This window comes from Kitasatospora sp. NPDC004745 (assembly GCF_042873275.1).
Lineage (GTDB): Bacteria > Actinomycetota > Actinomycetes > Streptomycetales > Streptomycetaceae > Kitasatospora.
Genome location: NZ_JBIALK010000003.1, coordinates 155086 through 212197 on the forward strand (window position 1 = coordinate 155086; position 57112 = coordinate 212197).

The 57112-nt window shown below is 73.9% G+C and carries 48 protein-coding genes (1 of these 48 cut by a window edge); 19 read left to right on the forward strand and 29 right to left on the reverse strand.

Annotated elements, in window-relative coordinates; translation table 11 throughout:
* The first annotated feature begins 180 nt into the window (after positions 1 to 180).
* Positions 181 to 1509: a sensor histidine kinase gene (locus ACFYUY_RS07665; protein ID WP_387898959.1), complete on the forward strand. Its 1329-nt coding sequence runs from the start codon at positions 181 to 183 to the stop codon at positions 1507 to 1509.
* Positions 1506 to 2183 carry a response regulator gene (locus ACFYUY_RS07670; protein ID WP_387898962.1) on the forward strand — a complete coding sequence of 226 codons (678 nt, stop codon included), beginning with the start codon at positions 1506 to 1508 and terminating at the stop codon, positions 2181 to 2183. Before ACFYUY_RS07665 ends, ACFYUY_RS07670 begins: the two co-directional genes overlap by 4 nt.
* A 79-nt stretch (positions 2184 to 2262) precedes the next feature.
* Here the strand turns inward: ACFYUY_RS07670 and ACFYUY_RS07675 are convergent, their stop codons facing one another.
* The 11 genes from ACFYUY_RS07675 to ACFYUY_RS07725 all read right to left on the reverse strand — a co-directional run bounded on the left by ACFYUY_RS07675 (position 2263) and on the right by ACFYUY_RS07725 (position 15620).
* Positions 2263 to 2631, reverse strand: coding sequence for a YciI family protein (locus ACFYUY_RS07675; RefSeq protein WP_360220075.1), 369 nt, complete (start codon positions 2629 to 2631; stop codon positions 2263 to 2265).
* A gap of 127 nt (positions 2632 to 2758) precedes the next feature.
* Positions 2759 to 4441 carry an alpha/beta hydrolase gene (locus ACFYUY_RS07680; RefSeq protein ID WP_387898965.1) on the reverse strand — a complete coding sequence of 561 codons (1683 nt, stop codon included), beginning with the start codon at positions 4439 to 4441 and terminating at the stop codon, positions 2759 to 2761.
* 149 nt (positions 4442 to 4590) lie between these two features.
* The gene (locus ACFYUY_RS07685) at positions 4591 to 5922 is read right to left on the reverse strand and encodes a sensor histidine kinase (RefSeq protein ID WP_387898968.1); all 1332 of its coding nucleotides are present in this window, start codon (positions 5920 to 5922) and stop codon (positions 4591 to 4593) included.
* Entirely contained in the window at positions 5919 to 6584 is a 666-nt protein-coding gene (locus ACFYUY_RS07690) for a response regulator transcription factor (protein WP_387898971.1), read from the reverse strand. Before ACFYUY_RS07690 ends, ACFYUY_RS07685 begins: the two co-directional genes overlap by 4 nt.
* Positions 6585 to 7138: 554 nt before the next feature.
* Positions 7139 to 9277 carry an aminodeoxychorismate synthase component I gene (gene pabB / locus ACFYUY_RS07695; protein WP_387898973.1) on the reverse strand — a complete coding sequence of 713 codons (2139 nt, stop codon included), beginning with the start codon at positions 9275 to 9277 and terminating at the stop codon, positions 7139 to 7141.
* Positions 9278 to 9339: 62 nt separating this feature from the next.
* Complete coding sequence (locus tag ACFYUY_RS07700; protein WP_360220060.1) at positions 9340 to 10350, reverse strand: diiron oxygenase; 1011 nt, start codon at positions 10348 to 10350, stop codon at positions 9340 to 9342.
* 93 nt (positions 10351 to 10443) lie between these two features.
* Positions 10444 to 11286, reverse strand: coding sequence for an arylamine N-acetyltransferase (locus ACFYUY_RS07705; protein WP_387898976.1), 843 nt, complete (start codon positions 11284 to 11286; stop codon positions 10444 to 10446).
* 14 nt (positions 11287 to 11300) lie between these two features.
* Positions 11301 to 12230, reverse strand: a complete 930-nt coding sequence (locus tag ACFYUY_RS07710) for a UbiA family prenyltransferase (RefSeq protein WP_360220054.1) — start codon at positions 12228 to 12230, stop codon at positions 11301 to 11303.
* Complete coding sequence (locus tag ACFYUY_RS07715; RefSeq protein WP_360220051.1) at positions 12227 to 13399, reverse strand: cytochrome P450; 1173 nt, start codon at positions 13397 to 13399, stop codon at positions 12227 to 12229. Before ACFYUY_RS07715 ends, ACFYUY_RS07710 begins: the two co-directional genes overlap by 4 nt.
* A 307-nt stretch (positions 13400 to 13706) precedes the next feature.
* Positions 13707 to 14585, reverse strand: coding sequence for a methyltransferase domain-containing protein (locus ACFYUY_RS07720; protein WP_360220048.1), 879 nt, complete (start codon positions 14583 to 14585; stop codon positions 13707 to 13709).
* Between the two features lie 48 nt (positions 14586 to 14633).
* Positions 14634 to 15620, reverse strand: a complete 987-nt coding sequence (locus ACFYUY_RS07725) for a polyprenyl synthetase family protein (protein ID WP_387898979.1) — start codon at positions 15618 to 15620, stop codon at positions 14634 to 14636.
* A gap of 875 nt (positions 15621 to 16495) precedes the next feature.
* On the opposite strand from ACFYUY_RS07725, the gene ACFYUY_RS07730 reads away from it, so the two are divergent.
* The 3 genes from ACFYUY_RS07730 (at position 16496) to ACFYUY_RS07740 (ending at position 20692) form a co-directional block, all read left to right on the forward strand.
* A complete protein-coding gene (locus ACFYUY_RS07730; RefSeq protein ID WP_360220044.1) occupies positions 16496 to 16663 on the forward strand; it encodes an SflA family class IV lanthipeptide in 168 nt (55 codons plus the stop codon).
* Positions 16664 to 16665: 2 nt separating this feature from the next.
* Positions 16666 to 19263: a class IV lanthionine synthetase LanL gene (lanL, locus tag ACFYUY_RS07735; protein ID WP_387898982.1), complete on the forward strand. Its 2598-nt coding sequence runs from the start codon at positions 16666 to 16668 to the stop codon at positions 19261 to 19263.
* A 196-nt stretch (positions 19264 to 19459) separates the two neighbouring features.
* Complete coding sequence (locus ACFYUY_RS07740; protein ID WP_360220038.1) at positions 19460 to 20692, forward strand: hypothetical protein; 1233 nt, start codon at positions 19460 to 19462, stop codon at positions 20690 to 20692.
* 83 nt (positions 20693 to 20775) lie between these two features.
* On the opposite strand, the gene ACFYUY_RS07745 is transcribed toward ACFYUY_RS07740, so the two are convergent.
* Positions 20776 to 21453, reverse strand: a complete 678-nt coding sequence (locus ACFYUY_RS07745) for a Tat pathway signal sequence domain protein (protein WP_360220036.1) — start codon at positions 21451 to 21453, stop codon at positions 20776 to 20778.
* Positions 21454 to 21789: 336 nt separating this feature from the next.
* Here ACFYUY_RS07745 and ACFYUY_RS07750 point away from each other — a divergent pair, with 336 nt between their 5' ends.
* Positions 21790 to 23457: an FAD-dependent monooxygenase gene (locus ACFYUY_RS07750; protein WP_387898986.1), complete on the forward strand. Its 1668-nt coding sequence runs from the start codon at positions 21790 to 21792 to the stop codon at positions 23455 to 23457.
* A 101-nt stretch (positions 23458 to 23558) separates the two neighbouring features.
* On the forward strand, positions 23559 to 24377 hold the full coding sequence (locus ACFYUY_RS07755) for a universal stress protein (protein ID WP_387898989.1): 819 nt from the start codon (positions 23559 to 23561) through the stop codon (positions 24375 to 24377).
* A gap of 79 nt (positions 24378 to 24456) precedes the next feature.
* Here ACFYUY_RS07755 and ACFYUY_RS07760 read toward each other — a convergent pair whose 3' ends face one another.
* The 3 genes from ACFYUY_RS07760 to ACFYUY_RS07770 all read right to left on the reverse strand — a co-directional run bounded on the left by ACFYUY_RS07760 (position 24457) and on the right by ACFYUY_RS07770 (position 27966).
* The gene (locus tag ACFYUY_RS07760; protein WP_387898992.1) at positions 24457 to 25689 is read right to left on the reverse strand and encodes a PP2C family protein-serine/threonine phosphatase; all 1233 of its coding nucleotides are present in this window, start codon (positions 25687 to 25689) and stop codon (positions 24457 to 24459) included.
* Positions 25690 to 25915: 226 nt separating this feature from the next.
* On the reverse strand, positions 25916 to 26323 hold the full coding sequence (locus ACFYUY_RS07765) for an SHOCT domain-containing protein (RefSeq protein ID WP_360220024.1): 408 nt from the start codon (positions 26321 to 26323) through the stop codon (positions 25916 to 25918).
* A 17-nt stretch (positions 26324 to 26340) separates the two neighbouring features.
* Entirely contained in the window at positions 26341 to 27966 is a 1626-nt protein-coding gene (locus ACFYUY_RS07770; RefSeq protein ID WP_387898995.1) for a sulfatase-like hydrolase/transferase, read from the reverse strand.
* A 230-nt stretch (positions 27967 to 28196) separates the two neighbouring features.
* Here ACFYUY_RS07770 and ACFYUY_RS07775 point away from each other — a divergent pair, with 230 nt between their 5' ends.
* Entirely contained in the window at positions 28197 to 29369 is a 1173-nt protein-coding gene (locus tag ACFYUY_RS07775; RefSeq protein ID WP_387898998.1) for an alpha/beta hydrolase, read from the forward strand.
* A 115-nt stretch (positions 29370 to 29484) separates the two neighbouring features.
* Complete coding sequence (locus ACFYUY_RS07780) at positions 29485 to 30381, forward strand: nuclease (protein ID WP_387899001.1); 897 nt, start codon at positions 29485 to 29487, stop codon at positions 30379 to 30381.
* A 60-nt stretch (positions 30382 to 30441) separates the two neighbouring features.
* Here ACFYUY_RS07780 and ACFYUY_RS07785 read toward each other — a convergent pair whose 3' ends face one another.
* Positions 30442 to 31308, reverse strand: a complete 867-nt coding sequence (locus tag ACFYUY_RS07785; RefSeq protein ID WP_387899003.1) for a hypothetical protein — start codon at positions 31306 to 31308, stop codon at positions 30442 to 30444.
* 95 nt (positions 31309 to 31403) lie between these two features.
* The gene (locus ACFYUY_RS07790; protein WP_387899006.1) at positions 31404 to 33611 is read right to left on the reverse strand and encodes an MMPL family transporter; all 2208 of its coding nucleotides are present in this window, start codon (positions 33609 to 33611) and stop codon (positions 31404 to 31406) included.
* Positions 33612 to 33740: 129 nt separating this feature from the next.
* On the opposite strand from ACFYUY_RS07790, the gene ACFYUY_RS07795 reads away from it, so the two are divergent.
* Together ACFYUY_RS07795 and ACFYUY_RS07800 are read left to right on the forward strand one after the other, a co-directional pair.
* Positions 33741 to 34367, forward strand: a complete 627-nt coding sequence (locus ACFYUY_RS07795; protein WP_387899007.1) for a TetR/AcrR family transcriptional regulator — start codon at positions 33741 to 33743, stop codon at positions 34365 to 34367.
* Between the two features lie 106 nt (positions 34368 to 34473).
* Positions 34474 to 34773 carry a hypothetical protein gene (locus ACFYUY_RS07800; RefSeq protein ID WP_360220003.1) on the forward strand — a complete coding sequence of 100 codons (300 nt, stop codon included), beginning with the start codon at positions 34474 to 34476 and terminating at the stop codon, positions 34771 to 34773.
* Between the two features lie 95 nt (positions 34774 to 34868).
* Here ACFYUY_RS07800 and ACFYUY_RS07805 read toward each other — a convergent pair whose 3' ends face one another.
* Together ACFYUY_RS07805 and ACFYUY_RS07810 are read right to left on the reverse strand one after the other, a co-directional pair.
* Positions 34869 to 35489, reverse strand: a complete 621-nt coding sequence (locus tag ACFYUY_RS07805) for a class I SAM-dependent methyltransferase (RefSeq protein WP_387899010.1) — start codon at positions 35487 to 35489, stop codon at positions 34869 to 34871.
* 136 nt (positions 35490 to 35625) lie between these two features.
* Positions 35626 to 36168 carry a carboxymuconolactone decarboxylase family protein gene (locus ACFYUY_RS07810; protein ID WP_360217588.1) on the reverse strand — a complete coding sequence of 181 codons (543 nt, stop codon included), beginning with the start codon at positions 36166 to 36168 and terminating at the stop codon, positions 35626 to 35628.
* Positions 36169 to 36281: 113 nt separating this feature from the next.
* Here ACFYUY_RS07810 and ACFYUY_RS07815 point away from each other — a divergent pair, with 113 nt between their 5' ends.
* Positions 36282 to 36881, forward strand: coding sequence for a CGNR zinc finger domain-containing protein (locus tag ACFYUY_RS07815; protein ID WP_387899014.1), 600 nt, complete (start codon positions 36282 to 36284; stop codon positions 36879 to 36881).
* A gap of 81 nt (positions 36882 to 36962) precedes the next feature.
* Here ACFYUY_RS07815 and ACFYUY_RS07820 read toward each other — a convergent pair whose 3' ends face one another.
* On the reverse strand, positions 36963 to 38108 hold the full coding sequence (locus ACFYUY_RS07820; protein WP_387899016.1) for a lactonase family protein: 1146 nt from the start codon (positions 38106 to 38108) through the stop codon (positions 36963 to 36965).
* A gap of 363 nt (positions 38109 to 38471) precedes the next feature.
* Between ACFYUY_RS07820 and ACFYUY_RS07825 the strand changes: the two genes are divergently transcribed.
* The 3 genes from ACFYUY_RS07825 (at position 38472) to ACFYUY_RS07835 (ending at position 42231) form a co-directional block, all read left to right on the forward strand.
* Positions 38472 to 40388, forward strand: coding sequence for an OmpL47-type beta-barrel domain-containing protein (locus ACFYUY_RS07825; RefSeq protein WP_387899018.1), 1917 nt, complete (start codon positions 38472 to 38474; stop codon positions 40386 to 40388).
* Between the two features lie 193 nt (positions 40389 to 40581).
* On the forward strand, positions 40582 to 41166 hold the full coding sequence (locus tag ACFYUY_RS07830) for a TetR/AcrR family transcriptional regulator (protein ID WP_387899020.1): 585 nt from the start codon (positions 40582 to 40584) through the stop codon (positions 41164 to 41166).
* Between the two features lie 84 nt (positions 41167 to 41250).
* The gene (locus ACFYUY_RS07835; RefSeq protein WP_387899023.1) at positions 41251 to 42231 is read left to right on the forward strand and encodes a zinc-binding dehydrogenase; all 981 of its coding nucleotides are present in this window, start codon (positions 41251 to 41253) and stop codon (positions 42229 to 42231) included.
* A gap of 121 nt (positions 42232 to 42352) precedes the next feature.
* Here the strand turns inward: ACFYUY_RS07835 and ACFYUY_RS07840 are convergent, their stop codons facing one another.
* A complete protein-coding gene (locus ACFYUY_RS07840; RefSeq protein WP_387899025.1) occupies positions 42353 to 42742 on the reverse strand; it encodes a hypothetical protein in 390 nt (129 codons plus the stop codon).
* A 341-nt stretch (positions 42743 to 43083) separates the two neighbouring features.
* On the opposite strand from ACFYUY_RS07840, the gene ACFYUY_RS07845 reads away from it, so the two are divergent.
* Positions 43084 to 44424, forward strand: a complete 1341-nt coding sequence (locus tag ACFYUY_RS07845) for a GH1 family beta-glucosidase (protein ID WP_387899028.1) — start codon at positions 43084 to 43086, stop codon at positions 44422 to 44424.
* A 448-nt stretch (positions 44425 to 44872) separates the two neighbouring features.
* On the opposite strand, the gene ACFYUY_RS07850 is transcribed toward ACFYUY_RS07845, so the two are convergent.
* Complete coding sequence (locus tag ACFYUY_RS07850; protein WP_387899031.1) at positions 44873 to 45508, reverse strand: TetR/AcrR family transcriptional regulator; 636 nt, start codon at positions 45506 to 45508, stop codon at positions 44873 to 44875.
* Between the two features lie 106 nt (positions 45509 to 45614).
* On the opposite strand from ACFYUY_RS07850, the gene ACFYUY_RS07855 reads away from it, so the two are divergent.
* Complete coding sequence (locus ACFYUY_RS07855) at positions 45615 to 46556, forward strand: alpha/beta hydrolase (protein ID WP_387899034.1); 942 nt, start codon at positions 45615 to 45617, stop codon at positions 46554 to 46556.
* A 194-nt stretch (positions 46557 to 46750) separates the two neighbouring features.
* Here ACFYUY_RS07855 and ACFYUY_RS07860 read toward each other — a convergent pair whose 3' ends face one another.
* Complete coding sequence (locus tag ACFYUY_RS07860; RefSeq protein WP_387899036.1) at positions 46751 to 47614, reverse strand: LysR family transcriptional regulator; 864 nt, start codon at positions 47612 to 47614, stop codon at positions 46751 to 46753.
* Between the two features lie 122 nt (positions 47615 to 47736).
* Between ACFYUY_RS07860 and ACFYUY_RS07865 the strand changes: the two genes are divergently transcribed.
* Positions 47737 to 48735, forward strand: a complete 999-nt coding sequence (locus ACFYUY_RS07865) for an NADP-dependent oxidoreductase (RefSeq protein ID WP_387899038.1) — start codon at positions 47737 to 47739, stop codon at positions 48733 to 48735.
* Positions 48736 to 48992: 257 nt separating this feature from the next.
* Here the strand turns inward: ACFYUY_RS07865 and ACFYUY_RS07870 are convergent, their stop codons facing one another.
* The gene (locus tag ACFYUY_RS07870; protein ID WP_387899039.1) at positions 48993 to 51248 is read right to left on the reverse strand and encodes an MMPL family transporter; all 2256 of its coding nucleotides are present in this window, start codon (positions 51246 to 51248) and stop codon (positions 48993 to 48995) included.
* 177 nt (positions 51249 to 51425) lie between these two features.
* On the opposite strand from ACFYUY_RS07870, the gene ACFYUY_RS07875 reads away from it, so the two are divergent.
* Positions 51426 to 52100 (forward strand): TetR/AcrR family transcriptional regulator, encoded by a 675-nt coding sequence (locus ACFYUY_RS07875; RefSeq protein WP_360223123.1) that lies wholly within the window; start codon positions 51426 to 51428, stop codon positions 52098 to 52100.
* Between the two features lie 97 nt (positions 52101 to 52197).
* Here the strand turns inward: ACFYUY_RS07875 and ACFYUY_RS07880 are convergent, their stop codons facing one another.
* The 5 genes from ACFYUY_RS07880 to ACFYUY_RS07900 all read right to left on the reverse strand — a co-directional run.
* On the reverse strand, positions 52198 to 52932 hold the full coding sequence (locus ACFYUY_RS07880) for a DUF899 domain-containing protein (protein ID WP_387899043.1): 735 nt from the start codon (positions 52930 to 52932) through the stop codon (positions 52198 to 52200).
* A 241-nt stretch (positions 52933 to 53173) separates the two neighbouring features.
* A complete protein-coding gene (locus tag ACFYUY_RS07885; protein WP_387899045.1) occupies positions 53174 to 53578 on the reverse strand; it encodes a hypothetical protein in 405 nt (134 codons plus the stop codon).
* Between the two features lie 57 nt (positions 53579 to 53635).
* Positions 53636 to 54175 (reverse strand): hypothetical protein, encoded by a 540-nt coding sequence (locus tag ACFYUY_RS07890; protein WP_387899046.1) that lies wholly within the window; start codon positions 54173 to 54175, stop codon positions 53636 to 53638.
* A 278-nt stretch (positions 54176 to 54453) separates the two neighbouring features.
* Positions 54454 to 55284 carry a hypothetical protein gene (locus ACFYUY_RS07895; RefSeq protein ID WP_387899049.1) on the reverse strand — a complete coding sequence of 277 codons (831 nt, stop codon included), beginning with the start codon at positions 55282 to 55284 and terminating at the stop codon, positions 54454 to 54456.
* A gap of 188 nt (positions 55285 to 55472) precedes the next feature.
* Positions 55473 to 57112, reverse strand: partial view of a sodium:proton exchanger gene (locus ACFYUY_RS07900; RefSeq protein WP_360223114.1) — the 3' portion only. It continues 130 nt past the right edge of the window; only the last 1640 of its 1770 coding nucleotides appear in the window; its start codon lies beyond the right edge, outside the window; it ends in the stop codon at positions 55473 to 55475.

Consider the following 57112-nt stretch of genomic DNA (forward strand, 5'->3'; position numbering starts at 1 on the left):
GGGCTGGCGCGGGGGGGGGCGGGGGCCCCCGGGGGGGGGGCGCGGCCCCCCGGGGGGGCCCCCCCCCCCCCACCCCCCCCGGGGGGGGGGGGGGGGCCCCCCCCCCCCCCCCCCCCGGCCCAGGGCCCGCCCCCCGCAGTCGGAGGGCGGGCCCCACGCCACGATGGACAGGTGACACCCGTGAGCCACCTCCCCGCCGGCGCCCCGGCGCCGGTCGCCGACCCCCTGTCGGCCCACCCGCTGTTCGGCCCGCTGGGCCGGTTCGGCCAGCGCGTCCGGCTGGCGGACCGCGACCGTCCGTGGGTCCTGGACACCGCCGTGGTCGCGGTGGCCTTCGTCCTGTTCTGCGTGCCCGACCTCGTCCGCGGCGGCGGCGCGGGCCCGTTCCACGGCGACGGCGACGGCCCGCACGAGCACCGGATCGTCTTCACCCACCTGCCCCTGCCGGCCGTGCTGGCCCTCCAGATCGGGCTGGTCCTGCCGCTGCTGTGGCGCCGGCGCCGGCCCGCCGCCTCCTTCGCGGCGATCATGGCCGTGTTCGTGCTGCAGTGGTCGCTCGGCGCGGCGCTGCGCGCGGACGCCGCCCTGTTCGTCGCCCTCTACAGCCTCGCCCTGCACGGCAGCCTGCGGAAGCTGGCCTGGGCCTGTGGCGCGACGGCCGGCGCGCTGGTCCTCGTCGCCGTCGAGCTGTCCTCCGGCGTCTCCCTCGGGGACGCCCTGTTCTTCCTGTTCAGTGCGGCGACGGCCGCCGTCGCCCTCGGCATCGCCGTACGCATCCGGCGCGCCCAGCTCGCCGGGCTGCGCGAGCGCGCCGCGCGGCTGGAGATCGAACGCGACCAGCGCAGCCGACTCGCCGCGGCCACCGAGCGCACCAAGGTGGCCCGCGAGATGCACGACATCATCGGCCACAACCTGTCCGTGATCGTCACCCTGGCCGACGGCGGCGCGTACGCGGCCCAGGCCTCCCCGGAGCGGGGCCGCGAGGCGCTGCTGCTGATCGGCGAGACCAGCCGGCAGGCGCTGGGCGAGCTGCGGCGCATGCTCGGCGTGCTCCGCGACCAGGGCGAGCGGGGCGCCGAGTTCACCCCGCAGCCGGGCATCGCCGACATCGACGGGCTGTGCGCGCGCACCCGCGCGGCCGGGCCCCGCATCGTGTACACCGCGGCCGGCGAGCTGGAACACCTGGACCGCGGTGTCCAGTTGATGGCCTACCGGATCGTCCAGGAGGCCCTCACCAACACGCTGCGGCACGCCGGCCCGGACACCAGGGCACACGTGTCGGTGAGCGCCGAGGCGGGCCGGCTGCGGATCAGGGTCCGGGACGACGGGCCGCCCGGCGACGCGGCCCCGCCCACGCGCCCGGGCACCGAGGGCCACGGGCTCGCGGGCATGCGCGAACGCGCCGCCCTCTACGGCGGCACCGTCACCGCCGGGCCCGGCCCTGGTGCAGGATGGACCGTGGAGGCCGTGCTCGACCTCACCCCCGACCCGACAGGCGGCCCGACGTGACCACCGTCCTCATCGTGGACGACCAGCCGCTGCAGCGGTACGGCTTCCGCATGCTGTTGGAGAGCCAGCCGGACACCCAGGTCGTCGGCGAGGCCGCCCACGGCGCCGAGGCCGTCCGGCTGACCGCCGGCCTGCGGCCCGACGTCGTCCTCATGGACATCCGGATGCCCGGCATGGACGGCATCGAGGCCACCCGTCAGATCGTCGCCGCGGGCGGCCGCTCGCGGATCCTCGTCCTCACCACCTTCGACCTCGACGAGTACGCCCATGCCGCGCTGCGCGCCGGTGCCAGCGGCTTCCTCCTCAAGGACGCCCGCCCCGAGGAACTGCTCGCGGGCATCCGCGCGGTGGCCGGCGGCGACGCCGTCGTCGCACCCGCCGTCACCCGCCGGCTGCTCGACGCCTACGCCCACCACCTGCCGGTCCGCCCGGCGGGGGCCGGCCCGGCCGACGACGCCCGGCTGGACGCCCTGACCGACCGCGAACGGGAGATCCTCGTCGCCGTCGCCCGGGGCTGGAGCAACGGCGAGATCGCCGAGCGCCTGGTGCTCGCGGAGTCCACCGTCAAGACCCACGTCAGCCGGGTGCTCGCCAAGATCGGGGCCCGGGACCGCGTCCAGGCCGTGATCTTCGCCTACGACCTCGGCCTGACCCGCCCCAACCCGCCGCTCTGACCGGGCCCGAGGTGTGGGAATGCCGCTCGTCGAGGTGACCCACGCGCCCACCGTGCCCGGGCCGGCGTCGCCGACGGGCTCAGTCCCCGGTCATCCCGAACGCGTCGTGCACGGGTCGCACCTCGACCGCCACCACGTGGAAGTCCAGGACGCGTTCCGCGATCTCCCGGGCCCGCTCCGGGCTCGCGCACTCGAGCACGTGGTAGGCCGTCAGCTGCAGCTGCCCCGCCGTGAACGGGCCGTCCGCCGCGACCGGGGCTCCGTCCTGCTGCCACCGGAGGGTGGTGGTGTCCCGCGGATGGGCGAGCCCCGCACCGTTGAGCATCTCGCCGGTGCCCTCCAGGTCGCGGTGGAGGTCGCCGTGCCGCTGGAACACCTCGGCCCGCTGCCGGTCGGTCATCGCCTCGGTCGCCGCCGGGTCTGCGTACATCAGGACCAGGTACTTCATCCCCCGATGGTCCCACCACGGCGCCCGTCGCGTCCGGCGGTCGGGGCGGGCGGAGGTCGGGCCGGGTGACGCTCCGGCGGGCCCGGCGAACCGGCCGGCGCACCGGCCGGGTGAGCCGGGCGGGCCGTCAGCAGGCCGTCCCGGCGGGGACCGGCCTGAGGTCCACGAGGTAGCCGTCCACGGCGTCGGTGACGCACTGGTTGCCGCGCCCGTAGGCGGTGTGGCCCAGGCCCCGGTTGGTGAGCAGCATGCCGCCGGGCAGTTGGGCGGCGAGGCTCTGCGCCTCCGCGTAGGGGGTCGGGGCGTCGCCGGTGGTGCCGACGACCAGGACCGGCGGCAGTCCCTCGGCCGAGACCCGGTGCGGCTGCTGCGAACCGGCCGGCCAGGTGCGGCAGCCGAGGTCGGCGAGCACCACGGAGGCACCGTAGACGCCGGAGTCGCGGTAGGCCTCGTCGAGGAGGTCCCAGTACGCCTGGGGGTCGGTGGGGTGGGGCACGTCGAGGCAGTTGACGGCGCTCAGGACGTCGGCGCCGTTGTCGCGGGGCTGCTCCCCCGCCGGCTCTCCGGCCCCGCCTGCGGCCACGGCGTCCCCGGCGCCGTCGGTGCCCGTGCCCCCGTCCTCCGCCGGGGCGTCCTGCCCGGCGATCGCGGCGAGCTTGGCTCCGTCGCCCGCGCGGGCGGCGGTCAGCGCCTCGGAGAGCTCCTGCCACTGGGACTCGGGCGAGTACATCGACAGGGTGATGGCGGCCAGCAGGACGGACTCGTCGAGGGGTTCGGAGCTGCCCTTGACGCGCAGGGCGTGGCCGGCCGCCTTGGCGTACAGGTCCTCGACCAGTCGGCGGATGCCGTCCGGCGTCGCCTCGGGGCAGGCCTTCTTCACGACCACCGAGCAGTTCTCGGCGTAGTCGTCGACGGCCTTGCGGAACCCCCGGCCCTGGCTGAGGATCCGCTGCCGCCAGTCCAGGGACGGGTCCACGGCGCCGTCGAGCACCAGGGCGCGGACCCGGCGCGGGAACTGCTCGGCGTAGACGGTGCCCAGGTAGGTGCCGTAGGACCAGCCGAGGTAGGTCAGCCGCTCGTCGCCGAGGGCCGCCCGGAGCACGTCGAGGTCCCGGGCGGCGTCCAGGGTGCCGACGTGCGGCAGGATCGGGCCGCTGCGGGAGGCGCAGGCCGCGGTGCTGCGGTCGGCGTCCGCGAGCGCGGCCCGGCGTTCGGCGTCGGTGCGCGGGTAGAGCGGCACGGCGGGCGCGTCCGCGGTGCCCTGGCCCTGGTCGGGCGCGTCGTCGGGGCCGGTGCAGTCCACGGCGGGCCGGCTGCCGTCGACGCCGCGGGGGTCGAAACCGACGATGTCGAAGTGCGCCCGGGCCGCCGTGCCGAAGGAGTCCAGCCCGCCCGAGCTCAGGTGCTGCACGCCCGAGCCGCCGGGGCCGCCGGGGTTGAGGACCAGTGAGCCGGTGCGCCGGGCCGGGTCGGTGGCGACGGCGCGGATCAGCGGCAGGGTGAAGGTCCTGCCGTCCTGCGGCCGGGCGTAGTCCATCGGGACGCTCAGGGTGGCGCACTGCAGGCCGCCGCAGGCCGTCCAGGTCGGCTTCTGCCGGTAGAAGGCCCAGAGCGCGGGCTGGTCGGCCGGATCGGCGGCGGGCGGCGGCTGGACCGCGGCGACGGCCGCGCCCGGCGCACCGGGCGGGGCCGGTTCGCAGCCGACGAGCGCGGTGGCGGCCAGCGCGGTCAGGGCCACGGCCAGGGCGCCGAGGCGGACGGCGGTCGTCTGAGGCTCCGGGGTGCGGGGGCGCCGGTCGGATCCGTGCACTGTTCTGTCGTCCGTCCTGTCGCGGGTTCTCGGTACGGGACAGGAGCATGGCCGAGGTGACCTGAGGTTCTGGTGAGGACGGCCGGCGCCCGGACGCACCACGGACCGGCCCCCGGGCGTACGGGTCCGACGCCGCGCGGTGCCCGGGCTCAGGGCCGCTTCTGGACGGGGACGTGCAGCAGGAACCGGGCCCCGCCCCGGGCGCCGCGCGCCACGGTGAGCGAGCCGCCGTGGGCGTGCGCCACCCAGGCGGCGATGGACAGGCCCAGCCCGCTCGACCCGGCGCCGCTGCGGAAGCGTTCGAACAGCGACTTCGCCAGCTCGGGCGGGATGCCCGGCCCCGCGTCGTCGACGGCGACGGTGCCGCCCGCGCCGACGGTGATCTCGACGTCGGCCGGCTCGCCCGGGGCGTGGCCGTGGGCGAGCGCGTTGCCCAGCAGGTTGGCGACGGCGCGGCGCAGCAGTCCGGCGTCGGCGAGCACGACCACCGGCTCGGCCCGGACGGCCACCCGGTGACCGTCCGCCGGGGTGTCGGCGACGACGGCGTCGACGAGCTGGTCGAGCCGCAGCGGCTCGCGGTCCAGCGGGACGGCGCCGGCCATCAGCCGGGCCCGGGTGAGCAGGTCGTCGACCAGCTCGCTCATCCGGGTGGACTGGCGCAGCGTGCGGCGCATGATCTCGGTGCTCTCGGCCTCGCCGCGCAGGCCGGTCTCGGCGAGCAGCCGCAGCGAGGCGACGGGGGTGCGCAGGTCGTGGGCGGCGTCCGCGAAGAACGCCTCCTGCTGCTCGATCGCGGCCAGCGCCGGCCGGACGGCCCGCCCGGCGAGCCAGCGCCCGGCGAGTGCGGAGACGGCCACCAGGACGGCGCAGACGGCGGTGAGCAGCAGGGTCATCCGGTCGTGGTCCTCGACGTTCTTGGCGACGTCGACGGCGGTGACCACGACGACGTCCGCGGCCTCCACCGCGGGGCCGCCGAACGGCTGGGCGGACAGCCGCAGCGGGTGACCGTCCGGGGCCGTGACGGTGGTCAGCACGAGGTCCCCCTCGCGGCCGGCCCCGGTGGCGGCCGCCTGGAGGGCGGCGGCGGGCACCGTGAGGCAGGGCCGGTGCGGGGAGGCCGCCGGGGTCAGGTTCCCGCCGGAGCCGGTGAACACCGTCACCGGCGGGCAGTCGTACGTGCCCTCCCGGGGGTCGGGGTACTCCACGGCGCCCTGCTCGTCGTAGTGCAGGTCGGCGGCGAACTCGCTGGTCCGGAGCTTGAGATCGGCGTCGACCTGCGAGCGCCAGGAGGCGTCGTCCGCGTGCACGGCGATGACCGTCATCCCGATCAGGCCGAGCGCGCTGACGAGGGCGAAGAGCAGGGCGATGCGCCGCCGCAGCCGGCGGATCCGGCCGGCCGGGGTCGGCGGCGGCCGGTCGGCCGGGCCGGGGCGGAGCCGGCGGCGCCGGACCGGAGCGCCGCCGGCCCGGTCCGGTCTCACGCCTCCGCCTCCAGCCGGTACCCGACGCCCCGCGCGGTGTGGATCACGGGCGGGTCGCCGAGCTTGCGGCGCAGCTGGGAGATCAGCACCTCGACCACGTTGGAGTTGGGCTCGGTCAGCTCGTCCCAGCACCGCTCGACGAGGTCGGTGCGCCGCACCGCCTGGCCGGGCCGGGTGGCGAGGGTCTCCAGGACGGCGAACTCCTTGGTGGTGAGCGAGAGCAGCACGCCGCCGCGGTGCACCGTGCGGCGGGCCGTGTCGATCTCCAGGTCCCCGCAGCGGACCACGGGCGGGCGGGCGACGGCGGTGCGCCGGCACAGGTTCCGTACCCGTGCCACCAGTTCGGGCACGGCGAAGGGCTTGACCAGGTAGTCGTCCCCGCCGGTCGCGAAGCCCTCGACCCGGTCGGCGACGGTGTCCCGGGCGGTCAGGAAGAGCACCGGTACCGTCCGGCCGTCGGCCCGCATCCGGCGCACGTAGTCCGCGGAGTCGCCGGCCGGAAGCATCCGGTCGAGGACGACGCAGTCGTAGGCGGTGACGAACAGCGCCTCGTCGGCGGCGGGCAGGTCCGCGGCCTCGTCGACGGCCAGGCCGCTGCCGCGCAGGGCTGCGGCCACGGCGAACCGCAGGTCCTCGTCGTCCTCCACCACCAGCACTCGCATGCCGGTCAGGATAGCCGTGACCTGGGGCGGAGCCGCCGGCGGCCGTCCCCGCTCCGCGCTCACCACCGCCCCGCGCCGGTAGCCGGGGCGCCGACGGGGAACGCCGAGGCGGCGCCCTCTCCGTGGGGGATCAGGAGGGCGCCGCCGTCGACGTCCACGAGCATCCCAGCCCGATCCTGAGGATTCGATGAGGCCCGCGCAGACCGCCCGGGCGGCGGCCCGGGGGCGCGGCGGCACCGGGGCATCGCCGACCGCCAGTGCGCCGACTCCGCGAGGTGCCGGCAGAAGGTCTTCCGCGGCCTCGGTTCGGCGGCCACCGTCCTGGCCGCGACCGCCACCGCCAGCAGCGCGGCCACCGCCAGGACGGCGGCGGCCGCCCGTCGGAGCGCCGGCGGAGCGCCCCGTGCCGTGCCGCCCGTTCCACGCCGTCGCCGTCGCGCCCGTTGCTGCTGCATGCCGTGAGCCTCGCCGTCGGGGCCTGAGGATTTGCTGAGACGGCGCGGCTGCGTCCCGCTCCGGTCCCCGCCGGGCCGCCCGTGTCCCGGGCCCGGCGGTCAGGAGCCGGGGACCCTCGCCTTCGGCAGGGCCCGCAGGGTCGCCTCGGCCTTGAGCAGCATCTCCTCGTACTCCGCGACGGGGTCGGAGTCGAGCACGATGGCGCCGCCCGCACCGATCGTCAGCTCGCCGTCGTGGCTGACGGCGGTGCGGATGGTGATGCTGAGGTCGGTGGTCCCGGTGTACCCGAGGAACCCGAGGGCGCCGGAGTACACCCCGCGGGCCTCCCCCTCCAGGGCGTCGATGATCTCCATGGTGCGCAGCTTCGGCGCTCCGGTCATGGATCCGCCGGGGAAGCACGCCCGAACGGCGTCCACGGCGGAGGTGTCCCCGCGCAGCTCCCCGGTGACGGTGGAGACCAGCTGGTGCACGGTGGCGTACGACTCCGTCACCATCAGCGCCGGGACGTCGACGCTGCCGATCTCGCAGATCCGCCCGAGGTCGTTGCGGAGCAGGTCCACGATCATCAGGTTCTCGGCGCGCGTCTTGGGGTCCATCTGCAGGGAGCGGCGCCGCTCGTCGTCGGTGCGCGGGTCCGGGTGGCGGGGCGCCGTGCCCTTGATCGGCTTGGTCTCCACCGTGCGGGCGGCGTCCACCTTGAGGAACCGCTCGGGTGAGGAGCTGAGGACGGTGACCTCGCCGAGGCGCAGGAACGCGGCGTACGGCGCGGGGTTGAGCCGGCGCAGGCGCCGGTAGTAGGCGAGGTCGTTGGCCGGCGCGGGCAGCCGGAGCTTGTTGGTGAGGCAGATCTCGTAGCTCACGCCCTCCCTCAGCCGCCGGTCGCACTCGCGGATGTCGGCCAGGTACCGGGTGCGCGGGCGGACCAGCCGCCTCGACGCGTCGTGGTCCTCGGCGCGGGGCCGCGGGGTCGCGTCCGGCTGCGCCGCGGGCAGGGCGCCCAGGGCGGCGGCGGCGGTGCCGATCCACTCCCGGGCGGCGGCCGACTCCTGTGGGCCGTGGACGGCGATGACGTAGGTCCGGTCCTCGGCGTGGTCCACGGCGACGAAGCGGTCGGCCTGCAGCCACACCGCGTCCGGGGTGGCCGCCCGGTGGGCGCGTTCGGCACCGAGGTCGGCCTTCAACTCGTAGCCGAAGTAGCCGACGTAGCCACCGGCGAAGTCGAAGGGCAGCTCCTCGGCGCCGTCGACGACGCGGCCGGTGCGCCGGTCGAGGGCGTCGAAGATGGTGCCGCTCTCGGTGCGGGGGGCGCCTCCCGCGGGTTCCACCCGGACGTGGCCGTCCTCCACCCGGTAGCTGAGCAGCTCGGCCCCGGGCGCGTCGGCGGAGCCGAGGAAGGAGAACCGGGCCAGGCCGGGTTCGACGTGCGAGCTGTCGAGCCAGAAGGCGCGTTCGCCGGCGCCGTACAGGGCCAGGAAGGCGGCCTCGGTGTCGACGGCCCGTTCCAGGACGCCGACCTGCACCCGGAGTCGGGCGGCGGGCGCGGCCGTCGGCGCGACGCGCGCGGGCGGGTCGACGGCGCGGGTGGCCGCGCCGACGGCGGGGGCAGGGGCTGCGCCGACGGCGGGGGCAGGGGCTGCGCCGACGGCGCTGGCGGCGGCCCGGCCGAGCGCCAGGTCGCGGAAGTTCGCCACGAGGCGGGCCCCGTACTCCGTGCAGATCGACTCGGGGTGGAACTGCACCCCCCACCAGGGCCGGTCCCGGTGGGCCAGGCCCATGACCACGCCGTCCTCGGCGCGCGCGGTGATCCGCAGGTGGTCGGGCGCGGGTTCGGCGATGCTCAGCGAGTGGTAGCGCACGGCCGTGAAGTCCTGCGGGATGCCGGCGAAGAGACCGTCGCCGCTGTGCCGGATCGTGGACAGGTACCCGTGCCGGGGCTGCGGGGCCGGGACGACCCGCGCGGCCGAGAGGAGTCCCATCCCCTGGTGCCCGAGGCAGACGCCCAGCACCGGCAGCCGGGTGTGCTCCAGGACGTCGCGGGAGCGCCCGAAGTCACGGGGGACGGCCGGGTGGCCGGGCCCGGGCGAGATGACCGCGGCGTCGAAGCCGTCCGGATCGAGGTGGTCCCACGCGGAGGCGTCGTTCCGTACGACGACGGGCGCGATGCCGTACACCTCCGCGAGGAGCTGGTACAGGTTGTAGGTGTAGGAATCGTAGTTGTCGATGAGCAGGACGCGCATGGGCTGACACCAGGTGATCGTCGGAGGCGGAAGAGGGGGCGCGCGGTCGTTCCGGACGGGCCCTACGGGGCCCCGGTCCGCACCGTCGAGAAGTCGAAGGGGACGGAGTCGAGGACGTCCAGCTCCTCGCACAGGGTGCGCAGCCCGCTGAAGTCCTGGAGCAGCCGGCCGGCGCCGGCGGCGCTCCTGACGTCCCGGAGCATCCCTTCCCGTCCCTCCACCCCGAGCAGGTCCAGGACCCTCGCCCAGGTGGTGAAGTCGTGGGCGGCGAAGGCCTCCATCCCGTCGGCCATCGCGGTCAGGAAGTAGTCGCGCTCCCCGGCGTCCAGGCGCTTCCACACCTCCTGGACGACGGTGTCCGTGATCGAGGCGTGGCAGTACTCGTCACGGTTGTGCAGGACGGCCGTCAGGCGGTTGACCGGCTGGATCTCGTGGTCCTCGGCGATCAGGTCCAGGTGGGCGTTGATCGAGATCTCCGCGACCGTGGTGAAGGCGAGCGAGACCAGTGCCTGCTTCCGGGGTGTCCCGGCGGTGGCGAGCCGGTGGGCGTGCCGGCGCGTCTTGTGGCCGAGCGGGAGCGCGGACTCGGGCATCCGCCAGCCGCGCCGGCGGCGCGTCACGGCGCTGGCGTTCAGGTGCATCAGCGTGTGGTACTGCTCGTCGACCATGGCCTGCGTCACCGCGAGGACCATGGCGTCGTCCAGGCCCGTCGCGAAGGCGCCCTTGGCGATCAGGGCGAACCCGGGGTTGACGACGCACTGCTCGATGTCCATGACGTTCTTGTTGAACGCCACCCAACCCCACGCCAGGATCCGGGACTTGAGCTCGTCGTCGAGCCCGAGGTAGGTGGGGTGGTCCCGGAAGGGCAGCAGCGCCACCGGGAAGTCCGGCCGGTCGGGCTCGAACACGTCGTCCAGGGTCTCGCCCCGCCGCCGGACGGTGGCGCGGCGGTCCCAGTTGTCGGCGAGCCTGCTGAGGACGGCGTTCTCCACCGCGTCCTCCGGATCGTGCCCCGGGAGCGACCGCAGCCGTTCCGCCAGGGAGAACGCTCCGGATTCCGCGTCGTTCGGCATCTCATCCATGGTGGTCCTTAAGATCGCGCCCCCGGCCCGCGGACGGGCCGGAGGGACGCTCGGTCCGGGTCAGGGGGCTCCGCTCGGTCCGGGTCAGGGGCGGCCGGCCGCCGCCGGGCCCTCCAGCGCCTTGAGGGACTGCACGTCGGCCGGGTCCAGGGTGAGCCCGAAGACCTCCGCGGGAGCGGCGAGCAGCTCGTCCTGGTCCAGCTCGCGGGAGGTCGCCGGCTTGCCGGGCCGCAGCTCCGTGAGGGTGCTGCCGATGAGGACGTGCCGCACCGCGGGCCGCGTGCGCTGGAGGATCAGCCGCTTGTTGAACGGTGAGCGCGGGTGGCTGAGACAGAAGTGGTTGAGCACCTCGAAGTCCGCCGGGTAGCGCGCGTCCGTGGTGAAGCCGTAGAGCTCCGACGGGCCCTCGGGCCGCAGGAACCGCAGGACGTGCTCGCCGTTCGGCTCCCGCACCAGGTCGAACGGCCAGTCGCCGTCCAGCGTCGAGGTGTCGACGAGGCGGATCGGCTCGTACAGCCCGTAGCCGCCGAAGCTCACGTCGTGGAGCCAGCGTTCGCCGTCCAGCTCGACGCACAGGGCGACGTGGACGGCGGGGCCGGTCTTGTGCCCGGTGCGGATCCGGGACCTCGTCGCGAGCGCCGAGAAGGTGAACCCGATCCGGTCCAGCACCGCCGCCGCCAGGACGACCTGTTCCATGCAGAGGCCGCCGCGGCCGCGCCGCACGATCTTCTCCTGGACGCTGTCCAGGTCCAGCGGCACCGGCCGCCCGAGCAGCACGTCGAGGTTCTCGAAGGCGATCGCCTCGACGTGCGCGGCGTGCAGGCCGCGCAGCGTGGCGAGGTCGGGGGCCACGTCGGCCCGGTACCCCACGCGGGCCAGGTAGGCGTCCAGGTCGACGCCGGCGCCCTGCCACATCGAATCCGTCATGCGTATCCCCCCGGTCAGGTGAACTGTCCGGCGATCGTCGCCGCGAGGACGATCCAGCCGAAGTAGCGGTTGGTGACGAAGGTGTCCCAGCAGGACGCCGGATCGTCCAGGTCCACCCGGACGACCTGGTGGGCCAGCAGCAGCCCGGCGAGCACGACGAGCACGTGGTAGGCCCAGCCCGTCCCCGCCTCGGCTCCGGCCCAGAGCGCGCCGGCGACGCTCAGCGCGATGAAGACGGCCAGCCAGGCCTTGCTGGACTCGCCGAACATCAGGGCGGAGGACCTGACGCCGATGCTCCGGTCGTACTCCTTGTCCTGGTGGGAGTAGACCGTGTCGTGGAACAGGGTCCAGAAGAACCCGCAGGCGTAGAGGCCGAACACGGCCGGCGGGAAGTCGAGCCGCCCGGTCACCGCCGTCCACCCGGCCAGCACGTAGGCGTTGATCACCAGCGCCAGCCAGGCCGAGGGCCACGGGAACACGCGCTTCGTGTAGGGGTACGCGACGAGCAGCGGGTAGGAGGCCGCCACGACCAGGGCCGTGGCGCCGTTCACCAGCGCCAGGACGGCCAGCGAGGCCGCGGCCTGCGCGGCGGAGAACAGCAGCGCCCTGCCGACGCCGATCGTCCCCGCCGCGACCGGACGCGACGCCGTGCGGGCGACCTTGGCGTCGATGTCCCGGTCGACGACGTCGTTGACCGCGCAGCTCGCACCGCGCACCAGGACGGCCGCGACCGCGAGGAGTGCCACCGCCAGGAGGTCCGGCCGCCGCCCGGAGGCGAGGGAGAGGCTCCACAGCCCGGGCAGCAGGTACAGCACGACACCGGTGGGTGCGTGCAGACGCATCAGGAGGAGGTAGGCGCGCAGCGGCTCGGGACTCCTCCCGACCAGGCGCGCGCAGAGGCCCGGGGCTCTGGCGGGGCGCACCGCCGCCGGGGCGCTGGTCACCACGTCACCGGGAGCGAGACCAGCCCGCCGGTCAGCGTGTCGTGACGCAGCCTCAGCTCCGCCACGTCGACGGCCAGGCGCATGGTCGGGAACCGCTCGATGAGCCGGGCGAGCGCCACCTGCAGCTGCATCCGGGCCAGCGGCGCACCGACGCAGTGGTACATGCCGTGGCCGAAGGTGAGGCTGGCCGCGGTCGGCCGGGCGACGTCGACCCGCTCCGGGTCGGCGAAGACCGTCCGGTCGTGGTTGGCCGCGATGATGTTCAGCAGCACCAGCTCGCCGGCCCGGATGGTCGTGCCGTCGACCTCCAGGTCCGTCCGCGCGAAGCGCGGCATGCCGCCGTTGTGCGGGTTGGGCATCGACATCCGCAGGATCTCGTCCACCGCGCCCGGGACGAGGCCGGGGTCGTCCAGCAGCCTCTGCCGCTGCTCGGGGTTGGTGAGCAGCAGCAGTGCGCCGGTGCCGATCCGGGCCACCGTGGTCTCGTAACCGCCGAACAGCAGCAGCGCGGACAGCCCGATGACCTCGCGGTCGTCGAGGCCCTCGGCCACGCACAGCGCGGAGATCACGTCGTCGCCGGGGTTCTTCCGCTTCTCCGCCACCAGGTTCCGGCAGTAGCCGAACAGCTGGGCCAGCCCCTGCTGGGAGCGGTCCCGGTCCTGGACGTTGGCGGCGTCCTGGGTCCAGGCGCCGAAGCGGTCCTTGTCCTCGTGGGGCACGCCGAGCCACGCGCACATCACCTGGATCGGCAGCGGCAGGGCCAGTGCCAGCCGCAGGTCCGCGGAGGGCGCCTGCTCGGCCAGCTCGTCGAGCAGGCGCTCGGTCAGCGTCTCGACGTGGGACCGCAGCACCTGCATGCGCTCCGGGGCGAAGGGCGGCTCCAGCACCGCCCGCAGCCGGGTGTGGTCGGTGGCGAAGTCGCCCAGCAGGTTGGCGAGGAGCACGGACCCGCTGTCCTGGGCCGCGATCTCCGGGTCGGGGTGGGAGCGGCCGAGCCGGTCGTCGTCCAGCAACTGCCGCACCTGGGCGTGACCGGTGACCAGCCAGGCCTCGTCCCCCTCGGCGGTGCGGACCCGGTGGACCGCGCCGCGGGACTGGAGCGCGCGCAGGCCTGGCGCGACGTGCAGCAGATGGGTCTGCTCGAAGGGCAATTGAGCAGGGGTGTTCACTGACAACCTCCATGTCGTCGTGGCCTCGTGACGGCTCCCGCCGGAGCCGGGGCGGAGTCGGGGCCGGGGCGGAGTCGGAGCCGGCACCGGGTGCCGCCGGTCGCGGCCGGCCCGTGGTGCCGGCGACCGGAGCCGCGGCCCCGGCCACCAGGGGCCGGGGCCGCGGCGGGCGCGCGCCGGTGTCGGGCCCGCGGAGCGACGCGGTCGCGTCGGGGCCGGTGCGGAGCCGTCACGCGTGGTGGGGCCGTGCGGGGCCGTCACGCGCGGTGGGTCCGCCGCACCTGCGCGCGTCCGGGGACGGCTGCCGCTACGCCGGCGGCGCGTACTCGGCGACGACGACGATGTAGTTGAGCTCGTTGCTCCGGTGCGCGTCGAGGAACGGCTGCTCCACACCGGTGCGCAGGCCGGAGTGCGAGCGCAGCTCCCAGTACGGGATGGCCTCCTCGGTGAGGTCCCAGACCTGCGAGGGCACCAGGTGGTTGGCGGCGAGCGCGTTGAAGTAGGCGCTGCGGGTGTTGATGTGGCAGTCGTAGTGCTCGTCGATGAGCCGCACGGCCTTGCTGTCGGTCGACACCGCGTCGTTGGCGCACCAGGTGACGCAGACGTACCGGCCACCGGGGCGCAGCACCCGGGCGAACTCCGCGAAGGCCTCCGCCGGGTCGACGTACATGGTGGTCTCGTTGGTGTAGACCGCGTCGAACGAGTTTTCGGGAAGGCCGGTGTCGCACATGTTGGCGTACCGGAAGGAGACCTTGTCGGCACAGTCGTGCTTCTCGACGGCGAGGCGCTCGGCGAACTCGATGTGGTGGGCGCAGAAGTTCACCCCGACCACCTCGCACCCGAAACGCCGGTTGACGAGGAAGGACGTACCGCCACGACCCGATCCGCCGTCCATCACCCTGGCGTCGGAGGAGAGCGGGGCCAGCCCGCGCAGGACGAGTTCGACCTGCTCGTTCTCCATCCGGGCCATTTCCCCGAGAATGGCGGCCTCCCGCTCGGGCTCGGGAACCTCCAGCACGGACTTGTCGAATCCGCCGACGGCGTAGTGGTGGTGGTAGAGACCGTCGTCCTTGCCCAGCAGGAGGTTGATCGGGTCCTGGGTCTTGGTCTCGTAGTGGGCCTGTGCCCGGCGCTCGAATTCGGAGCGCACGACAGCGGGGGCCGAGTTCTCGTTGACAGTGGTCATGATGAATTCTCCGATTTCGCATGTGCCGCCGCTTCAGGGCGGCGCCGGTCAGACTGCGCGATTGACGATGCGGTCGAACAGGGTGGTCAGCTCGGCGGTCGCGGCCGGGGAGAGCCCGGCCCGCCCGAGGTGTTCCAGGGCCGACTCCAGGTGGTGGCGGGACAGCTGCTCCGCCGCGCCGCGGCCGCCGGCCTCCTCGATGAGGTCGGCCATGGCCTGCAGGTGCTCCGCGGTGGCGCCGTCGGTGTGCCACAGGCGACTCAGCCGGTCGCCGGCCGGGCTCGCCTCGGACAGGGCGGCCAACACGGGGAAGGTCGGGTTGCGCCGCGCGATGTCCCCGCGGATGGGCTTGCCGGTCACCGCGGGATCGCCCCAGACGTCCTCGACGTCGTTGGCGACCTGCAGGGCGATGCCCAGGTGCCGGCCCGCGTCGCGCAGGGCGGCGAGGCTCTGCTCCGGCCGTCCCGCCCGCACTGCGGGCGTCCGCAGCGACCACTCCAGCAGGGCCGAGGCCTTCTCCAGCACGACCTGCTCGTACACCGCGAGGCCGGCCGTGCCCGGGCCGGGCCGGACGGTCAGTTCACGGGCCTGGCCCGCGTGGACCAGCCCGGTGGCCTCGGCGAACGAGCGGGCGATCTCCGTGCTGCCGGGGCCGGGGTCGTCCACGACCATCCGCAGGGCGAGCGCCTGCAGGGCGTTCCCGGCGTGGATGGCCAGGCCGGTGCCGAAGGCCTTCCACGCGGCCGGGCGGCCGCGGCGCAGCTCGTCCCCGTCGGCGATGTCGTCGTGGAGCAGCGTCGCGCTGTGCAGCAGCTCCACCGCGGCGGCCTGGGCCTGCACGTCCTCCGGCCGCAGGCCGACGCCGCCCGCCACCGCCGCCATGAGGGCGGCGCGGGTCATCTTGCCGCCCCCGCCGCCGCCGGGCTCACCGTGTTCGTCGACGAAGCCGAGGTGGTAGCCGCAGACGCGGGCCAGGGACGGTTCCAGCGTGGAGACCTGCCGCCGGATGACGGGTAATACCGTGGATCGCACCACCGCCGGCGACGGGATCGTCGATAAGCCGGCGGGCGAGGTGGCGTTCGTGCTCATTGCGATTTCCCTCCGGTCGCGCGATCAGAGCACCTGACGTCCGCGAATCGGGCCGCTGGACGACCGTCAATGTGCCGAACGTTCTGCCTGTGTGCCATCAATCCTTTTCACCCCCTGCCCTGGTCCGCTGAGCCACAAACTCACCATTGGCCATCGGCGCACTTTCCCCGTATTCACCCGATCCGAAATCGATGGCTATCCGGAGGTCCGGCGGCGATTCCGGAATTCAGTCTGGGCGATCAGCCCGGTCATGTCAACGATGCCGTTCGGGGCCGCACACCCCGGCCGTGAGGGCGCAATTCCGATCCCATTCCAACGGATTGCGACCGCCATCCGGTTCAATACCGGGGAGAAAATCTCGGCGGCCGCAATTCAATTCCCATTCCAACGGGCCGGGGCCGCCGCGGGGTTCAGAGCGGGGCGGGAGCAGGCCGGCGACGGCCCGTGACCTGCGGATCGGCCGGGCGGCCGCCCGCGGCGTGCCGGTCGGCGGGCCCGCGGCGTGTCGGTCGGCGGGCCCGCGGCGTGTCGGTCGGCGGGCTCGCGGCGTGTCGCGCGGACCGTCCGGGCACCGCCCCGGGCCTCCGGCGGGTGCGCCGGCCCTACCGGCCGCCCCGGGCCCGCGCCGACCCGGAGTCGAACGCACCGTTCCTCCACGGATGTGGCAGGCCTGTGAAGTTCACGGGTTCTGACCCCTTGTCAGACCAATCATTCCTACCTACCTTCGTGGATCAGGACTCCGGCCCCCATCGGGCCCGGCGGTCCGCGGCAGGCGCAACCCGCGCCTCCGCAGGACGCACGACAAGACCTGGAGGCGTCACATGCCCGCAGCCATGATCGAAGAGATCCGCGATGCCGGTCCGCTGGTCCTCGACGACGAGGCCATCGTGTTCGAGGACGACCACAACGCCGACCACGACGCCACGGCGTGTCTCGCCGACCCGTGGGTGACCGCGACCACCCGCTTCGCCTGCGACTTCAACTCCTGACGGTGGCCGAGTCCATCGCCGGCCGAAGCGGATGGTCCGATGACACCTGGTCGTACCTGAACGATCCGCGGATGCCTGCGATGGACCACGGCTGGAAACTGCACGTCTCCGCCCGGCCCGGCGACCTCGAGGCCGTGACCGGCCTCGTCCTGCCGGTGCTGGCCCGCCACGTCTGCCACGCGAAGTGGGCCCGGAGCCCGGAGACCCTGCGCGAGATCAACTCCGGTACCGCGAGCGCGGGCGTGGTGGGGAAGGCGATCACGGTCTACCCGGCGCCCGGCACCGTCGTCGCGCTCGCCGACGAGCTCGTCGCCGTCCTGCGCGGCCGGGAGGGCCCGCAGATCGTCAGCGACCGGCGCGTCGACCCGGACTCCCCCGTCTACTACCGCTACGGGCCCTTCACCGGCGACTACCGGACCGGTCGCAGCGGCCGCCTCGAATCGGTCATGGTCGGACCGGACGGGCGGGCCTACGACGGCCTCGCGGGCGGCTCGTACCGGTGCCCGCCCTGGGCCGAGGACCCCTTCGCGGACCGGTCCGGGCCCGCGGCCCCCGCCTCCGCCTTAGCCTCCGGCGAGGTCGGGAAGCCGGCTGCCGGTTTCGCCGGCGGCCGCTACCGCGTCACCGGCGGCATCTCCCGCAAACCGCAGGGCAACGTCTACCGCGCCGAGGACCGCACCACCGGGCTTCCGGTGGTGGTCAAGCAGGCCCGGGCCTTCGTCGCCGAGGACGAGTCCGGGGCGGACACCCGCGACCGGCTGCGCAACGAACGCGCGGTGCTGGCCGCGCTCGACGCCGTCGACGGGGTGCCGCGCGCGCTCGACTACTTCCGCCACCGCAGCGACGAGTTCCTGGTGACGACCAGCTGCGGCGACCGGGACCTGCGCCGGGAGGTCAACGAGCACGGCCCCTACCGGGTGGCCGGCACCGGGCCGTCGCGCACGCTCACCGACCTGGCCGAGCGGCTGTTGCGACTCCTCGACGCCGTCCACGCCCGCGGCGTGGTGTTCCGCGACCTCAAGCCCGACAACGTCGTGCTCGACGCCGCCGGCCGCTGCCACCTGGTCGACTTCGGGATCAGTGCCCTCCACGGCAGCGGCCCGGACGGCGCGACCCCCGGCTACAGCGGCCCGGTCCGCCGCCGGACCGGGCCGGCCGAGCCCGCCGACGACTACTACGCCCTGGGCACCACCCTCTGCTTCGCGGCCACCGGCATGGACCCGGTGGTCGTCGACCGGGACCCCGCCGTCAACCGGGAGCGCACCCTGGCCGGCCTGGCCTGGCTGCTGCCCGGCGACGGCCACCGGTGGATCCGCTCGGTGATCGGTGAGTTGACCAGCCTCGACCCGGCCGTGCGCACCGCCGGCGCCGACCGGCTCCGGCGCGCAGCGCCCGCGGCCCCCCGGGCGGCCGGCGGCCCCGGCCGACTCCCCTTCGACGCGGGCCTGCTGGAGGAGGTCCTCGCGCACACGACGGCCTACTGCGTCGAGGAGGCCCACCGGATCGCGGACCCGGAGCTCGCCGCGCGGGCGGCCGTCCCCACCGCGGTCGACGTGTACGGCGGAGCCTCCGGCCTCGGCCTGGAACTCCTCCGGCACCTGCACCGGCCCGGCGTGCGCGCGGCCGTCGACGCCCTGGCGCGCTGGACGGCCGGGCAGTCCCGGAGCCTGTCCCCCGCCTTCTACTCGGGCCGCACCGGCGTGGCGCTCTTCCTCGCCGAGGCGGGCGCGGCAGGCACGACCGGCCGGGCCGGCGCCGGGGGCCACCCCGAACCCCACCCGCCGCTGCCCACCCACGGACCGGACGGCGGACTCCCCGAGGCGGACCAGATCGAGGGCGTCGCCGGCATCGGCACCGGCCGCCTGCTGCTCGCCCGGCACGCCCGCGCCGCCGGCGACGACCGGCTCGCCGCACGGCACCTCGCCGTCGCCACCGAATGCGACCGGATGCTGGCGTCCGGCCGGGCCCGGCTGACCCCCGCGGGCGCCGACACCCCCGGCAGCGCCGCCCTGCGCCAGGGGATCGCGCACGGCGACGCGGGCGTCGCGTACTTCCTGCTGGAACACGCCGCCGCGACCGGCGACCCCGCCGCCCTCCACCGGGCCCGCCGGGCCTGCGCGGACCTCGCGGCCGCCGTCCCCGGCCTCATCGCCGCCGCGACCGCCCCGGGGGCGACCCGCCGCTACGGCTCCTGGTGCCGCGGCCTGGCCGGGATCGGTTCGGTGCTCGTCCGGTCCGCCGACCGGCTCGGCGAACCCGGCCACCTGGCGCTCGCCCGGCAGGCCGCCCGCACCTGTGCGGCCGTGGCCCCCCGGATGCCCCTGGTCAACCAGTGCTGCGGGCTGGCCGGCGTCGGCGAGCTGATGGTCGACGTCGCCCTGGCCTGCGACGACCGGACGGCGGAGGAGTTCTGGACCGCCGCCGAGACCGTCACCGCGATCATCCTGAGCCGCTCCGGCGGCCCGCCGTCCCGCCCGGTCTTCCCGGACGCCGGACTGACCGGGGCCAGCGCCACCTGGGCCGGCGGCTCCGCCGGCGTGCTCGCGTTCCTGCGCCGCCTGCACGCACGGGGCGGCCCGCGCCTCGGCCTGATCGGCTGACGGTCCCGCCCTCACCGGTGTGGCCCGGGGCCCTGGCCTCCGGGCGCACGACTGCGCCTTTGGGGCTAACGGTTCGCGCGGGAGCCGGTCCGCACGGCGCCGCCGCCCAATGATGCTCCTGGCATCCGCGTGGGACGCGGCCCCCAGCCCGCGCCCCGCGGCCTGCCGCGGCCCGCGCGGCCGTGCAGGAGGCACCGTGTCCGACCAGGACGAGCAGGCGGAGCAGGGCGTCGGCGACGTCACCGTGGCGGCGCCGCTCACCGGCGGGGCCCCGGCCCCGGTCCCCCACCCGGTGCCCCCGCCCGACGACGAGTGGCTCCTCCCCGACGGCTTCGCCCACGTCTTCCACGCCGAGGGCCGCAGCGTCCTGACCCGGCCCGTGATCATGGCGGACGGCTTCAACCTCGGCCGCAGCGACCTCAGGTGGCTCTACGCGGGCCTCGACCGCGACTACCCGCTCCTCTCCCGGCTGCGCCGCAGCGGCCGGGACGTCGTCCTGCTCGGATTCGAGGAGCGCTCCGCCTCCCTCCTCGACAACGCCCGGGCCGCGGCCGCCTGCATCCGCCGCGCCTGCGCCGAGTCGCTCGGCGACGGCGCGCTGACGGTGGGCGGCTTCAGCATGGGCGGCCTCGTCACCCGCCACGCGCTCGCCCGCCTGGAGCACGAGGGCGTGGACCACCGGACGGCCCTGTACTTCTCCTACGACAGCCCGCACCGCGGCGCCGTCGTGCCGCTCGGACTGCAGGCCTTCGCCCACTTCATCCCGGTGCCCGCCGCGTTCAACAGGTTCGCCCGGCAGATGGACAGTCCGGCCGCCCGGCAGATGCTCTGGCGCCACTACGACCCGAGGACCGGCCGGATCGGGGTGGCCCCCGAACGCACGGCCTTCCTGGCGGAGTCGGAGCGGGTCGGCGGCTGGCCGCGGATCCCCCGGAGGATCGCGCTCGCCAACGGCCGGGGCGACGGCACCGGCCTGGACGTCACCCCCGGCGAGGTGGCGATGACCCTGCACCGGATCTACCCCGGCACCACCTTCCGCGCCCAGGCGCAGGGCGAGGGCACCGTGGTCGCCGAGCTGAGGCGCCGCTTCCCCCGGGCCGAGCGGACCGTCGCCACCGACGGCTTCCCGGAGCTGGACGGCGCCCCCGGCGGCACCCTGCGCTCCTACGGGATCCTCGCCGACGCCCTGCGGAAGTTCGGCGCCGCGGTGGACCTGCGCCACGAGCACGTCTGCTTCGTGCCCGCCGTCAGCGCCGTGTCGATCCGCGACCTCGACGACAACCAGGACCTCTACGCCGACATCGGCGCGCTCGCCCCGGGCGGGAGCGACTTCGACGAGTTCGTCTGCTCCTCGGAGAACACCGGGCACACCACGATCACCGGGGAGCTGTGCGACTGGCTCCTCGACCGCCTGCCGGACGGGCCCTGACCCGCAGGCTCACCGAAGGGGGGCCGGCCCGGCCGGGCACCGCGGGAGCCCTGATCTCCGCGGTCCGCCGGCCGGGCGCGCGGTCAGTTGACGTCGATCGCCGGGCTGCCGGGCAGGCTGGTGTCGGTGACGGGGCCGTAGGCGGCGGAGAAGTAACCGTCACCGGGGCAGAGCGAGGATCCGCCGCTCTTGGCGAAGTGCTCGGTGCGGAAGGCCAGGCTGTGGGCCGCGTTGTCGGCGTTCCCGGTGAAGGCGCCGCTGAGCTGGTAGCTGCAGGTGATGGTGCCGAACCAGGTGTTGAGCACGGCGGTGGCCTGGATCGGCCCGGTAAGGGTGACCGGCAGGCCGGGTGCGTCGCTCAGGGCGACGCCGAAGGGGAACCCGCCGACCGTCAGGCTGCGGACCGAGGTGACGCCGGTGACGTTGCTCGTACAGGAGCCGAAGACCAGCCCGGTCAGGGACGCGGTCGCGGTGCCGGGCGAGGCCGGGTTGCCCTGGACGCTGGCCGAGAGCTGGGAGGTGGCGCAGGTGACGCCGGTGGTGCTGGTCGCGGTCGAGTAGAAGGTGGCACGGCTGCCGGCGGCGAGCGGCGCGGCGAGCGCGTCGCCCGCGGCGACGGCGGCCCCGCCGGCGGTCAGCACCGACGAGGCGGCGACGGGCCCGGGAGCGCCTGCGGCGGCGGCCCCGGCTCCCGGCGCGGTCAGGGCGAGGACGGCGACGGCGGCGGCGGTGGGCGCGGCGAAACGGGTGCGGATGCGCATGGGAAAGCCTCTTTCTCGGTGATGGGGGGATCGAGAAGACGACCTTTCACGGCTCTCCGGGCGGTGGGGGCCCGGGGCGCTCACTACGTTGTAGGGCCGTGTACGTGCACCGTCAAGACAGTCGGTCGAACTTGCTGACTTTTCGTCAACAAGAGACCGGCCGCCTCGACGGGCCCGGCGCACACGCCGAGTGACCCGCGGGCACCGTGCACCGGGTACGCCGCCCACCGTGCGCCACCCACCGTGCGGTGGCCACGGACGGCCCGGCCCGCGACGATGGGACGATGGGAGGAGCACGCGACCAGGGGCGCCCGACGCACCCCCGGGGAGGTTTCGATGGCGGGAACCGACGTCGTGGACGTCCTCATCGCCGGCGCCGGGCCGGTCGGACTCACCGCCGCCGTGGAGCTGCGGCGCCGAGGGGTCGACTGCCGGATCGTGGACCGGCTCCCCGAGCGGATGCCCTACGCGAAGGCGGTGGGCGTCCAACCGCGCACGCTGGAGCTCTGGGACCGCAGCGGCCTGGTGCGCGCGGCCGTCGACGCCGCCGTCCCGATGCGCGGGCAGCTGGTCTTCGTCGACGGCGCCGAGCAGCAGCGCATCGAGCTCGCGCTGCCGCCGGAGGTGCCGTACGGCTTCGCCGCGCTGCCGCAGTACGAGACCGAGCGGATCCTCGAGGAGTTCCTCGCCCGCCACGGGGGCCGCATCGAGCGCGGCACCGAACTCGCCTCCTTCGTCCAGGACGCCGGCGGGGTGACCAGCCGGCTGGTCGGCGCCGACGGCCGGGAGCAGGAGGTCCGTTCGCGCTTCCTGGTGGGGTGCGACGGAGCCCACAGCACCGTCCGCAAGGGTCTCGGACTCTCCTTCGAAGGGGGCGCCTTCCCCGAGGAGTACATGCTCGCCGACGTCGAGGTCGACTGGGACCTGCCGCCCGGCTACGGCGTGCGCACGACCCGCCGCGCGGCAGACGGCTCCACCGACCTCCTGGTCTGCATCCCGCTGCCCGGGCACAAGCGGTACCGGGTGTCGATGAAGGTGCCCCCCGACCTGTCGGCCGCCCGGCGCGCCACCGGGACCGGCTCCGGCCGGGCCGCGGTGGCGCACGGGCTGGAGGGCGGCGACGGCCCGGCCCTGGCCGACATCCAGGCCGTGCTGGACCGGCTCTCACCCCGGCCGACCACGGCCTCCGCGATGCGCTGGTCCTCCGTCTTCCGGATCAGCCACCGGCTGGTGGACCGGTACGGCGACGGCCGGGTCCTCGTCGCCGGGGACGCCGCGCACATCCACCCGCCGACGGGCGCCCAGGGCATGAACACCGGCATCCAGGACGCCTACAACCTCGCCTGGAAACTCGCCCTGGCGGTCGACGGGAGCGCACACCCGGACCTGGTCGCGAGCTACGACGCCGAACGCCGCCCGGTCGGCGAGGAGGTCGTCGGCCGCACCGTGCGGCACGCCACCGAGGGTCTCCCGGCCGAGCCGGTGGACCCGGAGACCGTGCTCCTGCGCGAGGCCCAACTGCTCGTCGGGTACCGGGAGAGCCCGATCGTGGGCCCCGCGGACGGGAACGGCGACCGGGTCGGGGACGGTGGCGGAGCCGCCCCGCGGGCCGGCGACCGCGCCCCGGACTGCGGGGGCCTGACCGGTCCGATCGCCCGCTACCCGCAGCGCCTATACGACCTCCTGCGCGACCGCGACCACGTCCTCCTGCTGGCCACGACGGAGGACGCGCCGAGCGACGGATTCGACGAACTCACCGACACCGCAGGAGAACTGACGGGCCACCAGATCACGGCCCTGGCGATCCTCCCCGACGAGCGGCCCACCGACGGACTCCGCCTTCCCGCCTACCGCGACGGCCGGGGCGAGTTCGCCCGCGCCTACGGGCTGCGCGGACCCACCGCCTTCGTGGTGCGCCCGGACGGCTACCTGGGCGCCCGCCTCACCCCGCCGACCGCCGGAGGCCTGGCCGAGCACCTCGGCCGCGTCTTCCGGCCACGGTGAGGCCGGACGGGTGGCGTCCCCGTGCGACCGGGCGGGTGCTCCGCCGGACGTCGGCTTAGCCTGGGAGCGGGACCGGACGACGCGGTACGGAGGTGCCGGCGATGAACCGAGCTGTCGTGGTGGGCGTGGACCCGTCGGAGCCGAACCGGGCCGCGGTGGACTGGGCGGCGGACGAGGCCTCGCGCCGCCGGGCGGACCTGCGACTGGTCCACGCGCGGTCCGGGGCGGCCGGGCCCGTCGAGGCCCAGCGGCTCGACCGGGAGTGGACGCGGGTCGCCGCCGACCACCCCGAGGTCACCGTCGCGGCCGAGCTGGTCGACGGCGCGCCGCGCGAGGCGCTGCTCACGGCCGCGGCGGACGCGGCGCTCCTGGTGCTCGGCGCCCGGGGCGCGGGCGGCTTCCCCCGGCTGCTCGTCGGCTCGACGAGCCTGCACGCGGCCGCCCACGCGGCCTGCCCGGTCGTCGTGGTCCACCAGGACGCGGCCACCGGGGGCGACGGCGGGGTGGTGGTCGGCGTCGAGGGCAAGGACGAGGAGGGCCCGGTCCTCGCGTACGCCTTCGAGACGGCCCGGCGGCAGTCGCTGCCGCTGACCGTGGTCCACGCCTGGAGCTACCCGCTGGTGCTCGGCCCGGGCCACGAGGTCCCGCCGGTCTACGAGGAGGGGCACATCGAGGCGGAGCACGAGCGGCTGCTCGCCGAGGCCCTGGCGGGGTGGCGGGAGCGTTTCCCGGACGTCGCCGTCACCGCCACGGCGGTGCGGTCCGGCTCGGCGAAGGAGCTGGTGTCGGCCTCGGCCGGGCACACGCTCGTCGTGGTGGGGCGCCGGGGCGAGCCGAGCGGCCCGTTCGGCCGGCTCGGCTCCACCAGTCAGGCGGTCGTCCAGTACGCGCGGTGCCCGGTGGCGGTCGTCCCGGTGTGAGGCCCGCGCCCGCCCGGGGACGTCCGGAGAGGGGGGACGTCCGGAGAGACGGGCCACTGCCCGCTACAGCCACTGACCGCTACAGCCGGATGACGACCAGCGCGGTGTCGTCCGTGGCACCGGCCGCGGGCAGCAGGTCCAGCAGGAGCGCGTCGGCGAGCTCCTCCGGCCCGTCCTTCCGGTGCCCGGTGAGGGAGTCGGCGAGGCGCCCGAGACCGGTGTCGATGTCCTCGTGGCGGCGCTCGATCAGGCCGTCGGTGTAGAGCACCAGGGTGTCGCCCGCCTCGAAGGCCTGCTCGGCCTGGGGGCGGGGCAGGTGCTCGGGGCGCGCGCCGAGCGGCGGGTCGGTGGCCGCGTCCAGGAAGACCACCGTGCCGTCCGCCCGGGCCAGGGCCGGCGGCAGGTGCCCGGCGCTGCTGTAGGCCAGCCGGTGGGTGGTCCAGTCGATGTGCACGGACACCGCGGAGGTCGACTCGGCGCCCTCCACCGACCGCGCGTACAGCCCGAGCACCTCCAGTGCCTGGCCCGGCCCCTGGGAGACCCGGGAGGCGGCGCTCAGCGCGCTGCGCAGCTGGCCCATCACCCCCGCGGCGTCCAGGCCGTGCCCCACCACGTCGCCCACGGCCACCGCCATCCGGTCGCCCGGCAGCTCGACGAGGTCGTACCAGTCCCCGCAGACGTTGAGCGCGCCCACCGCCGGCTGGTAGCGCACCGCGACCTGGTGGTCGCCCACCAGGCGCGGCGCCGGCAGCATCGCCTCCTGCAGGGCGAGGGCGACCTCCCGTTCCCGGGCGTGTGCCAGCCGCAGCCGCTCGATGACCTGCTGCAGCTCGCGGGAGCGGGTGTACAGCTCCGCCTCCAGGACCCGGGAGCGGTCGCCCGCCGACCGGGACCGGGCGCGGATCAGCTCGGTGACCTCCTCCACCCGGTGCACCACGAGCACGACGCGGCCCCGGGAGTCGAGGACCGGGGCGTTGATCGGGCTCCAGTAGCGTTCCTGCCACTCCCCGGGGCGCTCCCGGGACTCCACGTCGTAGCGCTGCAGCGCCATGGTGTCCCGCTCCCCCTCGGCCAGCACCCGGCCGAGGGAGGCCGCGAGGTTCCTGGCCCCCGTCGCCGCGGGGTCGTTCGGGTTGTCGGGGAAGACCTCGAAGACGTTGCGGCCGACCAGCTCGGCGAGCGAGCGGCCGGAGTTGCGCACGAAGTCCTCGTTGGCGTCCGCGTACACCAGCTCGGGCGTCAGCAGCGCCACCATGCCGGGCAGGGCGTGGAACACCGCCCGGTAGTCGATGGCCGGATCGCTCGCGCTCATGCCGTGCTCCCTGCGCCTGCCCTGCCGCCCGGCACGCCGTCGACGGACGGGTGCCGGACCACGGCCCCGCGGGGCCGTCCGCGGGCCGGCGATCCCGGCCCGCTTCCCTCCATCCTGCGGCGGCGACCGACGCGCCGCGATCCGGGGTCCCTGCTCCCGGGGAGGTGACGGCCCACGGCCGCGCGGGGCGGGAGCGCGGAGGCGCTCACCCGGGGAGGCCGGCCGCTCACCCGAGGAGCTTGGCCTTGGCCGCCGCGTACTCCTCCTCCGTGAGCTTGCCGCTGCTGTGCAGCTCGGCGAGCTTGGCCAGCTCGTCGGTGGTGGAGGGGGCGCTCGCGGTGTCCCGCACGTAGGTGCGGAACTGCTCCTCGCGCTCCTTCGCCTCGGTGAGTTCGCGCTGGCCCATGCTCTTGCCCCGGGCGATCAGGTACACGAAGACGCCCAGGAACGGAAGGATCAGGACGAAGATCGCCCAGGCGGCCTTGGCCCAGCCGCTCAGCGAGTCGTCCCGGAAGAGGTCCCCGAAGACCCGGAAGAGCAGCATGAACCAGAGGATCCAGATGAAGATCAGGCAGGTGGTCCAGAAGATGTCGAGCACCGGGTAGTCGGCGGCGAGGTTCACGTGGGTGTGCATGGCGGTGTCCTGCTTTCTCAGTGGGAGGCGGCGGCCGCCGGGGCGGCCGCGGGCTGGTCGGTGTCGCCGTGCCAGGTGGGCCAGCCGAGCAGCCGCGGCCGTTCGGTGACCCAGGCCCGGGTGTCGGTGCCGATCTCGGCGGTGATGAGGTCCTCCAGCCGGGTGCTGTACTGCGCGACCAGCTCGCGGTGCGCCGGGTCGGCGGCGAGGTTGCGCGTCTCGCCGGGGTCCGCGGCCCGGTCGTAGAGCACCACGTCGTTCCGCGCGTACAGGGACTCCGGGTCGGCCGGCCGGTTGGGGTCGAGCGGGGAGAAGTACCGGCCGAAGGTGTACCGGTGGTCGACGTAGCCGCGCAGGAAGCCGCGCTTGCTCCAGTCGGGGCGCAGCTCGCCGGCCTGGATCCGCTGCGGGGCCCGCGGGTCGGCGAACTCGAACCAGAAGTCCGCGTCCAGGGCCAGCACCGATTCGATGGCGGCCAGCACGCCCTCACGGACGCTGCCGCCGTCGAGGGCCGGGGCCAGCGAGTGCCCCTTGAGCGCGGGGTGGCGGGTGGCGGCCTCGGCGGGGTCGACGCCGGCGAAGTCCAGCAGCGTCGGCGCGAGGTCGACCGCGGAGGCGAGCGCCTGGGTGCGCGCCCCGCCGGCGGAGTCGGGGTGGCTCAGGACGAACGGGACGTGGAGGTTCTCGTCGTACAGGAGCGGGCCCTTCTGCCGCAGGCCGTGCGAGCCGGCCATCTCGCCGTGGTCGGCGGTGAGGACGACGACGGTGTGGTCGGCCTGCCCGGAGGCCTCCAGCGCGTCGAGGACGTGCTCGATGCTGCGGTCGACGTCGCGGATCGCGTTGAGGTAGAAGTTCAGGCCGTCGTACCAGTGCCGGTCGCCGGCCACCGGGCCGAAGACGGTGTCGAGCATGCGCGCGTACTCGGCCACCGCAGGCGCCGCGCCGCTCAGGTCGTCGCGCAGCGTGGCCGGCAGGTCGAACTCCCAGCGCTTGCGGTACAGCGGGATGTCGGCTGCGGCCTTGAGCACGCAGGCGCGGGCCAGTTCGGGCGGCATGTCGATCGCGGGCCGGCCCCCGTAGTCGAAGCTCATGATGTCGTGCGGGTTGACGAAGTTGACGGCCATGAACCACGGCTGGTCCGCCGCCACCGCCGGGGCCCGGTTGCGCAGCCACTTCACCGCCTGGCCGGCGATCACCGGGTCGAGCTTGAGCCCGGCCCAGGCGCCGCCGTCGATGTCCCCCCAGTCGTTGAACTCGCTGAAGCCGTACGGTTCCAGGGCGTCCGTGGTCGGCCCGGGGTGCTCCGGCGTCCGGTACGCGTTGGAGAGGTGCCACTTGCCCTGGTAGGTGCAGTGGTAGCCAGCCCCGCGCAGCATCGTGCCGAGGGTGCCCAGCCCGGGGTCGAGCGGGCGGATGTACGGCATGTTGTCGTTGTCGTAGATCTCGGTGAGCGGCAGGTGCTGACCGGTGTAGAGCACGGACCGGGCGGAGCTGCACATCGCCGAGGCGGTGTAGTAGCGCTCGAAGGTCGTGCCCCGCTCGGCGAGCCGGGCCCGCGCGGGCAGCGTGAAGCCCGGCGGCCGGGGTATCGCGGCCCGTTCCTCGTCGGTCACGATCAGCAGGATGTTCGGGCGACGTGTCATGACCACCTGTCCCTCGGGATAGCGCGTCTCGCACCATTGCTGCGCACCGCGCGCCGCCCGGCACCCCGGGGTGGGCTGTCCGGGCGACCCCGGGCCTGCTCCGGGCCGGTCCCGCGGGGTCGCCACCTCCCAGGAAACTCACAGGAACCGGCAACCGAACGGCCGTTCCCACCGTCTCCCACGAGACCGGGCACACGGGCCCGGACGGCACAGGAACCGGGCACGAACGCATGAACCTCACTGGCACCCCCTTCCTCCTCCTCACCATCGCCCTGTTCGCGGCCTCGATCGCGCTGGCGATGGCGCAGTGGCTGGGCAGAGGTGCCCTCCTCGGACCGGGACGGACGGCACAGGGGCGGCGCACACCGCTGCGCGCGCTCTCCTACCTCGGCACCGTGCTGCTCTGCCAGGTCACCGCCGTGGCCATGGTCTTCGTGGTCGTCAACGACGAGAACCAGCTCTACGACAGCTGGGGCGACCTGCTGGGCACCGCCAGCCACGTGCGGGCCGTGCCCGTACCCCCCAAGGACGAGGGCCTGGCCGGCGACCGCGGCGCCGCCGCCCCCGGGGCCTCCGGCAGCCCCGCCCCGAAGGTCCCGCAGGCCTTCCACGCACCCGACTCCGACGCCGTGCCGAGGAGCGTGAAGCAGGCCGACCTCAAGGGCCGGCTCTCCGGAGTCGACGGCGAGGTCCTGGTCTGGACCCCGCCGCAGTACGACGACCCCGCCTACAAGGACCGGACCTTCCCGGTGGTCGAACTGCTCGTCGGCTACCCCGGCTCCTCCAGCGCCTGGTTCGGCGACACCATGGACGCCACCAAGCAGCTCGAACCGCTCATGAAGTCCGGCCAGGTGACGCCGTTCATCCTGGTCTCACCGCGGGTCTCCCTCCTCGCCGGCAACGACACCGGCTGCGCCGACGTCCCGGGCAAGGTGAACGCCGAGACCTGGCTCGCGCGGGACGTGCCCCAGATGATCGTGGACAACTTCCGGGCCGACACCACCGCGGACCGCTGGGCCCTGTCCGGCTACTCGGCCGGCGCCCACTGCGCCCTGCGCCTCGCGCTCGCCCACCCGAACCGGTACCGGGCCGCGATCAGCATGTCCGGCTACAACGACCCGGCCGGCGAGCCGAGTTCGCTGACCGCCAAGGACCCGAAGCTGCGCGAGGCCGACAACCCGCTGCACATCCTCACCCACGCCGCCACTCCGCCGAACGTCGCGCTCTACGTCACCGGCCGGCGCGGCGACGGGCTGGAGGACGCCACCGCCCTGCAGCGGGCGGCGAAGAGCCCGACCAGCGTCACCCCGTTCGAGACCACCGGCCCGCACCTGACCTCGACCTGGAAGCCGCTGGTCGTCCCGACCTTCACCTGGCTGACCGGGATCATCCCGCCCCGCTGACGGTCCGTCCGTCGCGGTCCCTGACGATTCCTCGGCGAGGCCACCGGCCCGGGCTCCCACCGATGGTTCGGACAAAGAGGAACAATGAGCACCCGATCGGACTCGGGAGGCACACATGTCCATGCTGCTCATCACCGGCTCGTACCGGATCGTCGGGGACCGCCCCGACGGGGACACCGTCCACTTCGTCCCCTACGACCCGGCGTTCTGGTGCGACCTGCCCGGCCTGCACCGCGTCAAGCGCGACGAGAACGGCGGCGTCTCCATCCGGCTGGACGGGATCGACGCCCTGGAGACCCACTACCAGGGCGTCGGCGACTTCGTGCACCAGCCGCTCGGGCTCGGCGCGCACGCGGCCCGCGACGAGCTGCTGAGCTGGCTGGGCTTCAGCCAGGTCGTGCAGGACGACGACGAGAAGGTCACCTCCTCCACGCCCGCGGCCGCCCCCGGCTACCTCCTCACCGGCGGCGCCGACCTCTTCGGCCGCTGCGTCGCCCTGCTCGGCCGGGGCGACGCGCCGAAGGTCGGCGCCGCCGCCAAGCCCGCGCGGAGCGGCTCCCACCTCGACGTCACCGTCGACATGCTGCACGCGACCGCCAACCACCACCTGCTCTCGCTCGGGCTGGTCTACCCCACCTTCTACGCGAACCTCCCCGAGGACCTCCGGGCCGACCTGACCACCACCGCGCAGCAGGCGCGGGCGGCCAAGGCCCCCCACAGCGTCTGGCTGAACGACGTGACCACCACCGGCGCGAAGATCGAGAACCTCGACTCGATCACCGAGGACCTCGTCCTGCTGCCCAAGCTGTTCCGTCGACTCGCCGACTACGTCCGCGTCTTCGGCCCGGGCCTGGGCGGCCTGCCCGCCTTCCTGGCCGGCGGGGGCGACGAGTTCACCCTCCCCGAGGACCGGAAGAAGCGCGTCATCGGTCTCCAGCACGTGGTCGAGGTCACCGACGGAACGCTCCGGATGACCCGCCCGATCGAGGACCTGGTCTTCAGCGAGAAGTAGCCGCCGGAATCCCCGTCCGGGCCCGCGAACCCCCCGGCTCGCGGGCCCGTCGACGTGTCGTCAGCGGCGGGCGGAGCGGCGGCGGGCGGCGTGCAGCGCCGCACCGCCGGCGGCGAGCAGCGCGGCGGCGGCGACCGCGGTGACGGCGAGGGAGCCGTCGTCGGCTCCGGTCGAGGCCAGCGCGGCGGCGGGCGTGGCCGGGGGCTGGGACGGGTGCGGGGAGGTCACCGACGGCGCCGCCCGGGTCGTGGTGGCGGTTGGGGTCGGGGTCGCGGTGGCGGTTGCGGGCGAGGTCGGTGTGGCGGTCGGGCCGGCGGTCGGCGCGGTCGTCGGTACCGGGGTCGCGGTGGGTACGGTCGGCGCCGGGGTGACGGTCGGCGCCGGGGCAGCGGTCGTCGGGCCGCCGGTGGGCTTGGGCGGGCAGGCCGTTCCGCCGTTCCACGAGGCGATCAGCAGTCCGGAGTACGGCTCGTCCGGGTAGTGCGGCAGCGGGTGGTCGCCGTCGGCGCCGTCGTACTTCTCGCCTCCCGCATGGAGCGCCAACTCCCCGTAGCACGGCGGAAGTCGGTCGCCGATGTCGAGCGTCGCGCGGTAGTGGTCACGGGTGAGCGTGGTGGTCGCCCAGCCGAGCAGGGTGTGCGCTCCGGAGGTGGCCCAGGTCGCGCCCTCGGTCGCGTACGAGCCCAGCGAGACGTGGTAGTCGCAACCCGCGGTCGGCACGCCCGCCAGCCGGACCTGGACGGTGCCGGAGGCCGCCGGCATCGACGCGTCGGCCGTCCAGTGCGCACCGCCGTCGACGGAGTACTGGACCGGCCCCCGCCCGCAGTCCGTCCCGGCGTGCGCGGGGGGTGCGGCGAGGAGGGGCACTCCGGCAGTCAGGCCGGCGGCCATCAGTGCGGGCAGGCCGCGGCGGAGTCGTGCGTGCATGGGGTGGTGCTCCTGATCGGGTCGGTTCCGGAACGGGTTCGGGACTGGGGTCGGGGATTGGGGGTCGGGGGTTGGGAGCCGGGGGGCCGCGGACGTCAGCGGACGGCGGGGGCGGGGTCGACGGGAGCCTCCGCCGGGGCGGGGTGCTCGGAGTGGCCGTCGCCCTCGATGTCGACGTGCGGGAGCAGCCGGTCGAGCCAGGCGGGCAGCCACCAGTTGCCGTCGCCGAGCAGGACCATGGTCGAGGGCACCAGCAGGCCGCGGACCACGGTGGCGTCCAGGGCGACGGCGGTGGCCAGGCCGATGCCGAACATCTTGACCACCGGGTCGTCGGAGAGCAGGTAGCTGAGGAACACCGCGACCATGATCAGGGCCGCCGAACTGATGATCCGTCCGGTCCGGGAGAGGCCCTCCACCACGGCGCGGCGGTTGTCCCCCTGCCGCAGGTACGCCTCGCGCACGGCGCTGAGCAGGAAGACCTCGTAGTCCATGGAGAGCCCGAAGAGCACCGCGAACATCAGCAGCGGCACGTAGCCGGGGACGGGCACCGCGCCCTCCAGCCCGATCAGTCGGGCGCCCCGACCGTCCTGGAACACCGCGGTGAGCACCCCGTACGCGGCGGCGACCGAGACCAGGTTCATCACGGCGGCCTTCAGCGCGACGACCGGCGAGCGGAAGGCGAGCAGCAGGAGCAGGCCCGCGACGGTCAGCACGAAGCCGACGACGAGCGGCATCCGCTGCGAGATCCGCGCGTTGAGGTCGGCCTGGGCGGCCGGGGTGCCGCCGACGTGGAGCTGTTGACCGCTGCCGGCGGTGGCCGCGGGGAGCACCTCGGAGCGCAGCCGGTGGACCAGCGCGGTGGTGTCGGGGTCGGTCGGGGCGGTGGTCGGGGTGACCTGCCAGCGGACGGTGCGTCCGTCGGCGGCCACCGCGGGCGGACCGGCGACGGCGACGCCCTGCGCGCCGCGCAGCGCGGCCGTCACGGCGGCGAGGCGCGGGTCGCCCGCTCCCCCGGCGGTCTGCGCCGGGGTGGGGAGGACGTCGACGACCTGGAGCACGCCGTTGGCGCCCGGGCCGAAGGCCGCGGCCATCCGGTCGTACGCGGTGCGGCTCATGGTGCCGCCCGCCTTGCTGCTGCCGTCGAGCTGCCCGAGGTGGAGGTGGACCGCCGGGGCTGCGAGGGCCCCGAGCAGGGCGAGCCCGGCCAGCAGCAGCGGCCACGGCCTGGCCGCGACCAGGGCCGCGATCCGGCCCCAGCCGCGCGGGCGCCCGGGCTCGGCGGGCGCCGCCGGCCGGGGCGTCAGCCGGGCGCCGAGCAGGACGAGCAGCGCCGGGAGCAGCGTGAGGTTGACGCCCAGGGCCGTGACCACGGCGATCGCGGGGGCGAGGGCCAGGGCGTACAGCAGCGGGAGTCCGCCCAGCGCGAGGCCGGCGAGGGCGGCGACGACGGCGCTGCCGGCGAAGGCGACGGACTTGCCGGAGCCGGCGGTGGTGCGCACCGCGGCCTCCTCGATGCCGACGCCCGCGGCGCGCAGCTCCCGGAAGCGGGTGAGGCCGAAGAGGGTGTAGTCGATGCCGACGCCCAGGCCGATCATGGCGGCGATGGTCTCGCCGGCCTCGGGCACGTCCATCAGGTGGCCGACCAGGCCGAGCACGGGCAGGGCGATGCCGAGGCCGATCACCCCCGCGATCAGCGGCAGTCCGGCGGCGACCAGGCTGCCGAGGGTGAGGGCGAGGACGACCAGGGCGGCCCCGAGGCCGATGGCCTCGCTGCGGCCGGTGCTCCCCTTGTCGACGGCCGCGGCCAGGTAGCCGCCGGGGGTGACCTCGATGCCCGCGGCGGTGGCGGGGGCCGCTGCGGCGAGCACCGCGCGGGTGGTGTCGGGGGTGACCTCGCGGCCGGTGACGTCGAGGTCGACCGAGAGGTAGCCGGTGTGGCCGTCGGCGCTGAGGGCCCCGGTGCCGGCCGGGTCGTAGGGCGTGGTGACGGCGACGACGTGCGGCACCGCGGCGATCGCGGTGGCGGCGGTGCGGACGGCGGCGGTGGTGTCGGCGGCGGTGAGCGGGGCGGCGCCGGGTGCGGTGTGCAGCAGGACGGGCTGCTTGCCCGAGGCCGAGCCGGGGAAGGCCCGGTCACCGAGGTCGCGCGCGGTCTGGCTGTCGCTGCCGGGGATGTTGACGGCCTCGCTGGTGACGCGGCCGAAGACGGCGAGCGCCGCGAGGGCGGCGGCGAGGAGGAGCAGCCAGGCGGCGACCACGCGCTTGGGTCTGCGGGCGCACCAGCGCCCGACACCGGTGAACATCTGCGGCGAACCGCCCTTCGTACGGCGGCGGGGTGTGCGGAACCCCCGCCAAACTCATTGCACTCAGCGTGCAACGCGTACACTTGCACTCACGGTGCAAAAATGTCAACGCGAGGGTGGAGGAGCCGCGTGAAGCCGAGCCGAGCCGCCGCACCCGGGGCCGACGGACGCACGGAACGCGGGCGGCAGACCCGCGAGCGGATCGCCGACGCGGTGCTGTCACTGCTCGACGAGAACCAGGCGCTCTTCCCCGCCGACAAGGTGGCCGAGCGGGCCGGCGTCTCCCGCCGACTGGTCTTCCACCACTTCTCCGACATGGCCGAGCTGGCCGAGGTCGCCGTCAACCGGCGCCTGGAACAACTCGCCGCCCAGATCGGCCCGCTGCCCACGGACGGACCGCGCGCGCCACGGGTGGCCGCCCTCACCGAGCAGCGCGCCCGCATCCTGGAGGGCGTCACCCCGGCCCGGCTCGCGATCATGCGCCTGGAGAACCCCTCCCCGCGGATCCAGGAGGCCGTCCAGCAGATGCTGGACTTCGCCCGCCTGCGGCTCACCCAGGTCTTCGCCACCGAACTCGACCCGCTGCCCGAGCCGGCCCGCACCGACCTCCTCAACGGCCTGGACGCGGTGACCACCTGGAGCGCCTGGCACCACTGGCGCAGCACCGGCCTCACCCCCGACCGGGCCCGCCACACCATGGCCGCCACCGTCCACGCCCTCCTCACCGTCGCCGACCGGCCGCATCCCCCGTCCTGACCCGGGAGGGACGGGCCCGCGGAACGAACCGGGCTGCGGATGCAGCCGGTGGTGGTGTGCGGTGTGCTGGAGGTACGCACGGATCGACGGGAACGAGGTGTCCACGATGGCCGAGGTCATGTCGATGCGGTGGGCCGGGGTCACACCCGAGCAGTACGACGCCACGCGCGAGGCGGTGGGCTGGGAGGAACGCACCCCCGAGGGCGCCCTGATGCACGTGGCCTGGTTCGAGTCGGGCGCGCTGCACGTCGTGGACGTGTGGACCTCGCGCGCCGACTTCGAGCGCTTCTTCGCCGAACGCCTCGCGGCCGCGGTCCGGCAGGCGGGCATCACGGGCGAGCCCGAGACCAGCTTCTCCCCCCTCCACCGGCGCTTCGTCGCGCCCGGCGTGAGCGGAGCGGCCTGACCCGGTCGGGCCGCCCCGGGCCGGGCGGCCCCGGGGCGGGCGGCCCCGGGGCGGGCCCGGCGGGGCGGTCCGCCGCAGACCGGCGACCTGCCGCCTCAGGCCGGGGAGACCGCGATGCCGAGGGAGTCGGCGCCCATGGCCTTCGGCGCGCCCTTCTCGTAGAAGACGTCGAGTTCGGTGATGGTGAAGCCCGCGCCGATCAGCAGGTCGGCGATCCTCCGGGTGAGGTGACACCCCCCGAACAGCCGCTGCTGCAGGGGGTCGAGGCGGCGCTGCCACCGGCGCACGTCCGCGTCCGGCGCCAGCCCGTGCTCGACGAAGTGCAGCGTCCCGCCCGGCCGGAGCACCCGCCGGATCTCGCGCAGGGCGCCGGCGGCGTCCGGGATGGTGCACAGGGTCCAGGTGGAGACGGCAGCGTCGTAGCTGTCGTCCGGGAAGGGCAGTGACTGGCCGTCGAGGGCGGCCCGGCGCACGGTGACGCCCGTCTGCGCGAGACGCTTGCCGGCGAGCTTCCAGCCGACGTCGGAGGGTTCGACGGCGTCCACCCTGGTGACGGCCTCGGGATAGAAGGGGACGTTGAGCCCGGAACCGAAGCCGATCTCGACGACCTCGCCTCCCAGCCCCGCACAGACCCGGCTCCGGAGCCGGTCGGCCTCCTTCATGCCGCAGGCCACGTTGATGATCCGCGGGACGATCTGGTCGTTGTAGAGCCCCATGGCGACCTCCCGTCGCTCATCACCAGTCTGGCACCGCACCGCGGCCGGGGCCCAGGTGCGACCGCGCCGGGGGCTGCCGCGTTCCGCCGGTGCGCCGCCGCCCGCGCGTCGGGCGGCGGCGCACCGGCAGCCGGACTCAGGACAGGTGGCTGACCTCGGGCCAGTCGATGTCGACGTCGGCGGCCTTGTTGAAGTAGTTGGTGAAGACGTTCAGCGCGACGTTGGCGATCACCTCGGCGACCTCGGCATCGGTGAGGCCGGCGTCCTGGGCCGCCTTGAGGTCGGTGTCGTCCAGGCCGCCGCGGGTGCGGACGAGGGTGGCGGCGAGCACCAGGGCCGCGCGGGTCCTGACGTCGGCGGACTCGGCGCGGCGGGCGGCCCCGGCCTCCTCGGGAGTGAGCCCCGCGAGGTTGGTGGCGATGTGGGTGTGGGCGGAGAGGCAGTAGTCGCAGGCGTTCTCCTGCGCCACGGTGAGCGCGATGCCCTCGCGGACCGCCGCGGAGAGCGCGCCGCCGGAGAGCGCGCCCGAGAACTCCAGGTAGCCCTTGAGCACGGCCGGGCTGTTGGCCATCACCTTGGTCATGTTCGGCGTGACGCCGAGGGCCTTCTGGACCGCGGCCAGCAAGCCGGCCGCGGGAGCCTGGGCGTGGGCGGGCTCGATGATCGGGAGTCGGGACACGGTGATCCTCCAAGGACACGAAACGGAAGGTTCTTACGGTTGCTCGGCGCTGCAAACGTGAGAACTGTAGGCAGATTCTTCTCACGGTTGCAAGGCTGAGCTACCATGAGGTCGTGAAGGTTGAGGACCTGGAGAACGGCGGGGCTCCCCTGCTCGGAGAGCCGCTGCCCATCGAGCTGGCCAACGCCACGTACGCCGTGCGCGGGCGCCTGGTCGACGGCCTGCAGACGGTCGAGCACGCGGCGGCCTGGTTCCGCGACAACCGCGAGCGGTTCGCCGAACCCTGCACGGACGCCGACCTGCTGGAGGTCGGCGCCGGGGAACTGCACGCCACGCGGGCACTGAGGGACGCGATCCGCGCCCTGGCGGGCGTCGCGGTCCGGGGCGGCGAGGCACCGTCGGACGCGGTCGCGGAGGTCAACCGGCGGGTCCGCGCCGCGGCCCGCTGGCGGGAGCTGTCCTGGGGGGAGCGGCCGTCGGCCCTCGCGCGCAGCGCGACGCCGCCCGTCACCACCGCCCTCGCCGAGATCGCCCAGCAGGCCGTCGACCTCTTCACCGGCGATCAGGCCGCCGACCTGCGGGCCTGCCAGGCCCCCGGCTGCGTCCTGTACTTCGTCAAGAACCATCCGCGCCGGGAGTGGTGCTCCGCCGGCTGCGGGACCAGGGCCCGCGCGGCCCGCCACTACGAGCGGACCAAGGCGGCCGGGCCCTGACGTCGCGGCACGCGGAGGCCGCCCCGGCCGTTTCCGGGGCGGCCTCCGTACAGCGGACCGGGCGGTCCGCCGAGCGATGGCTCAGAAGGCGACGACGCCCTCGCCGCCGGCGCCGCCGGGGACGGTCTGGGAGCCGATCCGGGTCAGCGAGCCGTCGCCGTTGATCGCGAACTCGTCGAGGACGCCGTTGACGCCGGTCTGGGCGTAGAGGTAGCGGCCGTTCGAGGAGACCGCCGCGTCCACGGTGCCCGGGTCGGTGGGCGTGTTGCCCAGGACGGTCAGCCGTCGGCCCTGGTCGGCGGTGCGCAGGCCGGTGAGGGTGGAGCTGCCCGCGTTGGAGGCGTAGAGCAGGTCGCGCACCCCGACGATCCAGCAGGTGGCCGCCTGGCCGGTGGCCGCGAAGGCCTCCTGCGAGGCGGTGCCGTCGCGGTGGATCGCGAACGTGGCCACGGCGTTGGTGCCGGCCTCGGCGAGGAACAGGCCGTGCGGGCCGTTGGGGACGAACGCGAACGGCACGGCCCCGGGCAGGGCCGTGGTGACGGGGCTGTCGCCCGGGCCGCCCGAGCGGTCCAGGTTGAACACCAGGAGGCTGCTGCCGTTCGCCTTGGTGGTGACCACGAGCTGGGAGCCCTCGCCGGTGAAGCCCACCTGGCCCGGGGTGTTGGTGAACTGGGGCGTGGCGTTCGGGTCGAGTCCGAGGCAGCGGTTCCAGTCGGCCTCGGTGTGGAGCCGGCCGTCGCGGACGGTGAAGCCCTGGATCGAGCCGCCGTCCAGCGCGTTGAGGACGTAGACGGTGTCGTCGTGCACGGCGACGCTCACCGGGAAGCGGCCGCCGGAGCCGACGACCTGGCGCAGCGCGAGCCGGTCGCCGTCGACGGAGAAGACCGAGACGGTGTCGCTTCCGGCGTTCACCGCGTACAGCAGGGCGTGGCGCGGGTCGTAGGTCAGCGACCCCTGGGAGGCGAGGTGGTCGGCGACGGATCCGTCCAGCACACCGCCGAGGCCGTGGGTGTCGTAGGTGCCGGCCGGGGTGAGCCGTCCGTCGTCGGACCGCCGGTAGGCGATGACCTGGTTGCCCGCCGGGTTGTCGGTCTGGACGAACACCGCGTGGTGTCCGCCGTGCGGTTGGTCGCCGCCGCCGTACGCCGCGGCGGTCGACGGGGCGCCCGCGGTCGCCGCCGCGAGGGCGGTGGCGACGGCCAGGACGAGCCGAGTGATCTTCTGCACGAGGTTCTGCCTTCTGGAGGTCCGGGGCCGATCCCGCCCGGGTCCCGGGCGCGTGATCGGAGGTCAGAGCGACACGAGGGAGGGTGGTGGCGGGCCCCGTCGGCGGTGACCGGCACGAGGGGAGCTCGCCAGGTGACCCTTTGACACGGTAGGTGACGATCTGCCATGAGCGGCCGAGGACGGCGGCCCCGGCCTGCCGCGCGCCGGAGCACCCGGTCACCGTCCGCCGTGTCGGCCGCTTCGGCGGGCCGCGGCGGCCCGGACGGGTGCACCTCGATCGGCCGCGTGACCGGCGCGTCCGTCGGGGTGACTGTTCGACGGGGCATGACAGGTCCGCGACGGACGAACACCTACGGTGACCGCATGACGACAGCTCACCCACTCGGTGCCGCCGCGCTCCCGCGGCTCCTCCGGCACCGCGGCCCCGCCCCCCTCCTCGTGCTCGCCCTCGTCCTGCTCACCCTCGTGGCGACCATCGCCCCCGCCGCGGCCGCACGCCGGGCGGGCGGCCTGCTCGGGGTGAACCTCGTCAACAGCAGCGACCGCGACCTGACCCTCGTCAACCTCCAGGTCACCACCGGCTGCGCCAACTCGAACCCGCCGGCACGGCTCAACGCCCTCGGCGGCACCGGCGACTTCAACGTCGGGGTGTGCAACGGCTCCACCGGAGCGTCGGGAACCGTCACCTACCAGGTGACCGGCGAGGCCCAGGGCACCGTGATCACGCTCGGCTGGAACGTCCCGGCCCCGCTCGACCAGCCGAACACCTTCACCCAGACGGCGCCCACCGGCTACGTGGTGAACCGCGCCGGGGGCACCGACCCCTTCACCCCCGTCACCTTCACCGTCGACTGCAACTCCACCACCTGCGACGGGATCCCGGACGACTGGAAGCGCAACGGCGTCACCATCAAGCCCAGCGACGGCAGCCCCGAGCAGTTCATCGACCTCAAGGCGATGGGCGCCGACGTCAACAAGCCGGACATCTTCGTCCAGGTGGACTGGATGGCCGACGACACCCACAGCCACGCGCTCACCAGTGACGCGATCAGGAAGGTGGTCGACTCCTTCAAGAACTCGCCGTACAACCGGCACAGCCCGACCACGGGGATCAACCTGCACGTCGACGAGGGGCCGGACAGCATCCTCGACTTCGCCAAGAACACCACCTGGGGCACGCTCAGCAAGGCGAAGAAGCAGACCGAGGCCGCCAACCTCGGGACGGTGGACGCCAGCGGGCGCTACCTGTGGGACGACTTCAACAAGCTCAAGACGGCCAAGGGCGGCTTCATCAGCACCGGCCGGAGCTCGATCTTCCACTACGCCGTCTCGGCGCACGACCTGCAGCCCGGCGTGACCTACAGTGGCATCGCCGCCGGTGCCCCGAGCAGCGACTTCATCGTCAGCCTGGGCAGCTTCACCAACAAGGTCGGCGACCTCAACCAGCAGGCCGGCACGTTCATGCACGAGCTCGGGCACAACCTCGGCCTGAAGCACGCGGGGAACGCCGACACCCCCAACCACCAGCCGCAGTACTTCAGCGTGATGAACTACTCCTACCAGCTCGGCGGCCTCTCCGTCGGCACCACCTCCAGGGTCATGGACTACTCCCGGCAGGTGGGCTCGCTCAACGAGCCCTCGCTGAACGAGCGCCAGTTCCCCTCCAGCGCAGCCGGCTACGACGTCATGCACTGGTGCCCGAACACCCTGCAGGGCTCCCGGTTCGTCACCGTCCAGGCCAGTGCGGGGCAGGTCGACTGGGACTGCGACGGCATGATCAACCAGAGCCCGGTCGCGTTCGACACCAACAACGACAAGGTGCAGACCCTGCTGCCTGGGCACGACGACTGGGGCAGCATCCAGCTGCGCGGCGGCTCGATCGCCCACTCCGGTACGGGCGGCGCCCCGGCGCCCACCGAGGAGAACGAGATGACCGTCGAGGACGCCGCCATGGAGCTGCCCCTCGACACCCTCCCGCCGGTCACCACGGCGCGCACCCACCCGCACCCCGACCGGCACGGCGTCTACCACTCGGACGTCACGGTCACCCTCGACGCCACCGACGACATCAGCGGCGTCGCGATGACCGACTACCGGATCGACGGCGGGGAGTGGACGCGCTACACCGGGCCGTTCACCGTGAGCGGCGACGGCACGCACACGGTCGAGTACCGCTCGGTCGACCACGCGCAGAACGTGGAGCAGGTGAACTGCCTGGAGCTCCGGATCGACTGCGACCCGCACTCCTCGGAGCCCTGGGGCGAGACCCGCGAGGGCTGATCCACCCGGCACCTGACATGACACTGCGGGCCCCGGCCGCCATCGGGCGGCCCGGGCCCGCGGCGTCTTCAGGGCCCGCGGCGTCTTCAGGGCCGGAGGCGTGTTCCGGGCCGGAGGCGTGTTCCGGGCCGGAGGCGTGTTCCGCGCCCGGCCGACCCTTGTTCTTGAATGGTCGCTCAGGTATGTTTCCCCCATGCCCCGACCGCGCGAGTTCGACCCCGACGCCCTGCTGAACCAGGCGATGCTCCGGTTCTGGGAGCGCGGGTACCGGGCCACCTCCATCGAGGACCTGGTCAAGGCCTCGGGCGTCAAGCCCGGCAGCATCTACAGCGCGTTCCCCGGCGGAAAGCACGCGCTCTTCGTGAAGTCGCTGGAGCGCTACTCCACGCTGGTCGTGCCGCAGAAACTCGGCGAGCTGGACGCGCCGGGCGCGTCGGTGGCGGAGGTCCGCGGCTACTTCGACGGGCTGGTGCGCGACCTGCTCAGCCCCGAGGGGCGCCAGGGCTGCCTCCTGGTGAACACGGCCATCGAGAACGCCGCGGAGGACGACGCCGCGGCGGCCGTCGTGCGCGGCCACCTGGCACGCCTGGAGCGGTGCATGACCCACGCCCTGGAGAACGCCGTCCGCCGGGGCGAGGTACGGGCTTCGCTCGACCCGGCAGGCAGCGCCAAGCTACTGGTCGCGACGTGCCAGGGGCTCATGGTCGTCGGCAAGGCCGATCCCGACGAGACGGTCCTGCGGGCGATCGTCGACAACGCCTTCGCCACGCTCTCCTGACGGCGCGGCACCCCGGGCCACCGTACGCGGTGGCCCTTTCGTCGGCCCCATAGTTGAATGACTACTCAAGAACGAGGTTCGGACATGAAGGCCATTGTCATCTCCACCCACGGCGGCCCCGAGGTCCTCACGATCACGGAACTGCCCGACCCGGTGGCCGCCGCCGGCGAGATCCTCATCCGGGTCAAGGCCTTCGGCCTCAACCACGCCGAGGCGTACATGCGGAGCGGCGCCTGGGGGCCGGTGGCCGCCGTCCCCGGGATCGAGTGCGCCGGCCTCGTCGAGGCCGACCCGTCGGGCCGACTGCCCGTCGGGGCCAAAGTGGTGGCGATCCTCGGCGGCATGGGCCGGACCAGGAACGGCAGCTACGCCGAACTGGTCACCGTCCCCGCGACCAACGTGGTGGCGGTGAACTCGCCACTGCCCTGGGCCGACCTGGCCGCCGTGCCGGAGGTGTACGCCACGGCCCACAGCGCACTGCACGGCAACCTGGCCCTCCGGGCCGGGGAGACCCTGCTCGTCCGGGGCGCGACCTCCTCCCTCGGACAGGCCGCCGTCAACCTCGCCGTCCACCACGGCGCGACGGTGCTCGCCACCACCCGCAACCCGGCGCACACGGCCCTGCTCAGGGACCTCGGGGCCGCCGACGTGCTCATCGACGACGGGCAGCTGGCCGCGGAGGTCGAGCGCCGCGGCCTCACCGTCGACGCACTGCTCGACGTCGTCGGGAACACCGCCCTTCGCGACTCGCTCCGCGCGGTCGGGCCGCGCGGGCGGGTCTGCCAGGTCGGCTTCCTCGGCGGACTCGCCCCGGTAGCGGACTTCAACCCCATCGCCGACCTGCCCAGCGGTGTCCGGCTCAGCTTCTTCGGCAGTGCCTTCGTCCTGGGCACCCCCGCCTTCCCCCTCTCGGAGGTGCCACTGGACGAGATCTACGCCCAGGTGGAGGCCGGCACCCTGCGGGCCCGCCCCACCCGGATCTTCCGCTTCGACGAGATCGTCGAGGCCCACCGGGTGATGGAGGCCGGCCTGGCCCTGGGAAAGATGGCCGTCGTCGTCGGCTGACCCGTCCGCAGCCCCGGCGGCACCCGCCCGGCCGACCCCTCCGGCGTCCCGGCCGTCCGCCGGCACCATGAGCACTCGTCGTGCTCTTGGATCGGAAGCCCGGTGATGACGGTCGGCCACTTCAGACCGTGAACCACTCCTTGCCCTCGGCGGAGCTGTACGCCAGGACGATGATGCCCGCGATCGCTATGCCGACCAGCGCGATGGTCGCGCCGGCGAGGAGCTGGATCACGCCGGTGATGATCATGAGCCACTCGATCACCAGCACGGTCTTCCGGGTCCACCGGGCCCCACCCGGCGCCAGGGCCGCGCAGATGCCGAGCAGGACGCCGATCGCGATCGAGAGGAACCCGACGAACGTCACCAGGACGAGGCCGTTGCCGTGCTGGCCGTGAATCAGTACGAAGAGGAAGATCCCACCGGCACCGTTGAGGACGGCGTGCAGCCAGACCCCCGCGACCACCCACTTGAGCGATGTCGGCATCCGCTCGTCCGCCAACTGGTTCGTCATCGGTGACCACCCCCGGATCGTCGGTGCGGCCGGGGCCGGTGGCCGGGCCGTAGGGGAGAGGATCCGGGTGGCCGGGCCCGTCGTCAATGGCCACGTCCGCCTCCCATTCACCGGCTGGCCGAAAGCCTTCGGCACCCCCACGGGCTGTTCCCCTGCCGGGCTTCGGGCTCCGCAGACTCAGTGGCGGTCGCCCTCCGGGGCGGCCGAGGATCGCAACGTCAAGGCCCGGGTGGCGCAGTGGGCCCGGCTGCGGGGTCTCCGGCACGTGGTCGACGGTCCTCTGGCGTTCCGGTAAGGCATCGATAACATGAGGGCTCCTCATATTCTTGTGGGAGGCTGTCATGCCCGATCGTTTCGACCTGCCGGCGGGCTTCCGCTGGGGTGCCGCCACCGCCGCCTACCAGATCGAGGGAGCGGTGGAGGAGGACGGGCGCGGACCGTCCGTCTGGGACACCTTCACCGTCCGGCCCGGTGCCATCCGCGACGGGCACACCGGGGCGGTCGCCTGCGACCACTACCACCGCTACCCCGAGGACATCGCCCTGATGAAGGGCCTCGGACTGGACGGCTACCGCTTCTCCATCGCCTGGCCCCGGGTGCAGCCCACCGGCGCCGGCGCCGTCAACCCCGCCGGACTCGCCTTCTACGACCGGCTGGTGGACGCCCTGCTGGAAGCGGGCATCACCCCGCTGCCCACCCTCTTCCACTGGGACCTCCCCCAGGCCCTGGAGGACCGCGGCGGCTGGCTCGACCGTGACACCGCGTACCGCTTCGCCGAGTACGCCACCGTCACGGCCGACCGGCTCGGCGACCGCGTCCCCGCCTGGATCACGCTCAACGAGCCCTTCGTGCACACCGTGTTCGGCTACGCGATGGGCACCCACGCCCCCGGCCGCGCGCTGATGTTCGAGGCCCTCCCGGCGGCCCACCACCAACTCCTCGCCCACGGCCTGGCCGCCTCACTGCTCCACGAACGCGGCCTGGAGGTGATGCTCTCCAACAACCTCACCCCCGTCGAGCCGGCCACCCCCTCGCCTGCGGACGCGACCGCCGCGGCGGCCTACGACGCGCTCCACAACCGCCTGTTCACCGACCCCGTCCTCCTCGGCCGCTACCCCGACCTCTCCGCCCTCGGCGTCCCCGACGACATCTTCGGAACCGTCCGGCCCGGCGACCTCGACCTCATCCACTCCCCCGGCCTCGACGGCCTCGGCCTCAACTACTACAACCCCACCCGCATCGCCGCCCCCACCGACCCGGGCCTGCCCTTCGACCTCGTCGACATCCCCGACGTCCCCCACACCGCCTTCGGCTGGCCCGTCGTCCCCGACGGCCTCCGCCGACTCCTCCTCGGCCTCCGCGACACCTACGGCACCGCACTCCCGCCCATCACCGTCACCGAGAACGGCTGCTCCGTCGCCGAGCCCACCACCCCCGACCAACCCCGCATCGACTACCTGGCCACCCACCTCGACGCCCTCGCCCAGGCCGTCGCCGAGGGCGTCGACGTCCGCGGCTACTACACCTGGTCCCTCCTCGACAACTTCGAATGGGCCGAGGGCTACCACCAGCGCTTCGGCCTCGTCCACGTCGACTTCGCGACGCAGCAGCGCACCCCCAGGGCCTCGTACGCCTGGTACCGCGAGCTGATTGCCACTCATCAAGCCCGGCATTCAAGGTAGTCAAGGTCCGATCTCGACGCGGCGCCCGTCAGGTTCGGGGCGGGTGCGGCGGGGTCCTGCGAAGCGAGCCCGTAGCCGCTCGACACGCTTGATGAGGTGGTGACAGGGCGTTCGGGGGTCCGGCGGCCGTCACTCATGGTCTGCTGGTGGCCCGAGCAAGCGGACGGTCGGCCCAGGCGAACCGTTCCAGGCGCCAGGGGGTCGTCACCGCGGTCGGCCTCGCCTCGCTCGACCGTGCCCTGCTGTGCGCTACGAGGATCCACCTCGACGACCCGCGCCCGACGCCTCGTCCGCGGGCGCATCGCCCGGGAGCCTCACGGGCAGCGGCCTTTCCTCCGCGAGGGTGCGTCCGTCGACCGTGCCCGGGAACAGGTGCCCTCGCCCGGCGCGCCGTTACGGCCGGCAGCCGCGTCGACCTGCGACCCGGTGAGTCCCTCCGGTGACTCGCTTACCGAGGGACGTAGCTCTCGATGTGGTCGATCACCGCCGATACGGCATGCCGGTACGCGGTGCTCGACCGGCGGACCTGGGACAGCAGCATGCCCCCTTGTACGGCGGCCAGCAGGGCGGTGGCCAGTGCGGTGACGTCGGCGCGCTCGCTCAGCTCGCCGCGAGCCTGCATGCGGGCGAGTCCCGACCTGATGGGTGTTTCCCATCGTTCGAAGGATGCGGCAAGGTCGGTGCGGGCCAAGGGGTCGATCTCGGCGAGTTCGCTGGCGAGGGAGCCGATCTCGCAGCCGCCCACCCATCCCGTGGCGTCCTGCCGGTCTGCCGCCCCGTCGCACCAGGCCCGCAGCGCGTCGATGCTGTCCAGGTTGTCCAGCAGGGGGCGCTGCTGGTCGAGCTTGGTGCCCGTCTGAAAGTCAACGACGGCAAGGACCAAGCCCTGTTTGTCGCCGAAGTAGTGGTAGATCTGCGACGCGCTGACCCCGGCGGCGGACTGGACGTCCGGGATGCTCGTACCCCCGACGCCGCGGTGGAACATCAGTTCCGCGGCGGCCTCGATGATGCGGTCACGCGTTCTCCGGCCCGGCTTGGTGAGTCGGCGCCCCTCCGGCCCTCTGGCGTCCACTGGCGGGTTCATGCGCGCACCGTACCAGGATTGGAATTGCCATTCCAATCCTGCGACTTGTAGAACTTGGAGCAGTCATTCCAACCCGTGCGTTCCGGCAGCTCCAGAGAGGTCCCACATGTCCCTCGACCCCCAGATCGACGCCCTGCTCGAGAAGTTGGCCGCAGGAGGCGCACCGGCACCGGAGAGTCGGACGGTCCTGGAGAACCGCGACCTCGTGAGCGGCTTCTCCACCCTCGCGGGCGACGTCGAACCGGTCGGCAGCGTGCACGACGCAGTGGCCGCCGCCGAAGGCCTCGTGGTCCCCATCCGCATCTACGCCCCCGCCGCCCCCACGCGCTCCGGGCCGCTGCCCGTGACGGTCTTCCTCCACGGCGGCGGATGGGTCCTCGGAGACCTGGACAGCCAGGACCACATCGCCCGCATCACGGCCAACCGCTCCGGCACGATCGTGGTCTCCGTCGACTACCGGCTGGCGCCCGAATACCGCTTCCCGGCGGGGATCGACGACGCCTACGCCGCCCTGACGTGGGTCGCGGCCAACGCCGGAGGTTTCGGCGGCGACGGGCAGAGGATCGCGGTGTTCGGCGAGAGCGCCGGCGGCAACCTCGCCGCGGCCCTCGTGCAGGAAGCGCGGCGGCGCGGCGGTCCTCGGATCGCCCTGCAGGTCCTGGCGTACCCGGCGGTCGACCGGTTCGACGACAGCCCCTCCATGTACGAGAACATGGCCGGCCCGCTGCTGAGCCGCAGCTGGCTCGAGTGGTTCTGGGGTCTCTACCTCAACACGCCCGACGAAGGCGCCGACCTGCGCGTCTCGCCGGCGCGCTCCGACGAGCTGGCCGGGCTTCCGCCCGCCGTCATCGTCACCGCCGAACACGATCCGCTGCGGGACCAGGGTGACCGGTACGCGCAGAAGCTCGCCGACGCCGACGTGCCGGTCAAGCACCTCCCGGTCAAGGGTGCCACCCACGCCTTCCTCTCGTTCACCGGGTCGGTACAGCTCTCACGGGACGTCCTGAATCAGCTCGGAGACGCGGTCGCCATGGCGTTCGACCACTGACCGCCCAGCGTTGCCGCTTGCCGGGTCCCCGTCACACATGGGCGCGGCGGGGACCTGGCGTCCTGCGAACCCACGACGTCCGGGTCGGCGGCAGCTCACCGAGTGCCAGCGCAGACTCGGAGACATCCCGCCGGGCCGGTGCGCACCTCCCCGGCCCTCACACGTCGCCTTGCCGCAGGAGAGGGCGAGCCCGGTCAGGCTGGCAGGACGGCCCTGGCCACCAGGCGGAGATTCCTGATCATCGGATTCGGGTCGCCCTTGCGGCTGACCAGGACGACCCGGCTGGAAGGAGCGCCCTCGATCGGGACGGTGACGAGGTCGGGGCGTAGTGAGCTACGCCGGTCGCCGACCGGTAGCACGGCGATCGCCCTGCCACTCGCGACGAGTTCGAGCTTGTCCTCGTAGCTCTCGATCGGCGGCACGTCGGCCCCGAGGATCCGGTAGGAAGCCCAGTCCGCGGTCTCGAACGGGCATGGCGCCGCCTCCTCGCCGGCCAGTTCTTCCGAGGTCACCGACGGGCGGTCGGCCAAGGGATGGCCGCGTGGGACCACGAGCACCCGGGGCTCCTCGTACAGAGGGGTGGTGAGGACGTCGGCGGCGAGCGGCAGCGGGGCCCGCGCGATCAGGGCGTCGACGTGCTTGTCGGACAGCGCCCCGACGTCGCGGCAGCTCAGGTACCGGGTGGTGATCTCGGCGTCCGGGTGACGGCGGCGCAGTTCCTCCACGGCGGCAGTGATCACCAGGTCCTCGACGTAGCCGATGGTGATTCGTTCGGTCTCGGCTTGTCCGCGCACGGCCAGTTCGGCCTGGCGGGCGGCCTGCAGCAGGGCTCGGGCCCGAGGGAGGAACCTCTGGCCCGCCGGAGTGAGCCGGGTGCCCTGGGGTACGCGGTCCAGCAGTCGTGTGCCGAGATGCTTCTCGAGCCGTTGGATCTGGCGGCTCAGCGCGGGCTGGGCCACGTGCAGGTCGGCGGCGGCCCGGCCGAAGTGCTGGTGCGCCGCGACCACGGTGAAGTAGCGCACCAACCGCAGTTCCAGGTCCCGTCCGAGATCGTTCACCCTTGCAGCGTACGCGTCATGCCGTTTCGGAATGAGCAGGTTGCCGGATCGGTCTTGGACGGCGATGCCGCGGTGGGCCTTGACTCGAGGAGCAACGTTTCCCCGAGAGAGCGACAGACGCGATGAAGGCGATCCAGTTCCATGAAGCGGGCGGGCCCGAGGTTCTGCAGTACGACGAGGTGCCGGTTCCCGGGATCGGCCCGGGCGAAGTGCTCGTCCGGGTGCACGCGGCGGGCGTCAACCCGCCGGACTGGTACCTGCGTGAGGGGATGAAGGTCATGCCGGCCGAGATGAGGCCGGCCCTGGACTTCCCCCTGGTCCCCGGAACGGACATGTCGGGCGTGGTCCAGGCGGTCGCTCCGGACGTGTCGGGGTTAGCCGTCGGTGACGAGGTCTTCGGCATGCTGCGGTTCCCCGGATTCGACGGCCGGACCTACGCCGAGTACGTGGCCGCACCGGCTTCGGACCTCGCTCACAAGCCGGCCGGCATCGACCACGTGCAGGCGGCCGGGGCGCCGATGGCCGTGCTCACGGCCTGGCAGTACCTGGTGGATCTCGGCCACGACCTGCCGTCGGTCTTCACCGGTCGGGTGCACCAGCCGGTGCCGATCACGCCGGGGATGACCGTGCTGGTCAACGGTGCTGCCGGTGGAGTGGGTCACTTCGCGGTGCAGCTGGCGAAATGGAAGGGGGCGCACGTCATCGCGGTGGCGTCCGGGCGGCACGAGCGGTTCCTGCGCAAGCTCGGCGCCGACGAGTTCATCGACTACACCAGGACACGGGCTGCGGACGTGGTCAGCGGTGTCGACCTGGTGATCGACGCCGTCGGTGGCCCGGACAGCTCACGCCTGCTGACTGTGCTCAAGCGCGGCGGCACCATGCTTCCGGTGTTCTTCGCCCAGTACGATCCGGAGGAGACGGCGAGCCTGGGCATCACGGTCTCGAACATTCAGGTGCGTTCCAACGGCCCCCAACTCGCCGAGATCGGGCGCTTGTTCGACGAGGGCACGCTGCAGGTCGGGGTGGACAGCACCTACCCGCTGCCCGAGGCGGGCAGCGCACACAGGCGAGCCGCGCAGGGCCACATCCAAGGCAAGATCGTGCTGACGGTGGTCCCGTGATCGCCGAACTCCGGCAGGCGGTGGCACACTTCGCCCACGCCCCGGACGAGCGGAAGGCGCCGCCGCCGGAAGCGTTCCGATCGCCGCCCACCGGGCGCGGAACGCGAAGGAGGGGTCGGTAACTTCCCTGCGGAGTCGCCGAGTCGGGTAGGAGCAGTAGCTCGGAGTCGAGCTCCGGCACGATCGTCGGCGGTGGTCGCCGGTTCCGTGACGGCGGACCGCGGGTGTCGTCGGGCGCCCGCGGTCCGCTGGTGCCACTACCCGACGACTGCCGGGGTGCGGGGTGCCTCGGGGGTGGCCTTCGGCTGGTAGAACTCGGTGTGTCCTTCGACGTGGAGGTGGGGCAGGCGGCGGTCCAGCCAGGTGGGCAGCCACCAGTTGCCACGGCCGAGCAGGTGCATCACGGCCGGTACCAGCAGCAGTCGGACCAGCGTGGCGTCGATCAGGATGGCCGACCCCATGCCGACGCCGATGACCTTGATCGGCAGGTCGGGCGACGGGACGAAGGCCGCGAACACGGCGACCATGATGGCCGCCGCCGCGGTGATCACCCGCGCGGTGCCCGCCAGTCCGCTGACGATGGACTCCGCGTTGTCGTGGCTGCGCAGCCAGGCCTCACGCATCCGACTGACCAGGAAGACCTCGTAGTCCATCGAGAGGCCGAACAGGACGGCGAAGGTCAGCACCGGCACGAAGGCCGGCAGCGGGGTGGGGCTGTCGATGCCGATCAACCGGCCGGCGGTGCCGCCTTCGAGGACGAGGGCGACCACGCCGTACGCGGCACCGACGGAGAGCAGGTTCATCACAGCGGCCTTGAGGGCGACGGCGAGGCTGCGGAAGGCCACCAGGAGCAGGAGCATCGACACCGTGACCACGCCGCCGACCAGCAGCGGGATGCGGCGGGCGATGTTGTCGGTGCTGTCGATCGCGCTGGCGGTCGCCCCGCCGACGTGCACCCGGACGCCGGGGCCGACCGCACCCGGGATGACGTGATCGCGCAGTTCGCGGACCAGGGTCTTGGTGGCGCCGGACTGCGGACCGCTGTCCGGGACGACGGTGAGCAGCAGCGAGCGGCCGTCGGAGCCGGGCACCGGAGGGGTCACGGCCGTGACGCCGGGCACCGCCTTCAGCGCGGTGGGCAGCGAGGCCGTCGCGTCGGCGGGGGTGCCCGGCGCCAACTCGGCGACCAGGACCAGCGGTCCGTTGCTGCCCGGCCCGAAGCCGGCGGCCACCGCGTCGTACGCCAGCCGGTTCGAGCGCCCGGCAGGGTCGTTGCCCGCGTCGGGGAAGCCGAAGCGGACGCCCAGGAACGGCGCCGCGAGCGCCAGCAGGACGACGACCCCGGTGACGGCACCGAGGACGCGGTGACGCTCGACGAGCCTGCTCCAGCGCAGCCAGCCGGCGCCCACCGGGCTCTCGCCCCGGGCGGCGCGGCGCCGGGGCAGGGGCAGCCGGAGGCGCTCGATGTGTCGGCCGAGGTAGCCGAGCAGGGCAGGGAAGAGAGTGGCGGACGCGGCGATCACGACGAACACGGAGAGGATCGCCGCGACCGCGGCGCCGCGCATGAACGACAGGCCCATCGCGAACAGCCCGAGCATGCTGACCACCACGGTCATTCCGGCGACCACGACCGCGCGGCCCGCGGTGTCCAGCGCGGCGACCGTGGCGGCCTCGGGTTCGAGCCCCTCGGCGCGCCACTCGCGGAACCGGGTGACCAGCAGCAGCGCGTAGTCGATGCCGACGCCGATGCCGAGCATCGCGGCGAGCGAGGTCGACCAGTCCGGGACCGGCATGATCGCGGCGAGGACCGGCAGCAGGGCGCTGCTGACCGCGAGCCCGCCGAGTGCGGTGAGCAGCGGCAGGCCGGCGGCCACGACCGAGCCGAAGGTGATCACCAGGATCAGGGCGGCGGCCGCGATGCCGATGCCCTCCGAGCCGATCGCGCCCTGCTCGGTCTGCTGGACCGTCATGCCGCCGAGGTGGACGCGCAGGCCGCCGTCGACGGGGCGGGCCAGGTCGAGCAGCCGCTGGGTGTCCGCCTTGGGCATGTCGGGGGCGACGGCGACGTCCAGGTGGATCTGCCCGAGGGCTGTGCGGCCGTCGGCCGACACCTTGCCGCGCGGGCCGTACGGGTCGTCGATGCCGCTGACGTGCGGCACCTCGGCCATCCGGGCGAGCAGGTCCTTGACCCGGTCGCGGGTGGCAGCGTCGGTCACGCTGCCGTCCGAGGTCAGCACCAGGCTGATCGATTCACCGCCCAGACCCGGGAAGTCCCGCGCCAGCAGCTGCTGGGCCTGCTTGGAGTCCGAGCCGGGCGCGGTGTAGTCGGCGCTGTACTTGGCGCCGAGGCCGGCCGAGAGGCCGAAGGCCGCGCCGGCGGCGAGCAGCCAGAGCAGCACCGTGCGGCCCCGGTTCCGGAAGCTCCAACCGGCTATTCGGCCGAGTGGGCCGGGCCTGTGCGGCCCGCTCTCCCCGGCGGCTTTCCGCCGGTCCTCGCGCAGTCCCTGGGGCATGTGGTCCTCCGTGCATCGTCAGGGGCTCCGCCCCCCGGCAAAGCGTTACGCTTCATAACGCGCCTTACGAAGCGTAACGTTTCCCTCGACGGGTACGGATTGTCAACGCGGTGACTGACGCGGTGACTGACGCGGTGACTGACGCGGTGGCTGGCGCGGCGAGCGGATGGAGTGGCGATGACGGGTGGGTCGGCCGACGAGGGCGGCGGGCGGAGCCGCCGTGAGCGGCTGCGCGCCGACACCGTGGAGGAGATCAAGCGCGCGGCCCTGGGCCTGATCGTCGAGCGCGGCGCCGCGAACCTCCGCTTCACCGACATCGCCCGCAGCATGGGGATGACCCCGCCGGCGCTGTACCGCTACTTCGCCGACCGGGACGAGCTGCTCACCGCCCTGGTCGCCGACTCGTACGACAGCCTGTCGGACGCGTTGACGGCGACCCGCGAGACCGTGCCGCCGGACGACCTGGACGGACGCTTCGTGGCCACCTGCACCGGCTACCGCACCTGGGCGCAGCGGAATCCGGAGCGCTTCGCCCTGATCTTCGGCGCCCCCGTGCCCGGGTACGCGGCCCCACCGGACGGACCGACCGTGGTGGCCGGCCGGCGGGCGATGGAGCACATGGTCGAACTCGTCGCCGACACGGCCGAACGCGGCCGGCTCGGCAGCCCGCTGGTGCCGGACGCGGCGGAAGCCCTGATGCTGGCCTGGGCCACCGTGCACGGCTTCGTCACCCTCGAGGCGCACGGCCACTTCCACACGCTCGACCAGGACGCGCGGGACCGCCTCTTCGCGGTCCAGGCGGGCGCCGCCGCGCGCACCGCAGGCCTGTCGCCGGCCGCGGACCGGTGGTGACCGGAACCCGCGCGGCGGACAGTCACGGCTCGGGCTGCGCGGACGGCGCCGTCCGCCTGCACCGAGGGCCCAGGCTCCCCGGCACCCGGTCCGATCCTCAGGCTCTCCCGTACTCGTCGTGGCGGCGCAGCCAGTGGGTCTGCTCGCCCTCCTCGTGTCGGCCCATCGGCGTCCGGTCGAGGAGGCCGTAGTAGGCCATGGCGGGTTCGAGGCCGCGCGCCGTGGTGACGTACGTGCGGTGGACGGTGCCGTTCGAGAGCGCGTAGGCGCTCAGCCCGGGCCCCTCGGTGACGTAGCCGGGCACGTCGGTGCCGCAGGCCTGCGCCATCTGCCGGACGGTCGGCGGGATGTCGCCCTCCAGGAACGGCCTCAGCTCCTCCTCGGTGTACTGGAAGCCGAGGTCGCGGTGGAACCCGCTGCCGGCGGCGGAGACCCAGTCGAAGCTCCAGCCCATCCGCTCCCGGTAGGCGAGGAGCTTGTCGATCGGCGCCCGCGAGGAGCAGATCAGCGTCACGTCGCGGGCCTTCAGGTGGACGGCGTTGGGGCTGAGGGTGTCCGCGATCGACGAGCAGACCGGGCATCCGGCCTCGTAGGGCGGGCCGAACATGAAGTGGTAGACGAGCAGCTGCGAGCGGCCGTCGAAGAGGTCCGCGAGCGACTTGGTGCCGTCGGCGGTCCCGAAACGGTAGTCCTTCCCGACCCGCACCCAGGGAAGATCCCGCCGTTTCCGCGCGAGCTCGTCGCTTCGCCGGGTGAGCTCCTTCTCCTCCGCCAGCAGCTCCTCCCGGGCCGCCTCGAACTCCTCCTGCGTGCCGATCCTGTGCTCGGGCATAGCCTCTTCCGTCCTGTGAGGCAGCAGAACACCGCACCGCGGCGTGCGGTCACCCGCAGTGACAGCCGGCGGCGCCCGCCACCGGCCCACCGGCGGCCCGTCCAGCCGTACATCCACCGTACGCGCGGCGGGGGCCACCCGGGCAACGGGGCGTCCCGCCCCCGGGGGTGTCGGGAGCGGGACGCGGTACGGGTGCAGGGCCCACGGGGGTGGCGGGCCGTGTCACCGCACGACCGGTGGCTCAGTACCAGAGGTCGGGGCTGAGCTGGTAGTCGTAGCCGCTGCCGGGCTGCCAGTAGAAGCGGGCCTCGGCCTTGTAGTCGTGGCCCGGGGTCGGGTTGGTGAGGGTGTAGGTGTAGGAGTACTGGCCGGAGTGGCAGGGGAACGAGGTGGAGAGCGCCTGGCTGCCGGTGGTGTAGTCCCAGATGATGATCTGCTCGGTGCAGTTGTTGCCGCCGAAGTTGGTGGTCACCTGCGCCGACACCTGGCCGCCGCCCGCGCTGATGCAGGTCTGCTTCCAGTCCGGGCCGGCGCAACCGCCGCCGCTCGATGCCGAAGCCGTCCCGGCGCCGGTCAGTGCGATCCCACCGGCGAGCGCGGTGGTGGCCAGGCCCAGGACGACCCGGCGGATTCCCTTGACGGACATGGGCGTTCCCTCCCTCTTGACCCGGTCCGGTTGACCGGGGCACGACATGAGGATCGGTCACGGCGATGGACATTCGATGAGCACGACGAGCAGCCGCTCGGTCTCGGCCGCGTCGGCATCGAGGTCCAGCCGCCGGAAGTGCTCGCGCGCCCGGACGAGGCAGGCACCCGCCCGGCTGCGGTGACCCAGGTCGGCAAGGGCCACGTCGAAGTCGCCCAGCACCCGCGCGTTCGCCCCGAGCAGCTGGAGGACGTTGGCGCGCAGTCGGCGCAACGCCACCCCCTCGCACAGCGGCAGGCAGCGGCGGAGTTCCCCACCCGCCGCCGCGTAGCAGCCGGCGTGCCAGAGCATGCTGCCACGGACCGAGCGGGCGAGCGCCTCGGCCTGCCGTTCGCCGCGGGCCGACGCGGCTTCGGCCACCCGGGCCGCCAGGTCTCCGACCGTGGTCGCGTAGCCGCGGCCGAACAGGATCGAGCCCATCTTGTCCGTCAGGTCGGCGGCCTGGGCGAGCGGCAGGGCCCGGTCCTGACAGGCCCGGCGGATCACGGTCTGGTGGAGGTCGGTCTGTTCGCGCAGCCAGGCGGTGGCGTCCTCCACGGTGTCGAAGGCCCTGCCGGGCGCGGGGGTCTCCGCCGCGATCAGGCTGCGACGGGCGTGCTCGACGTGGTGGGCGGTCGCCTCGGCGTCACGGGCGGTGGCCAGACAGGAGGCGAGCAGCCGGGCGTACGCGGCCGAGGCCGCGACTGAAGGGTGCCGCGCTGTTCGGCGAAGGGGTCATGCCTCCGGAGATCGCTCGGAGGCTCCGGGTGAGCTGCGAGTCGGCCTACCGGTGGCGCCGGGCCTGGAAGCGGGCGGTCCGGGTGGCACCGAGCTCGTCACGGCCGAGCCCGGCCGGTGTTGTAGTTCCCGCTGATCGAGATGGCGAGGACGGCGCCGTGTGCGGGATAGGCAGCGGCGGCCAGCTGGGAGTGACCGTACTGACGCCAGTCGACGTAGTACGAGGTCTTGACCGACGGGTACTTGAGCATCACGTCGTGCGCGGCCGTTCCGTCGTCGAGGGCCGGCAGGTAGGGGGCCTGCGCCACATCGACCGTTCCACCCTGTCGAGCAGTCGCCTTCGCACTCGCGGGCGGCACGAAGTCGAAGCTGATCGGCACGGCGTACTGCACCGTGGCCGCATTCGGCCGCGCGGCCGCCTCCGCGACCTGGGCCGGGCTCGGATCGTCGGGCGGCCGGTGGGCGTAGTCGAGTGCTGCGACCAGCCCCGGGTGCTCCTCGCGGTCCAGCGGGGCTCCGGTCCGGTCGGGATGCCACCCCGCGGTGGCCAGGACGGTGTCGAGCTCTGCGAGTCGGGACGGAAAGTCGCCATCGAACGCCTCGTACACCGTGGTGGTCCTGGAGCAGGTCACCGGGGTCCACGTCCGGCGGGTGAGCGCGAGGCCGTGGTCGACCCAGCCGGTGCTGCAGGAGTCCGCCACCGTCGTCCCCAGGTAGGTGGCCCAGGGCAACGCGGCGCGCACCTGGTCGAGCTGACGGTCCGACTGGGCGGTCAGTGCCCGGTCCGCCGCCCGGGCGGTGACCGACTGGGCCGCCTTCGCGACGTCGGGCTGCGGCTCGGGCCGCAGGCTCAGGTAGATCCAGGCGGCCAGCCCGAAGCCCCCCCGCGAGCACCACCCACGCGACCACTGCGCAACCGCGTGGCACACCCCCACGTACAGCCACCGAGCCCACCCCCATGAGTCCCCCGTCGCACCCGAGCGTACGTGAGGTCAGATGCACATCCCAGCCGTTCAGGCCCCGCGCTGCGCCCGCACGGCGCAGCGCGAACGCCGATCCGGCACCCGAAGCGCCGAAGTGCGTAACGGTGACACCCCCTGAGCGCCCCGGGCTCCGGTCAGTGCGGGGTGGGGTGGCGGGGTGGGCCGAGGAGGATGAGGATGTCGCCGGGTTCCTCGGGGGGTGGGTGGCCGCTGACGACGGGGGCGAGGGTGCCGTTGGAGCGGACGCGGAAGAGCAGGTCGTGGCCGGTGGGGATGGTACCGGTGCCGGGGGTCGCCAGGAGCGGGGCCCCGTCGGCGTGGCGGCGGGCGAGGGCCGGCCGGGCCAGGGATTCGTCGAAGAGGATCTCGCCGCCGGTGTACGGGGCCACCACTCCGTGGCTGCTGTGGGGCGGCCCCAGGCGGTAGACCCGGCCCTCGACGCCGCCCTGCAGGATCGTCGAGGCGAGCGCGTTGAAGTCGTCCTCGTCGGTGAGCAGCAGGACGGCCGTGATGCCCTCCAGTTCCGCGCCCTGGCCGGTGGCGGCAGCCAGCAGCTCGCCCGGGGCCAGTTCCAGGCCGGCGGCCCGGATCCGTTCGCGTTCCGGTTCCAGGCCGGCCCACATCAGGACGTCGAGGCCCGCCGAACGCAGGGCCCGGCCGACCTCCACCACCCACTGCGCGCCGCCGACCAGCAGGGGGCGGGAGCGGGCGGAGCGCCTGACGTGGAGGAGGCGGGCGGCGGGCACCGCGGTGAAGCCGTAGACCGCCACCGTGGCGACGATGACCAGGAAGGTCGCGGGGAGGATCTTCTCGGCTCCGCCGACGCCGTCCGCGACCAGGGTCGTGGAGAAGGTCGAGGCGGTGGCGGCCGCGACGATGCCGCGCGGGGCCATCCAGCCGATGAAGGCGCGTTCGCCCTGCGGGAGGTCCGTCCCGAGCGTGGACAGCCCGGCCACGAGTGGCCTGATGACGAGGACCAGTACGGCGACCAGGCCGAGCGTCGGGAGCATGACGCCGCTGAGCGAGTCCGGGGTGATGGTCGCCGAGATGGAGATGAACAGCAGTCCGATGATCAGCTGGACGAGGGTCTCGAAGAACGGGTTGCGCGAAGGGATGTCGAAGGACGGGAGGTTGGCGACGGCCACCCCCATGGCCACGGCCGCGATGAGTCCGGTGTCGTCGCGCAGCACGTCGCAGACCGCCGCCGTGCCGATCACGGTGGCGAGCTGCACGGACGTGCCGAGCGGTTCGGGAATCCGGAACCTGCCCAGCAGCAGCCACAGCACCGCCGTTCCGACCAGGGCACCGGCGATCCCGACGGCGAAGCTCAGCACCAACTGGCCGGCCCGCACGCCGACGTGCGGATGGGTGCTCGCGACGATCGAGTGGAAGACCAGGGCGCCCAGGATCGCGCCGATCGGGTCGATCAGCGAACCCTCCCAGGTGAGGATCTGCTGGAGCCGTTCCACCGGCCGCACGAAGTTGAGCAGCGGCCCGACCACCGTCGGGCCGCTGACCACCAGGATCGCGCCGAGCATCAGCGCGGCCCGGGAGGACATCCCCAGGAACTGCGCCGCCAGGAAGGCGGCCGGGAACCCGGTGAGCAGCACCCCGAGCAGCAGCAGCCTGACCACGACGCGCCGGTTGTGCCCCTGGAGGTGCTTCAGGTCCAGGCCGAGGCCCGCGTCGTAGAGGATCAGTGCCACGGAGAGCGACACCAGCGGGGAGAAGGCCGCGCCCAGCAGCCGCTCGGGGTCGAGGTCGTCGGTGAGCA

Bases quoted from the DNA above. Each gene is read 5' to 3' on its own strand.
- ACFYUY_RS07720 (WP_360220048.1), bottom strand. From the start codon at position 14,585: ATGACCACTGTCAACGAGAACTCGGCCCCCGCTGTCGTGCGCTCCGAA.
- ACFYUY_RS07790 (WP_387899006.1), bottom strand. From the start codon at position 33,611: ATGTTCACCGGTGTCGGGCGCTGGTGCGCCCGCAGACCCAAGCGCGTG.
- ACFYUY_RS07765 (WP_360220024.1), bottom strand. From the start codon at position 26,323: ATGCACACCCACGTGAACCTCGCCGCCGACTACCCGGTGCTCGACATC.
- ACFYUY_RS07850 (WP_387899031.1), bottom strand. From the start codon at position 45,508: ATGAACCCGCCAGTGGACGCCAGAGGGCCGGAGGGGCGCCGACTCACC.
- ACFYUY_RS07885 (WP_387899045.1), bottom strand. From the start codon at position 53,578: ATGTCCGTCAAGGGAATCCGCCGGGTCGTCCTGGGCCTGGCCACCACC.
- ACFYUY_RS07785 (WP_387899003.1), bottom strand. From the start codon at position 31,308: ATGCACGCACGACTCCGCCGCGGCCTGCCCGCACTGATGGCCGCCGGC.
- ACFYUY_RS07840 (WP_387899025.1), bottom strand. From the start codon at position 42,742: ATGACGAACCAGTTGGCGGACGAGCGGATGCCGACATCGCTCAAGTGG.
- ACFYUY_RS07880 (WP_387899043.1), bottom strand. From the start codon at position 52,932: ATGCCCGAGCACAGGATCGGCACGCAGGAGGAGTTCGAGGCGGCCCGG.
- ACFYUY_RS07845 (WP_387899028.1), top strand. From the start codon at position 43,084: ATGCCCGATCGTTTCGACCTGCCGGCGGGCTTCCGCTGGGGTGCCGCC.
- ACFYUY_RS07775 (WP_387898998.1), top strand. From the start codon at position 28,197: ATGAACCTCACTGGCACCCCCTTCCTCCTCCTCACCATCGCCCTGTTC.
- ACFYUY_RS07755 (WP_387898989.1), top strand. From the start codon at position 23,559: ATGAACCGAGCTGTCGTGGTGGGCGTGGACCCGTCGGAGCCGAACCGG.
- ACFYUY_RS07830 (WP_387899020.1), top strand. From the start codon at position 40,582: ATGCCCCGACCGCGCGAGTTCGACCCCGACGCCCTGCTGAACCAGGCG.
- ACFYUY_RS07760 (WP_387898992.1), bottom strand. From the start codon at position 25,689: ATGAGCGCGAGCGATCCGGCCATCGACTACCGGGCGGTGTTCCACGCC.
- ACFYUY_RS07745 (WP_360220036.1), bottom strand. From the start codon at position 21,453: ATGCGCATCCGCACCCGTTTCGCCGCGCCCACCGCCGCCGCCGTCGCC.
- ACFYUY_RS07780 (WP_387899001.1), top strand. From the start codon at position 29,485: ATGTCCATGCTGCTCATCACCGGCTCGTACCGGATCGTCGGGGACCGC.
- ACFYUY_RS07700 (WP_360220060.1), bottom strand. From the start codon at position 10,350: ATGCCGAACGACGCGGAATCCGGAGCGTTCTCCCTGGCGGAACGGCTG.
- ACFYUY_RS07800 (WP_360220003.1), top strand. From the start codon at position 34,474: ATGGCCGAGGTCATGTCGATGCGGTGGGCCGGGGTCACACCCGAGCAG.
- ACFYUY_RS07855 (WP_387899034.1), top strand. From the start codon at position 45,615: ATGTCCCTCGACCCCCAGATCGACGCCCTGCTCGAGAAGTTGGCCGCA.
- ACFYUY_RS07705 (WP_387898976.1), bottom strand. From the start codon at position 11,286: ATGACGGATTCGATGTGGCAGGGCGCCGGCGTCGACCTGGACGCCTAC.
- ACFYUY_RS07825 (WP_387899018.1), top strand. From the start codon at position 38,472: ATGACGACAGCTCACCCACTCGGTGCCGCCGCGCTCCCGCGGCTCCTC.
- ACFYUY_RS07730 (WP_360220044.1), top strand. From the start codon at position 16,496: ATGCCCGCAGCCATGATCGAAGAGATCCGCGATGCCGGTCCGCTGGTC.
- pabB (WP_387898973.1), bottom strand. From the start codon at position 9,277: ATGCGCGTCCTGCTCATCGACAACTACGATTCCTACACCTACAACCTG.
- ACFYUY_RS07870 (WP_387899039.1), bottom strand. From the start codon at position 51,248: ATGCCCCAGGGACTGCGCGAGGACCGGCGGAAAGCCGCCGGGGAGAGC.
- ACFYUY_RS07770 (WP_387898995.1), bottom strand. From the start codon at position 27,966: ATGACACGTCGCCCGAACATCCTGCTGATCGTGACCGACGAGGAACGG.
- ACFYUY_RS07875 (WP_360223123.1), top strand. From the start codon at position 51,426: ATGACGGGTGGGTCGGCCGACGAGGGCGGCGGGCGGAGCCGCCGTGAG.
- ACFYUY_RS07805 (WP_387899010.1), bottom strand. From the start codon at position 35,489: ATGGGGCTCTACAACGACCAGATCGTCCCGCGGATCATCAACGTGGCC.
- ACFYUY_RS07835 (WP_387899023.1), top strand. From the start codon at position 41,251: ATGAAGGCCATTGTCATCTCCACCCACGGCGGCCCCGAGGTCCTCACG.
- ACFYUY_RS07675 (WP_360220075.1), bottom strand. From the start codon at position 2,631: ATGAAGTACCTGGTCCTGATGTACGCAGACCCGGCGGCGACCGAGGCG.
- ACFYUY_RS07750 (WP_387898986.1), top strand. From the start codon at position 21,790: ATGGCGGGAACCGACGTCGTGGACGTCCTCATCGCCGGCGCCGGGCCG.
- ACFYUY_RS07690 (WP_387898971.1), bottom strand. From the start codon at position 6,584: ATGCGAGTGCTGGTGGTGGAGGACGACGAGGACCTGCGGTTCGCCGTG.
- ACFYUY_RS07865 (WP_387899038.1), top strand. From the start codon at position 47,737: ATGAAGGCGATCCAGTTCCATGAAGCGGGCGGGCCCGAGGTTCTGCAG.